The organism is Pseudomonas sp. FW300-N2F2, assembly GCF_017351655.1.
In the GTDB taxonomy this organism is placed as follows: domain Bacteria; phylum Pseudomonadota; class Gammaproteobacteria; order Pseudomonadales; family Pseudomonadaceae; genus Aquipseudomonas; species Aquipseudomonas fluorescens_AA.
Map to the genome: position 1 here is coordinate 1705433 of NZ_JACNDQ010000001.1, position 57671 is coordinate 1763103.

At 62.4% G+C, this 57671-nt stretch carries 48 protein-coding genes (2 of these 48 running past the window's edge); 17 read left to right on the forward strand and 31 right to left on the reverse strand.

The genetic code is table 11. The annotated features are described in order from the left end of the window. Window positions 1–119 carry the 3' portion of a DUF4174 domain-containing protein gene (locus tag J4E63_RS07770; RefSeq protein ID WP_092199211.1) on the forward strand. 430 nt of this gene lie to the left of the window's left edge, so 119 of the gene's 549 nt are visible here — the last part of the coding sequence; its start codon lies off the left edge, out of view; it ends in the stop codon at window positions 117–119. Window positions 120–275: 156 nt separating this feature from the next. Here the strand turns inward: J4E63_RS07770 and ampC are convergent, their stop codons facing one another. Next, window positions 276–1424 (reverse strand): class C beta-lactamase, encoded by a 1149-nt coding sequence (gene ampC / locus J4E63_RS07775; RefSeq protein ID WP_207281552.1) that lies wholly within the window; start codon window positions 1422–1424, stop codon window positions 276–278. A gap of 228 nt (window positions 1425–1652) precedes the next feature. Between ampC and J4E63_RS07780 the strand changes: the two genes are divergently transcribed. Continuing rightward, window positions 1653–2531, forward strand: a complete 879-nt coding sequence (locus J4E63_RS07780) for a Dyp-type peroxidase (RefSeq protein WP_207281553.1) — start codon at window positions 1653–1655, stop codon at window positions 2529–2531. A gap of 78 nt (window positions 2532–2609) precedes the next feature. Next, complete coding sequence (locus J4E63_RS07785) at window positions 2610–3356, forward strand: SDR family oxidoreductase (RefSeq protein WP_092327336.1); 747 nt, start codon at window positions 2610–2612, stop codon at window positions 3354–3356. Window positions 3357–3468: 112 nt separating this feature from the next. Here the strand turns inward: J4E63_RS07785 and mapR are convergent, their stop codons facing one another. The 3 genes from mapR to J4E63_RS07800 form a co-directional block, all read right to left on the reverse strand. Next, a complete protein-coding gene (gene mapR / locus J4E63_RS07790) occupies window positions 3469–4878 on the reverse strand; it encodes a GntR family transcriptional regulator MpaR (protein WP_207281554.1) in 1410 nt (469 codons plus the stop codon). Between the two features lie 182 nt (window positions 4879–5060). Then, window positions 5061–6473, reverse strand: coding sequence for a cytochrome c oxidase accessory protein CcoG (gene ccoG, locus J4E63_RS07795; RefSeq protein ID WP_207281555.1), 1413 nt, complete (start codon window positions 6471–6473; stop codon window positions 5061–5063). A 213-nt stretch (window positions 6474–6686) separates the two neighbouring features. Beyond that, complete coding sequence (locus J4E63_RS07800; protein ID WP_207281556.1) at window positions 6687–6923, reverse strand: DUF3203 family protein; 237 nt, start codon at window positions 6921–6923, stop codon at window positions 6687–6689. 137 nt (window positions 6924–7060) lie between these two features. Here J4E63_RS07800 and J4E63_RS07805 point away from each other — a divergent pair, with 137 nt between their 5' ends. Beyond that, a complete protein-coding gene (locus J4E63_RS07805; RefSeq protein ID WP_207281557.1) occupies window positions 7061–7567 on the forward strand; it encodes an MgtC/SapB family protein in 507 nt (168 codons plus the stop codon). A 127-nt stretch (window positions 7568–7694) separates the two neighbouring features. Here J4E63_RS07805 and J4E63_RS07810 read toward each other — a convergent pair whose 3' ends face one another. After that, window positions 7695–7859: a hypothetical protein gene (locus tag J4E63_RS07810; protein ID WP_207281558.1), complete on the reverse strand. Its 165-nt coding sequence runs from the start codon at window positions 7857–7859 to the stop codon at window positions 7695–7697. Window positions 7860–8070: 211 nt separating this feature from the next. Between J4E63_RS07810 and J4E63_RS07815 the strand changes: the two genes are divergently transcribed. The 3 genes from J4E63_RS07815 (at window position 8071) to glgB (ending at window position 15853) form a co-directional block, all read left to right on the forward strand. Beyond that, window positions 8071–10068 (forward strand): alpha-1,4-glucan--maltose-1-phosphate maltosyltransferase, encoded by a 1998-nt coding sequence (locus tag J4E63_RS07815; RefSeq protein WP_207281559.1) that lies wholly within the window; start codon window positions 8071–8073, stop codon window positions 10066–10068. Between the two features lie 194 nt (window positions 10069–10262). Continuing rightward, window positions 10263–13607: a maltose alpha-D-glucosyltransferase gene (gene treS, locus J4E63_RS07820; protein ID WP_207281560.1), complete on the forward strand. Its 3345-nt coding sequence runs from the start codon at window positions 10263–10265 to the stop codon at window positions 13605–13607. Window positions 13608–13618: 11 nt separating this feature from the next. After that, on the forward strand, window positions 13619–15853 hold the full coding sequence (gene glgB / locus J4E63_RS07825; RefSeq protein WP_207281561.1) for a 1,4-alpha-glucan branching protein GlgB: 2235 nt from the start codon (window positions 13619–13621) through the stop codon (window positions 15851–15853). A 157-nt stretch (window positions 15854–16010) separates the two neighbouring features. On the opposite strand, the gene gudD is transcribed toward glgB, so the two are convergent. Together gudD and J4E63_RS07835 are read right to left on the reverse strand one after the other, a co-directional pair. Then, window positions 16011–17354, reverse strand: a complete 1344-nt coding sequence (gene gudD / locus J4E63_RS07830; protein ID WP_207281562.1) for a glucarate dehydratase — start codon at window positions 17352–17354, stop codon at window positions 16011–16013. A gap of 27 nt (window positions 17355–17381) precedes the next feature. Then, a complete protein-coding gene (locus J4E63_RS07835) occupies window positions 17382–18728 on the reverse strand; it encodes an MFS transporter (RefSeq protein ID WP_192259996.1) in 1347 nt (448 codons plus the stop codon). A 335-nt stretch (window positions 18729–19063) separates the two neighbouring features. Between J4E63_RS07835 and J4E63_RS07840 the strand changes: the two genes are divergently transcribed. Then, entirely contained in the window at window positions 19064–19777 is a 714-nt protein-coding gene (locus J4E63_RS07840) for a FadR/GntR family transcriptional regulator (RefSeq protein ID WP_060738233.1), read from the forward strand. A gap of 169 nt (window positions 19778–19946) precedes the next feature. On the opposite strand, the gene J4E63_RS07845 is transcribed toward J4E63_RS07840, so the two are convergent. After that, window positions 19947–20885: an alpha/beta hydrolase gene (locus J4E63_RS07845; RefSeq protein WP_259333611.1), complete on the reverse strand. Its 939-nt coding sequence runs from the start codon at window positions 20883–20885 to the stop codon at window positions 19947–19949. A gap of 67 nt (window positions 20886–20952) precedes the next feature. On the opposite strand from J4E63_RS07845, the gene J4E63_RS07850 reads away from it, so the two are divergent. After that, a complete protein-coding gene (locus tag J4E63_RS07850) occupies window positions 20953–21318 on the forward strand; it encodes a hypothetical protein (protein WP_207281563.1) in 366 nt (121 codons plus the stop codon). On the opposite strand, the gene J4E63_RS07855 is transcribed toward J4E63_RS07850, so the two are convergent. The 15 genes from J4E63_RS07855 to J4E63_RS07925 form a co-directional block, all read right to left on the reverse strand. After that, window positions 21298–22473: a GNAT family N-acetyltransferase gene (locus J4E63_RS07855; protein ID WP_207281564.1), complete on the reverse strand. Its 1176-nt coding sequence runs from the start codon at window positions 22471–22473 to the stop codon at window positions 21298–21300. The genes J4E63_RS07850 and J4E63_RS07855 overlap by 21 nt on opposite strands. A 5-nt stretch (window positions 22474–22478) precedes the next feature. Continuing rightward, entirely contained in the window at window positions 22479–23168 is a 690-nt protein-coding gene (locus tag J4E63_RS07860; protein ID WP_207281565.1) for an N-acetyltransferase, read from the reverse strand. After that, a complete protein-coding gene (locus J4E63_RS07865) occupies window positions 23165–25114 on the reverse strand; it encodes a hypothetical protein (RefSeq protein ID WP_207281566.1) in 1950 nt (649 codons plus the stop codon). Before J4E63_RS07865 ends, J4E63_RS07860 begins: the two co-directional genes overlap by 4 nt. 230 nt (window positions 25115–25344) lie before the next feature. After that, complete coding sequence (locus tag J4E63_RS07870; protein WP_207281567.1) at window positions 25345–26649, reverse strand: oligosaccharide flippase family protein; 1305 nt, start codon at window positions 26647–26649, stop codon at window positions 25345–25347. After that, a complete protein-coding gene (locus tag J4E63_RS07875) occupies window positions 26646–27662 on the reverse strand; it encodes a polysaccharide deacetylase family protein (RefSeq protein WP_207281568.1) in 1017 nt (338 codons plus the stop codon). Before J4E63_RS07875 ends, J4E63_RS07870 begins: the two co-directional genes overlap by 4 nt. A 9-nt stretch (window positions 27663–27671) precedes the next feature. After that, entirely contained in the window at window positions 27672–28808 is a 1137-nt protein-coding gene (locus J4E63_RS07880) for a glycosyltransferase family 2 protein (protein ID WP_207281569.1), read from the reverse strand. Continuing rightward, window positions 28801–29769 carry a glycosyltransferase gene (locus tag J4E63_RS07885; RefSeq protein WP_207281570.1) on the reverse strand — a complete coding sequence of 323 codons (969 nt, stop codon included), beginning with the start codon at window positions 29767–29769 and terminating at the stop codon, window positions 28801–28803. The genes J4E63_RS07880 and J4E63_RS07885 overlap by 8 nt, the downstream gene beginning before the upstream one ends. Beyond that, window positions 29766–31136 (reverse strand): O-antigen ligase, encoded by a 1371-nt coding sequence (locus J4E63_RS07890; RefSeq protein ID WP_207281571.1) that lies wholly within the window; start codon window positions 31134–31136, stop codon window positions 29766–29768. Before J4E63_RS07890 ends, J4E63_RS07885 begins: the two co-directional genes overlap by 4 nt. Continuing rightward, on the reverse strand, window positions 31133–32236 hold the full coding sequence (locus tag J4E63_RS07895; protein WP_207281572.1) for a glycosyltransferase family 4 protein: 1104 nt from the start codon (window positions 32234–32236) through the stop codon (window positions 31133–31135). The genes J4E63_RS07890 and J4E63_RS07895 overlap by 4 nt, the downstream gene beginning before the upstream one ends. Further along, window positions 32233–33825 carry a Wzz/FepE/Etk N-terminal domain-containing protein gene (locus tag J4E63_RS07900; RefSeq protein WP_207281573.1) on the reverse strand — a complete coding sequence of 531 codons (1593 nt, stop codon included), beginning with the start codon at window positions 33823–33825 and terminating at the stop codon, window positions 32233–32235. Before J4E63_RS07900 ends, J4E63_RS07895 begins: the two co-directional genes overlap by 4 nt. A gap of 15 nt (window positions 33826–33840) precedes the next feature. Beyond that, window positions 33841–34863, reverse strand: coding sequence for a polysaccharide biosynthesis/export family protein (locus J4E63_RS07905; RefSeq protein WP_207281574.1), 1023 nt, complete (start codon window positions 34861–34863; stop codon window positions 33841–33843). A gap of 20 nt (window positions 34864–34883) precedes the next feature. Then, entirely contained in the window at window positions 34884–35528 is a 645-nt protein-coding gene (locus J4E63_RS07910) for a CpsD/CapB family tyrosine-protein kinase (RefSeq protein WP_207281575.1), read from the reverse strand. Further along, a complete protein-coding gene (locus J4E63_RS07915) occupies window positions 35529–36275 on the reverse strand; it encodes a sugar transferase (protein ID WP_207281576.1) in 747 nt (248 codons plus the stop codon). Beyond that, window positions 36272–37327 carry an NAD-dependent epimerase gene (locus J4E63_RS07920; RefSeq protein ID WP_207281577.1) on the reverse strand — a complete coding sequence of 352 codons (1056 nt, stop codon included), beginning with the start codon at window positions 37325–37327 and terminating at the stop codon, window positions 36272–36274. The genes J4E63_RS07915 and J4E63_RS07920 overlap by 4 nt, the downstream gene beginning before the upstream one ends. Continuing rightward, the gene (locus J4E63_RS07925) at window positions 37324–38688 is read right to left on the reverse strand and encodes a UDP-glucose/GDP-mannose dehydrogenase family protein (RefSeq protein WP_207281578.1); all 1365 of its coding nucleotides are present in this window, start codon (window positions 38686–38688) and stop codon (window positions 37324–37326) included. The genes J4E63_RS07920 and J4E63_RS07925 overlap by 4 nt, the downstream gene beginning before the upstream one ends. A gap of 376 nt (window positions 38689–39064) precedes the next feature. Here J4E63_RS07925 and J4E63_RS07930 point away from each other — a divergent pair, with 376 nt between their 5' ends. The 6 genes from J4E63_RS07930 to J4E63_RS07955 all read left to right on the forward strand — a co-directional run bounded on the left by J4E63_RS07930 (window position 39065) and on the right by J4E63_RS07955 (window position 45755). Continuing rightward, entirely contained in the window at window positions 39065–40762 is a 1698-nt protein-coding gene (locus J4E63_RS07930) for a sulfatase-like hydrolase/transferase (protein WP_207281579.1), read from the forward strand. Between the two features lie 288 nt (window positions 40763–41050). After that, the gene (locus J4E63_RS07935; protein WP_207281580.1) at window positions 41051–41719 is read left to right on the forward strand and encodes an ABC transporter ATP-binding protein; all 669 of its coding nucleotides are present in this window, start codon (window positions 41051–41053) and stop codon (window positions 41717–41719) included. Continuing rightward, window positions 41719–44187: an FtsX-like permease family protein gene (locus J4E63_RS07940; protein WP_207282464.1), complete on the forward strand. Its 2469-nt coding sequence runs from the start codon at window positions 41719–41721 to the stop codon at window positions 44185–44187. The genes J4E63_RS07935 and J4E63_RS07940 overlap by 1 nt, the downstream gene beginning before the upstream one ends. Further along, complete coding sequence (locus J4E63_RS07945; protein WP_207281581.1) at window positions 44177–45247, forward strand: lipocalin-like domain-containing protein; 1071 nt, start codon at window positions 44177–44179, stop codon at window positions 45245–45247. Before J4E63_RS07940 ends, J4E63_RS07945 begins: the two co-directional genes overlap by 11 nt. A 65-nt stretch (window positions 45248–45312) precedes the next feature. Then, window positions 45313–45555, forward strand: a complete 243-nt coding sequence (locus J4E63_RS07950) for a hypothetical protein (RefSeq protein ID WP_207281582.1) — start codon at window positions 45313–45315, stop codon at window positions 45553–45555. A 26-nt stretch (window positions 45556–45581) separates the two neighbouring features. After that, window positions 45582–45755, forward strand: coding sequence for a hypothetical protein (locus J4E63_RS07955; protein ID WP_177431725.1), 174 nt, complete (start codon window positions 45582–45584; stop codon window positions 45753–45755). 401 nt (window positions 45756–46156) lie between these two features. On the opposite strand, the gene J4E63_RS07960 is transcribed toward J4E63_RS07955, so the two are convergent. The 6 genes from J4E63_RS07960 to J4E63_RS07985 all read right to left on the reverse strand — a co-directional run bounded on the left by J4E63_RS07960 (window position 46157) and on the right by J4E63_RS07985 (window position 53301). Further along, the gene (locus J4E63_RS07960; protein WP_092327385.1) at window positions 46157–46675 is read right to left on the reverse strand and encodes an Hcp family type VI secretion system effector; all 519 of its coding nucleotides are present in this window, start codon (window positions 46673–46675) and stop codon (window positions 46157–46159) included. Between the two features lie 300 nt (window positions 46676–46975). After that, window positions 46976–48352 (reverse strand): VOC family protein, encoded by a 1377-nt coding sequence (locus tag J4E63_RS07965; RefSeq protein ID WP_207281583.1) that lies wholly within the window; start codon window positions 48350–48352, stop codon window positions 46976–46978. Window positions 48353–48440: 88 nt separating this feature from the next. Next, entirely contained in the window at window positions 48441–49661 is a 1221-nt protein-coding gene (glcF, locus tag J4E63_RS07970) for a glycolate oxidase subunit GlcF (protein ID WP_207281584.1), read from the reverse strand. A gap of 2 nt (window positions 49662–49663) precedes the next feature. After that, window positions 49664–50722, reverse strand: a complete 1059-nt coding sequence (gene glcE / locus J4E63_RS07975) for a glycolate oxidase subunit GlcE (protein ID WP_207281585.1) — start codon at window positions 50720–50722, stop codon at window positions 49664–49666. Then, window positions 50722–52221 (reverse strand): glycolate oxidase subunit GlcD, encoded by a 1500-nt coding sequence (glcD, locus tag J4E63_RS07980; protein WP_207281586.1) that lies wholly within the window; start codon window positions 52219–52221, stop codon window positions 50722–50724. The genes glcE and glcD overlap by 1 nt, the downstream gene beginning before the upstream one ends. A gap of 150 nt (window positions 52222–52371) precedes the next feature. Then, window positions 52372–53301 carry an alpha/beta fold hydrolase gene (locus J4E63_RS07985; protein WP_207281587.1) on the reverse strand — a complete coding sequence of 310 codons (930 nt, stop codon included), beginning with the start codon at window positions 53299–53301 and terminating at the stop codon, window positions 52372–52374. Window positions 53302–53568: 267 nt separating this feature from the next. Between J4E63_RS07985 and J4E63_RS07990 the strand changes: the two genes are divergently transcribed. Both J4E63_RS07990 and J4E63_RS07995 read left to right on the forward strand, forming a co-directional pair. Beyond that, complete coding sequence (locus tag J4E63_RS07990) at window positions 53569–54654, forward strand: diguanylate cyclase (protein ID WP_207281588.1); 1086 nt, start codon at window positions 53569–53571, stop codon at window positions 54652–54654. Between the two features lie 85 nt (window positions 54655–54739). Further along, window positions 54740–55978 carry a M20/M25/M40 family metallo-hydrolase gene (locus tag J4E63_RS07995; RefSeq protein ID WP_207281589.1) on the forward strand — a complete coding sequence of 413 codons (1239 nt, stop codon included), beginning with the start codon at window positions 54740–54742 and terminating at the stop codon, window positions 55976–55978. A 120-nt stretch (window positions 55979–56098) separates the two neighbouring features. Here the strand turns inward: J4E63_RS07995 and J4E63_RS08000 are convergent, their stop codons facing one another. Next, window positions 56099–56443, reverse strand: a complete 345-nt coding sequence (locus J4E63_RS08000; protein WP_207281590.1) for a DUF6124 family protein — start codon at window positions 56441–56443, stop codon at window positions 56099–56101. Between the two features lie 510 nt (window positions 56444–56953). Then, a protein-coding gene (locus J4E63_RS08005) for a substrate-binding domain-containing protein (RefSeq protein ID WP_207281591.1) crosses the window boundary here: on the reverse strand, window positions 56954–57671 show its 3' portion. It continues 617 nt past the right edge of the window; the window shows 718 of its 1335 coding nt (coding positions 618–1335); its start codon lies off the right edge, out of view — the gene reads right to left on this strand; it ends in the stop codon at window positions 56954–56956.

Below are 57671 nucleotides of genomic sequence, written 5' to 3' on the forward strand. Positions count from 1 at the left end.
AAGCGACGCCCCCGGCGCCACCTCCCGCGCCAGAGCCCGCACCGGCCAAGGATGCGAAAGGCACCAAGCCTGGCAAGGCAACCAAGCCGGCGGGGCCGGCGAAGCCGCTGGATGATTGATTTCCAGTAACGACGAGCGAGGGAGCTTGCTCCCGCTGGGTTGCGCTATGTAGGAGCTGACGAGTGCAACGAGGCTGCGATCTTGTTCCAGGCAATTGAGTTGGAAGCGAATGATCAAAAGATCAAAAGATCGCAGCCTTCGGCAGCTCCTACAGGCTATTGGCCATCCAGCGCCATCAGGATCCGGTGCGCCGCCTTCACTCGTTCCTCGATCGGGTAGTTCCTGTTGGCAAGCAGGACGATCCCCATGTCCTTTCCGGGCACGAACGCTGCGTACGCGCCGAAACCGTTGGTGGAGCCGGTCTTGTTGATCCAGGCGCCGTCCGGCGCCGGGCGGGGCGGGTCGAGAGGTTCGGCTTTTTGTGGGGTCAGGGCCATCTGCGGTGTGTTGCCCGCGAGCAGGTCATTCAAGGTGTACGGGGCGGGGTAGAACTCCCAGCCCAGCCCCTGATTCATCCCGCCAACTTTATAGAAACCCGTATGCGTCGTGGCGATGGCTTGCTTCAGGTCCGCGTCCAGTTTTTCAGGTTGCAGGTTGGCCTCGACGAAACGAATCAGGTCCGTTGAACTGGTCTTCACCCCGTAGGCTTCGGAATCCAGTGCGCCGGCACCGACTCGCACGGGCTTGCCGTCCTTTGCATAGCCTTGGGCGTATCGGCCCATCTGATCCTGCGGCACCCGCACATAGCTGTGCTTGAGCCCCAACCCTGGCATCAGCGTGCGCTCCATCACCTCATCAAATGGCTGCCCCAGGCTGCGGGCCGCCAGATAGCCGAACAGGCCAATGCTCGGGTTTGAATAGAGCCGCTGGGTGCCGGCCGGGTAGAGCGGTTTCCAGTTCCTGTAGTAACTGAACATCCGGTCTGGATGATCCGCCTCGTCGGGAAACTGCAAGGGCAGGCCGCCGGCGGTGTAGGTGGCAAGGTCGAGCAGGCGGGTGCCCTCCATGGCGCTGCCGCGCAGTTCGGGCGCAAAGCGACCGGCCGGATCCGCCAGGGACAGTTTGCCCCGGGCCTGGGCATAGGCGCCGAGGGTGGCGGTGAAGGTCTTGCTGACCGAGCCGATTTCGAAAAGGGTCTGGTCGGTGACCGGCTTTTTCGTGTCCTTGGAGGCCACGCCGTAGTTGAAATAATGGCGTTGACCGTTGTAGGTGATCGCCACGGCCATGCCCGCGATGTCCTGTTGTTTCATCAAGGGCTGGATGACGGCATTGACCGTGTCTTCAATGCGTTCCTGGGCAAAGCTTACGGACGTCCCGCAGACCAGGAAAAAAATCCCGGCGAGTATCGATCTGGCAATTGGCATGGTGCAGCGTTCTCGTTGGCCTTCCTGGAGGGGGCTCAATCTAGGGCGTTTTTGGCGGCCCGGCAATCCGAGGCTATCGGGCCGGGGGGATGTTTCTGAGTTGTCTGACGGGGCTACGGGAACCTTCCCACAAAACGCTCGGGTTGCCCGACGCGACCGGACCTCAAGCCAAACCACACAAAGCGGCGGCCGCCGGGTAAACTCGCGGCTCTTTCTAAAGGAGTTCACATGAGTTACTACCAGCCCGGCATTCTCGCCACCCCTGTTCCGCCTCAGGCCCGTCATTTGTTTTTTGCCCTGGAATCGGTCGAGGCATTGCCGGCTGCGCTAGACAAACTCCTGTTGTTGCTCGATGGTCGGACCGTGATCGGCTTTGGCGAATCGCTGGTCCAGGCGCTGGGCGCCCAGGTCGCTGGCCTGCGGGCTTTTCCGGCGTTGGCCGGCGTAGGCGTGGACAACCCCTCGACCCAACATGCCCTGTGGTGCTGGCTGCACGGTGAAGACCGCGGCGAGCTGATGCACCGCAGCCGCGCCATCGAAGCGGCACTGGCCCCGGCGCTGCGCCTGGTGCAGATGAACGAAACTTTCCGCCACATGACCGGCCATGACCTGACCGGCTATGAAGACGGCACCGAAAACCCCCACGACGAAGCGGCCATCGCCGCCGCCCTGGCCCAGGGCGCCGACGGGGTGCGCGGTGGCAGTTTCGCCGCGATCCAGCAATGGCAACACGACCTGGACGGTTTCGCGGCGATGCAGCCCCATGAGCGCGACAACATCATGGGCCGGCGCCTGAGCGACAACGAAGAAATCGACGATGCGCCGGAATCGGCCCACGTCAAGCGTACCGCCCAGGAAAGCTTTGCCCCGGAGGCATTCGTGGTCCGGCGGTCCATGCCTTGGATCGAAGGCGACCGTGCAGGGCTGATGTTCCTGGCGTTCGGTTTCTCCCTCGATGCCTTCGAGGCCCAATTGCGGCGCATGAGTGGCCTGGAAGACGGCATCACCGACGGCCTGTACCGCATGAGCCGACCGATCACCGGCGGCTATTACTGGTGCCCGCCGGTGTTGGACGGACGCCTGGATCTGCGCGCCTTGGCCCGGTAAGCGCAGCGGTTTGTGCAAAGCGTGACGTGAACGCTATCCTTGGGCCGGACGTCTATCCGTGGAATGGGAGAAGCAAGCGTGGATAAAGTCATCGTCATCACCGGTGGCGGCCGCGGAATCGGGGCGGCCACGGCGCTGTTGGCTGCCGAGTTGGGCTATCGGATCTGCATCAACTACCAATCCGATGAAAGCGCCGCGCAAGAGGTGCTTGAACAGGTCCGGGCCAAGGGCGCGCAGGCGATTGCCGTGCGCGCCGATGTGAGCATCGAGGACGAAGTGATCGCCCTGTTCAATCGGGTGGATGCCGAGCTTGGCCGTGTCACCGCCCTGGTGAACAACGCTGGCACGGTGGCGCAGAAGTCCCGACTCGATGAAATGTCTGAATTCCGCATTCTCAAGATCCTGAAGACCAACGTGCTGGGCCCGATTCTCTGCGCCAAGCACGCGGTGCTGCGCATGTCGCCCCGGCATGGCGGGCAGGGCGGCAGCATCGTCAACGTCTCGTCGGTGGCCGCTCGCCTGGGGGCGCCGGCAGAGTATGTCGATTACGCGGCCTCCAAGGGCGCGCTGGACACCTTCACCGTCGGCCTGTCCAAGGAAGTGGCCGGCGAAGGCATTCGCGTCAACGCGGTGCGTCCCGGCTACATCTACACCGACTTCCATGCCCTGAGCGGCGACCCGGACCGGGTCAGCAAACTGGAATCGGCAATCCCGATGGCCCGGGGCGGTCGTCCGGATGAAGTCGCCGAGGCGATTATCTGGCTGCTGTCGGACAAGGCTTCGTATGCGACCGGGACGTTTGTGGACCTGGGGGGCGGGCGCTGATATCTGGGTTGTCTGTTCCAGCCTCATCGCGAGCAAGCTCGCTCCCACAGGGGACGGTGTTCCAATGTGGGAGCGAGCTTGCTCGCGATGGCGTCCTTACCGACAACCCCTATCAAAACGAGCGAATAATCCGCCCCAATGTCTCCATGGCCTTTTCCGAGGCCTCGGTCCAGGGGCTGCCGTAGTTCAAGCGAATGCAATTCCTGAAGCGTCGGGTCGGCGAAAAGATCGGCCCCGGGGCGATGCTGATGCCTTGGGCCAGGGCCATCTGGAACAGTTTCAGCGAATCCATCTGCTCCGGCAGTTCCAGCCACAGGAAGTAACCGCCCGCTGGCTGGCTGACGCGGGTCTGGGCCGGGAAATAGCGGGCGATGGCGGCGAGCATCGCGCTTTGCTGTTCTTCCAGGGCGTAGCGCAGTTTGCGCAGGTGACGGTCGTAGCCGCCGTGTTGCAGGTAGTCGGCGATGGCGGCCTGGGCCGGCATCGAGGCGCATAGCGAGGTCATGAGCTTGAGCCGTTCGATCTTCTGCGCATAGCGCCCGGCGGCGACCCAGCCGATGCGATAGCCCGGCGCCAGGCTCTTGGCGAACGAACCGCAATGCATCACCAATCCTTCGGTGTCGAACGCCTTGGCGGGCTTGGGGGCCTGCTGGCCGTAATAGAGCTCGGCGTACACGTCGTCTTCGATCAACGGCACCTGGTGGCGGCGCAACAGTTCCACCAAGGCCTTTTTCCTTGCCTCGGGCATGGTTGCGCCTAGGGGGTTCTGGAAACTGGTCATGCACCAGCAGGCCTTGATCGGATGGCGCTCGAGGGTCTGTTCCAACACCTCCAGGTCGATGCCGTCGCGTGGATGGACGGGGATTTCCACGGCCTTGAGCTTGAGTCGTTCCAGCACTTGCAGGCAGGCGTAGAACGCCGGTGCCTCGATCGCCACCAGGTCGCCGGGCTCGGTCACGGCTTGCAGACACAGGTTCAAGGCTTCCAGGGCGCCGTTGGTGACCAGCAGTTCTTCCATGGGCAGCATCAACCCGCCCACCATGTAGCGCAGGGCAATTTGCCGGCGCAGGTGCGGGTTGCCCGGGGACATGTCGGTGACGACGACCCGAGGGTCCATGTCCCGTGTGGCGCTGGACAGCGAGCGCGACAAGCGCTGCAACGGAAACAGCATCGGGCTGGGGAATGCCGAGCCGAACGGTACGGTGGTCGGGTCCTTGATCGAGTCCAGCACCGAAAACACCAGTTCGCTGACGTCCACTTCGGTGGACTCGTGCACCTGGGTGCTGATGGCCGGCTCGGAAAACGGGCTTGGCGCATGGGTGTTGACGAAATAGCCCGAGCGCGGCCGGGCGCGGATCAGGCCGCGTCGCTCCAGCAGATAATAGGCCTGGAACACGGTGGACGGGCTGACGCCGTAGGTCTGGCTGGCATAACGCACCGAGGGCACGCGCTGGCCGGGCCCCAGCATGCCGGAGCGGATCAGTTCAGCGATGTCGTCGGCGAATTTTTCATAGCGTTTCATGGCGGGCCCAGTCTTGAGTGACACATGGTTTGCGCTTTTTAAACTGTGAGGGAGCCCGTGGGAGCAAAGCTTGCTCGCGACGCAGGCGACACGGATCAACAGTAAGGTCGGGTCATCGTTCTTCGCGAGCAAGCTTTGCTCCCACAAGCTCGCTCCCACAGGGCGCCCGGCATCTTAAAGCTTCAACGATTCATCGGTGCGACAAAACGGCTCTTGGCCAGGCTGTAGATGCCGGGTTCATCGCTGTCGGCCACCTTGAAGGTCATTTCCTGGGAGCCGCTGCGTGGTCGCTCGCTAAGCATCGCCACCGACACCGGCACGTCGACGATTTCCCCCGGGGCCAGGCTCAGTTGGGTCTTGCCCTGGAGGACGAAGCCGTCGCCATCCACCAGGGACAGGTGATAGTCCTGGCGTTGCTGGGTCTTGTTGATGATTTTCAGGCTGTAGATGTTCTCGATCTGGCCTGCGCTGTTTTCGCGGAACAGGCCGCGGTCCTTGCTGACATCCAGCGACACCATGGGCCGTTGCACCAGGGCCAGGGCCAGCGCGCCGATCATCACCAGGAGCACGGCGGTATAGCCGATCAACCGAGGTCTGAACAGGTGAGTCTTGCCCCCCTGCAATTGATGTTCCGAGGTGTATTTGATCAGGCCGCGGGCGTAGCCCATCTTGTCCATGATCGAGTCGCAGGCGTCGATGCACGCCGCGCAGCCGATGCATTCCATCTGCAAGCCGTCGCGGATATCGATGCCGGTGGGGCAGACCTGCACGCACATCTGGCAGTCGATGCAGTCCCCCAGGCCAATATTGGCCGGCTTCACCTCCCGCTTGCGCGGGCCGCGGATTTCGCCACGGGCCGTATCGTAGGAGATGGTCAACGTGTCCTTGTCGAACATCACGCTCTGAAAGCGTGCATAGGGGCACATGTGCATGCACACCGCTTCCCGCAGCCAGCCGGCGTTGAGGTAGGTGGCAGCGGTGAAAAACAGTACCCAGAACAGGCTGACGCCGCCGATCTGCAGGGTCAGCAGTTCTTCGGCCAAGGGGCGGATCGGCGTGAAGTAGCCCACGAATGTCAGGCCGGTGAGCAGGCTGATGGCCAGCCACAAGGTGTGCTTGGCGCTGCGGCGCAACAGTTTGTTCAGGCCCCAGGGGGCCGCTTGCAGCTTGATCCGCTGGTTGCGTTCGCCTTCGGTGATCTTCTCGCACCACATGAACAGCCATGTCCAGGAGCTCTGCGGGCAGGTGTAGCCACACCACACGCGACCGGCAAACACGGTGATCGCAAACAGGCCGAAGGCGGCGATGATCAACAGGGCCGACAGCAGGATGAAATCCTGGGGCCAGAAGGTCGCGCCAAAAATATGGAATTTGCTTTCGGAAAGGTCCCAGAGCACCGCCTGGCGGCCGCCCCAGTTCAACCACACCGTGCCAAAGAACAGCAGGAACAGAGCCCCCGCACCGCTGATGCGCAAGGTGCGGAACAAACCGGTGAAGCTGCGGGTGTGGATCAGGTTGTCGGTGGTCCTGGCCTTGATCTTCGTTGGCGCAGGTTCGAACGTCTGTATCAACTGGACGGGGATTCTATCGCTCATGGTCGGTCGCTCATCAGCCTCTATCTGGCCGGCGCACTATGACCATGGAACTGTTTGCATAACAGACTCAGGTGTTTCGATAAAAACCGGATCAGATGCCGCGAAGCCCAGGCGCTGCGACACTTTGATGCACCCAGGAAGTGCCGAACATATTACTGTGGCGAGGGGATGAATCCCCTCGCCACAAATGCATCCGTTGCCTGTGGATTGGGTTCAGATCACCGAACCGCTGTCCGTGGCCTTGAGGTGCTTGCGCTTATCGGTCGCGCCGGCCACGGTCAGGGCATCCACTTCGGCTTCGGTGAGATGGACCATGTCGCCATTGATTTCCACGGCTGACATGGCCTTGTCCGGGTCAGTGATGATGACCAACTCACTGGCGGGGCGCAGCTTGGTTCCGTTGGCGGTTTTGATATGGCAGGTATTGTCTTTGTCGATTTGCTCAAGCATGACGTCGCTCCTTCCTGAATGTCCTGAGTATTAGGTCCCACCCGCTGGCCAGGGTTCGTTGTGGCTGATCAGCGGTCGGGTGCACCTCTGGCTTCGCTTGCGGTCCATCGTTTATCCAATGAGAAAGAGGATGCTCCATGGAAGCCTGGTGGCATGAAGTCTGGATAACCCTGCAGGCGGAATTCGCCGACATCACCGATGCCCAGCAGATGACCCGGGTCACGGTGCGGCTGGTCATGGCTGCGCTGTTGGGCGGCATCCTCGGCTTCGAGCGCGAACACAAGGGCAAGGCTGCCGGCGTGCGAACCCACATGCTCGTGGCGCTGGGGGCGGCGTTGTTCGTATTGGTGCCACAGATGTCCGGGTCCCAGGCCGACGCCATGAGCCGGGTGATACAAGGGGTGGTCGCCGGCATCGGTTTTCTGGGTGCTGGCACCATCCTGAAAAACAACGACGGCGATGAAGCTCATGTCAAAGGCCTGACCACCGCCGCCGGCCTGTGGATGACCGCGGCCATTGGCGTCGCCGCCGGGCTGGGCCGGGAGGCGACTGCGTTACTCAGTACGGTGTTGGCCCTGGTGATCTTCAGTGTAATGCCGGTCATTGTTCGGGCACTGGAGAAGGGCGACAAGCCATCAGCCTGAGCATAAGACCTGTGGGAGCACGCTCGCTCCGAGCGGCGTTCCGATGATGGCGGAGGATCAGCCAGCCACTATGCTGATTGACACTCCGCTATCGCGAGCAAGCTCGCTCCCACAGGGAGTCGTTGAATCAGACCCGCTCCGGCGGCGCCTCGCTGGGCGGGTCGCCCTTGGGCGGTTGTGGGGCCAGCGGCGGGTCTTGTTCTGGAATCGGTTCCGGATCGGGACCGGGCGGGGGCAAGGTGGGGTCGTCGATGTTCGGATCGGGTGTTTCGGCCGGGATGGGAATATTCATCGGGACGGGTCTCCGTAACGCACATGGCTTGAGTCGTGCTTATTATTGTTGACCACCCTGTAGCGGGTTTGATCCCGGATACATCGAGGGCAAATCCCGCTGAACTTTTAGCCGTCGTCCCGGTTCGGAGTTTAAGTGAGTTTTTTTCAGGGACCCGTTGGGCCTTTACCGCCACAAGCGCGTCCATGGGGCGTAAAAGGAGCGATGCTCGATGACTGCTGAACACCCGTCTGACCTGATCTACAACCCGCATTTGCCGTTGTCTCAAGCCTTGTTGTTACCGCGTATCGCGATTGAAAACACCATGCCGGTGATCGACGGCGGGCAATTTGCCGCCAAGGCCGTGGCCGGGCAGGACGTGACGGTGACCAGTAAAGTGTTCGCCGACGGTCACGACAAGCTGGCGGTGCGCATTCGCTGGCGTTCGCTGCAGGATGAAGTGTGGAACAGCGAGGTCATGAGCGACCTGGGCAACAACGGCTGGCGCGGCCAGTTCAATGTGCCGGAGCAAGGTCGCTATGTCTTCTGCATCGAGGCCTGGATCGATCAGTTCGCCAGTTTCCGCTACGAACTGGAGAAGAAATTTGGTGCCGGAGTGCCGATCAGCCTGGAGTTGCAGGAAGGACGCAACCAAGTGCAAATGGCCGTCGAGCGCAGCACAGGGGAACTGAGCGAGCAACTGGCGGCCTTGCACCACGAGCTTTCCGGCCTGTTGCCGACGGAGCAGGTGGCGCTGTTCCTGGCACCGCGCAGTGCCGACCTGATGTCCCTGGCCGATCATCGACCTTACTTGAGCATCAGCCCCGAATATCCGTTGGATGTGGAGCGCAAGCTGTCCGAGTTTGCCAGTTGGTATGAGCTGTTTCCCCGCTCGATCACCGACGATCCCCAGCGCCATGGCACGTTCAATGACGTGCATTCGCGCCTGGCGGTGATCCAGGACATGGGGTTCGACGTGCTGTACTTCCCGCCGATCCACCCCATCGGTCGCAGTTTCCGCAAAGGTCCGAACAATTCCCTCACCGCCGGTCCCGACGACCCGGGCAGCCCCTATGCCATCGGCAGCGAGGAGGGCGGACACGAGGCCATTCACCCGCAGTTGGGCAGCCGCGAGGATTTCCGGCGCCTGGTGGCGGCGGCCGCGCAGCACGGCCTGGAGATTGCCCTCGACTTCGCGATCCAGTGTTCCCAGGACCACCCCTGGCTCAAGCAGCACCCGGGCTGGTTCAGCTGGCGACCGGACGGCACGATCAAATACGCGGAAAACCCGCCGAAGAAATACCAGGACATCGTCAACGTCGATTTCTACGCGGCCGATGCGATTCCCAGCCTGTGGGTGGAACTGCGGGACATCGTGGTGGGCTGGGTCAAGGAAGGCGTGAAGATATTCCGCGTCGACAACCCTCACACCAAGCCACTGCCGTTCTGGCAATGGCTGATCGCCGACGTCCGCGCCCAATACCCCGAAGTGATGTTCCTGGCTGAAGCGTTCACCACCCCGGCCATGATGGCGCGACTGGGCAAGGTCGGTTATTCCCAGAGCTACACCTATTTCACTTGGCGCAACACCAAGGCCGAGCTGGCGACCTACTTCAGCGAGCTCAACGAGTCGCCTTGGCGTGAATGCTACCGGCCGAATTTTTTCGTCAACACGCCAGACATCAACCCGGCCTTTCTCCATGAGTCGGGGCGCCCGGGCTTCTTGATCCGCGCGGCCCTGGCAACCATGGGCTCGGGTCTGTGGGGCATGTATTCGGGCTTTGAACTGTGCGAGTCGGCCCCGGTACCGGGCAAAGAGGAATACCTCGATTCGGAGAAATACGAGATCCGTCCTCGCGACTTCACCGCGCCAGGCAACATCATTGCCGAGATCGCCCAGCTCAACCGCATCCGCCGACAGAACCCGGCGCTGCATACCCACTTGGGCCTGAAAATCTACAACGCGTGGAACGACAACATTCTCTATTTCGGCAAGCGCACCGCCGACGGCAGCAATTTCATCCTGGTGGCGGTGAGCCTTGATCCGCACAACCCGCAGGAAGCCAGTTTCGAATTGCCGCTGTGGGAAATGGGCCTGCCCGACGACGCCCAGACCCAGGGCGAGGATTTGATGAACGGGCATCGCTGGACCTGGTACGGCAAGTACCAGTTCATGCGCATCGATCCGGCGTACCAGCCGTTCGGGATTTGGCGGATCAGCGTGGCGTGACGCGGTGCAATGTTGAGTGAGGGCTGTTGTGGCGAGGGAGCTTGCTCCCGCTCGGCTGCGAAGCGGTCGTGATTTCAGGGGGGGCGCTTGGCGCCCAGCGGGAGCAAGCTCCCTCGCCACAAAAAGACCTCACCCCATAAAAAGACCTTTCAAGCCTGTGTCCCGCGGCTTTAATGAATTATCAGGAGTTGCAAATGGCGAAGAAACCCCGGTCTGCCACCTTCATCAAGGATCCGCTCTGGTACAAGGATGCGGTGATCTACCAGGTCCACGTTAAATCCTATTTCGACTCCAATAACGACGGGATCGGCGATTTCCCCGGCCTGATCGAGAAACTCGACTACATCGCCGACCTGGGCGTCAACACCATCTGGTTGCTGCCGTTCTATCCTTCCCCCCGGCGCGACGACGGTTATGACATCGCCGAATACCGTGGCGTCAGCCCCGACTACGGCACCATGGCCGATGCGCGGCGGTTCATTGCCGAAGCCCACAAGCGCAACCTGCGGGTGATCACCGAGCTGGTCATCAACCACACGTCGGACCAGCACCCCTGGTTCCAGCGCGCGCGCAAGGCCAAGCCGGGTTCGAAGGCGCGGGACTTCTATGTCTGGTCCGATGACGACCACAAGTACGACGGCACGCGGATCATCTTCCTCGACACTGAAAAGTCCAACTGGACCTGGGACCCAGTGGCGGGCCAGTACTTCTGGCACCGTTTCTACTCCCACCAGCCCGACCTCAACTTCGACAACCCGCAGGTCATCAAGGCCGTGTTGTCGGTGATGCGCTACTGGCTGGACATGGGCATCGACGGCCTGCGCCTGGACGCCATCCCCTACCTGATCGAGCGCGACGGCACCAACAACGAAAACCTGCCCGAGACCCATGACGTCCTGAAGCTGATCCGTGCCGAAATCGACGCCAACTATCCTGACCGCATGCTGCTGGCTGAAGCCAACCAGTGGCCGGAAGACACCCAGTTGTATTTCGGTGATGTCGACGCCCAAGGGATGAACGGTGACGAATGCCACATGGCTTTCCACTTCCCGCTGATGCCGCGCATGTACATGGCACTGGCCCAGGAAGACCGTTTCCCGATCACCGACATCCTGCGCCAGACCCCGGAGATTCCCGCCAATTGCCAGTGGGCGATTTTCCTGCGCAACCACGATGAACTGACCCTGGAGATGGTCACCGACAAGGAGCGCGACTACCTGTGGAACTACTACGCGGCCGACCGTCGGGCGCGCATCAACTTGGGGATTCGCCGGCGCCTGGCGCCGTTGATGGAGCGCGACCGTCGGCGCGTGGAATTGCTCAACAGCCTGCTGTTGTCGATGCCCGGCACGCCGACGTTGTACTACGGTGATGAAATCGGCATGGGCGACAACATCTACCTGGGCGACCGCGATGGCGTGCGTACGCCGATGCAATGGTCCATCGACCGTAACGGCGGCTTCTCCCGCGCCGACCCGGCCAGCCTGGTGCTGCCGCCGATCATGGACCCGCAATACGGCTACCAGTCGGTCAACGTCGAGACCCAGGCCGGCGACCCACACTCACTGCTCAACTGGACCCGACGGATGCTGGCGGTGCGCAAGCAGTCCAAGGCCTTTGGTCGGGGCACGCTGAAGATGCTCTCGCCCAGCAACCGCCGGATCCTGGCCTACACCCGCGAATACACCGGCCCCGACGGCAAGCACGAAATCATCCTGTGCGTGGCCAACGTGTCCCGCAGCGCCCAGGCCGCCGAGCTGGACCTGTCGGTCTATGCCGGCATGGTTCCGGTGGAGATGCTCGGTGGCAACGCGTTCCCACCCATTGGCCAGTTGAACTTCCTGCTGACCCTGGCGCCGTACGGTTTCTATTGGTTCGTCCTGGCGGCGGAAAACCAGATGCCGAGCTGGCACGTGGAGCCGGCCCAGAGCCTGCCGGACTTCACCACCCTGGTCCTGAAAAAACGCCTGGAAGAATTGCTCGAGGCGCCATCGCGCACCACGCTGGAGCAAACCATCCTGCCGAACTGGTTGCAGAACCGGCGCTGGTTCGCTGGCAAGGACAGTGCGATCGAGAAGGTCGACATTGTCTATGGTGTGCGCTTCGGCGACCCGCAGCGCCCCGTGCTACTCAGTGAAATCGATGTCACCAGTGGCGGCCAGACCCTGCGTTATCAGTTGCCGTTCGGCTTGCTCGCCGAAGACCAGGTCGGTGCGGCATTGCCGCAGCAACTGGCCTTGTCGCGGGTACGTCGGGGGCGTCAGGTGGGGTTGATCACCGATGCATTCAGCCTGGAAAGCTTCGTGCGCGCCGTGCTGCACAGCATGCAGACCGCCACGGTGCTGCCGTTCGCCGAAGGTGAGTTGCGCTTCGAACCGACCGCAGGCCTGGCTGCGTTGAGCCTGGGAGACGAGCCGGAGGTACGCTACCTGTCCGCTGAACAGTCCAACAGTTCGGTAGTGGTGGGGGCGAGTCTGGTACTCAAGCTGATCCGCAAGGTGGCCTCGGGCGTGCACCCGGAACTGGAAATGAGCGCCTACCTGACCGCCGCGGGTTTCAGCAATATTTCACCGTTGCTGGGTTCGGTGGTTCGCCGCGATGCCGAAGGCGAAGATGCGTTGCTGATGATTGCCCAGGGCTACCTGAGCAATCAGGGCGACGCCTGGGAATGGACCCAGAACAACCTCGAACGCGCTTTGCGCGATGAGTTGGCGGACGCCGTGTCCGAGCAGGAGCAGCACTACAACGCCTTGGGCGAACTGAAGGATTTCGCCGGCATGCTTGGCCAGCGCCTGGGAGAAATGCACCAGGTACTGGCCCAGGCCACCGACGATCCGGACTTCGCGCCGCAGGCCACCAACGCCAAGGAAGCCCAGGCCATCGGCAAGGACGTGGCCGGCCAGGTGGAAAACGCCTTGCGTCTGCTCAAGCAGAGCCAGGGCCAATTGAACCCCGCGGACCAGGCCATGGTCGCACGCTTGTTGGAGCACAAGAAAACCGTCCTGGCCCATGTCCAGGCGTTGGCCGGCAAGGCTGTCGGTGGCTTGCGTATCCGCGTCCATGGCGACCTGCATCTGGGCCAAGTGTTGGTGATCAAGGGCGACGCCTACCTGATCGACTTCGAAGGTGAGCCGGCGCGGCCATTGCATGAACGACGGGGCAAGCACAGCCCGTACAAGGACGTCAGCGGCGTGTTGCGTTCCTTCGATTATGCGGCGGCCATGGCGATCCACTTGAATACCGTCGACAGCACGGCCGATGCCGATGCGGCGCGGCAACGGGTCGCCGAGCGTTATTTGAAAGAGGCCCGCCAGGCATTTGTCGAGGCATATCGGCTGGCGGCAGCTAGTCTTGCCCATGAGTGGAAGGATGCTGAAGGCGAAGACGCCGCGCTGGCGTTGTTCGGCCTGGAGAAGGCGGCCTATGAAGTGGCCTATGAAGCCGAGAATCGCCCCACCTGGCTGCCCGTGCCGTTGCACGGTCTGGTCGGGTTGTTGAGTGGGCTGCAACCCTTTTCCGACTTAGCCGGACCGATTTAGTGGAGAGAATCATGAGCGTCTCGAACAAAGAACCCCAGGGGCAGGCCAAGGAGTCCTTGCTGCCGGCCCCCCAAGACATCGACGCGCTGGTGCGCGCCGAACATCACGATCCGTTTTCCATCCTGGGCCCCCATGGCGACGGCGCCGGCGGCCAGTTCATCCGCGCCTACCTGCCGGGCGCCTTGAGCGTGCATGTGCTGGCCCGGGAGGGCGGCGAAGAGCTGGGGGAACTGCAACCCACCGAAACCCCGGGATTGTTCGTCGGCCATTTCGATCGCGCCCAAGCGTACTTGCTGCGCACCCGTTGGGCCGGCGGCGAGCAGGTTGCCGAAGACCCGTACAGCTTCGGCCCACTGCTGGGGGAGATGGACCTCTACCTGTTCGCCGAGGGCAATCACCGCGACCTCAGTGCTTGCCTGGGCGCGCAACTGAAGACAGTCGATGGCGTCGACGGCGTGCGCTTCGCGGTCTGGGCGCCGAATGCGCGGCGGGTTTCGGTGGTGGGGGATTTCAACGTCTGGGACGGGCGTCGGCATCCGATGCGCATTCGTTATCCATCCGGCGTGTGGGAGATCTTCATCCCGAGGCTTGGCCCCGGTGAAGGTTACAAATATGAAATCCTCGGCGCCCACGGCATCTTGCCCCTCAAGGCCGACCCGGTGGCGCTGGCCACGCAAATGCCGCCGGACACGGCGTCGAAAGTCGCCTCGCCCTTGAAGATCGAGTGGCAGGACGACGAGTGGATGCAGAGTCGTCGCGAACGCCAGCTACCGGGCGCGCCATTGTCGATCTATGAGTTGCACGCCGGCTCCTGGCAGTGCGAAATCGACGAGGCGGGCGAGGTGGCCCGGCAATACAACTGGCATGAAATGGCCGAGCGGCTGATTCCGTATGTCAGGGATCTGGGCTTCACTCACATCGAGCTGATGCCGATCATGGAGCACCCGTTCGGCGGCTCCTGGGGCTATCAGCCGCTGTCGCAATTCGCGCCAACGGCACGCTTCGGATCGCCCGACGATTTCGCCGCGTTCGTCAACGCCTGCCACCAGGCCAACATCGGTGTCATCCTCGACTGGGTGCCGGCGCATTTCCCCACCGACACCCACGGCCTGGCCCAGTTCGACGGCACCGCGCTGTACGAATACGGCAACCCGCTGGAGGGTTTCCACCAGGATTGGGACACGCTGATCTACAACCTGGGCCGCACCGAAGTGCACGGCTTCATGCTGGCTTCGGCGTTGCACTGGCTCAAGCATTTCCACGTCGACGGCCTGCGGGTGGATGCCGTGGCCTCAATGTTGTACCGCGACTATTCGCGCAAGGCCGGCGAGTGGGTGCCTAACCGCCACGGTGGTCGGGAAAACCTCGAAGCCATCGATTTCCTCCGGCACCTCAACGATGTGGTGGCGCTGGAAACCCCCGGTGCGCTGGTCATCGCCGAAGAGTCCACCGCGTGGCCGGGGGTCAGCCAGAGTACCCAGCAGGGCGGCCTGGGTTTTGCCTACAAGTGGAACATGGGCTGGATGCACGATTCGCTGCACTACATCCAGCAAGACCCGGTGTACCGCGCCCATCACCATAACGAACTGAGCTTCGGCCTGGTGTATGCCTGGTCCGAGCGCTTCGTCCTGCCTATTTCCCACGACGAAGTGGTTCATGGCAAACGCTCGTTGATCGACAAGATGCCCGGTGACCGCTGGCAGAAATTCGCCAACCTGAGGGCCTACCTCAGTTTCATGTGGGGCCATCCCGGCAAGAAGCTGTTGTTCATGGGGTGTGAGTTCGGCCAGTGGCGCGAGTGGAACCACGACCAGCAGTTGGATTGGTACCTGCTGCAATACCCTGAGCACCGGGGCGTGCAGAAGCTGGTGAGCGATCTGAACCGGCTGTACCGCGAAGAGCCGGCGCTGCACGACCAGGATGACGCACCGCAGGGCTTCCAGTGGCTGATTGGCGACGATGCGCTCAACAGCGTCTACGCCTGGTTGCGCTGGAGCAAGGAGGGTAAGCCGGTGCTGGTGGTCGCCAACTTCACCCCGGTGCCGCGCGAGGCCTACCGGGTCGGCGTGCCGTTCGCCGGGCGTTGGGTGGAATTGCTCAACAGCGACGCCGACACCTACGCCGGTTCCAACTACGGCAATGGCGGTGGCGCCTTCACCGAAGCAGTGCCCAGCCATGGCCAGGCCCTGTCGCTGGAACTGAACCTGCCGCCGTTGGCGGTGTTGATCATGCGGCCGGAGGGTTAGGTTCTACAAAAAACTGAAGGCGAATGATGACTGTGGCGCTCATGAATCCAGATGTGGGAGCGAGCTTGCTCGCGATAGCGGAGTGTCAGTCGACAGCAATGTGGCTGACCCACCGCCATCGCGAGCAAGCTCGCTCCCACAAGGGATATCGGTCGTTTTAACGAACCAGGCACGGCTGCTTGTTGTTGAACGTCCAGCCCGGAATCAGGAACTGCATCGCCACCGCATCGTCCCGCGCCCCCAGGCCCATGCCTTTGTACAACTCATGGGCCTTGGCCAGTTGGTCGGTGTCCAGCTCGATCCCCAACCCCGGTTTTTTCGGCACCTGTACGCAACCGCCCTGAATCTGCAAGGGCGTCTTGGTCAGTCGCTGGCCGTCCTGCCAGATCCAGTGGGTGTCGATGGCGGTGATGTCGCCCGGTGCCGCGGCGGCCACGTGGGTGAACATTGCCAGGGAAATGTCGAAGTGGTTGTTGGAGTGCGAGCCCCAGGTCAGGCCCCACTCATTGCACATCTGCGCCACCCGCACGGAACCCTGCATGGTCCAGAAGTGCGGGTCGGCCAGGGGAATGTCCACCGACTGCAAGGTGATGGCATGGCCCATTTCGCGCCAGTCGGTGGCGATCATGTTGGTCGCAGTCTTGAGGCCCGTGGCGCGGCGGAACTCGGCCATGACCTCGCGCCCCGAATAGCCGTTCTCGGCACCGCAAGGGTCTTCGGCATAGGCCAGCACTTTGTGCTGGTCGCGGCACAAACGGATAGCTTCCTTGAGTGACCAGGCGCCGTTCGGGTCCAGGGTAATGCGGGCCTGGGGAAAGCGCTCGGCCAATGCGGTGACCGCTTCGATTTCTGCGTCGCCCTGGAGCACGCCGCCCTTGAGCTTGAAGTCCTGGAAGCCATAGCGGGCCTGGGCCGCTTCGGCCAGGCGGACCACGGCGTCGGCGTCCAAGGCCTTTTCGTGGCGCACGCGGAACCAGTCGTTGTCGGCGTCCGGTTCGCTGCGATAGGCCAGGTCGGTCTGCTGGCGATCACCGACATAAAACAGGTAGCCGAGCATCTTCACTTCGTCGCGCTGCTGGCCTTCTCCGAGCAGGGCGGCGACCGGTACGTCCAGGTGTTGGCCGAGTAGATCCAGCAACGCCGCTTCCAGGCCAGTGACCGCGTGGATGGTGATGCGCAGGTCGAAGGTCTGCAGGCCACGGCCGCCGGCATCGCGGTCGGCGAAGGCGTTGCGTACCGTGTTGAGGATCTTCTGGTACGTGCCGATGGGGCTGCCGACCACCAGCGAGCGGGCGTCTTCGAGGGTCTGGCGAATGCGCTCGCCGCCGGGCACTTCGCCCACGCCGGTGTGGCCGGCATTGTCCTTGAGAATGACGATGTTGCGGGTGAAGAACGGGCCATGGGCGCCGCTGAGGTTCAGCAGCATGCCGTCATGGCCGGCCACGGGCACGACCTGCATGCTGGTGATGATCGGGGCTTTGCTGGTTTCAGGAATACTCATCTGTACTTATCCTTGGCAATCGAATGATCAGACGTGGCTGGTGGCCGGATCGGCCGGCGTCGTCACGGCTTTGGGCTTGGGCGTGTTGCGTGCGGCAAACACGATGATCGCGGCAATGATCGAGGTGGCCGCCAAGCCGTAGAGGCCGCCCTGGATCGAGCCGGTGTGCTCTTCCAGCAGGCCGAACGTGGTCGGGGCGACGAACCCGCCGAGGTTGCCCACCGAGTTGATCAGGGCAATCACCCCGGCGGCGATCCGGGCGTCCAGGTAAGCCTGGGGAATCGGCCAGAACAACGACGACGCCGATTTGAAACCCAGGGCCGCGAAGCAGATGGCGACGAAGGCGAAAATCGGTCCGCCGGTGGTGGACATGAACATCCCGGCTGCCGCGATCAACAGGGCGGTGGCGACCCAGGCCTGCTGGAATTTCCACTTGGCCGACAGCGAGGCGAAGGCGTACATGCCGACGATCGACAGCAACCACGGGATCGAATTGAACAGTCCGACCTGAATGTCGCTCAGTTCGCCCATTTTCTTGATGATGCTCGGCAGCCAGAACGTGGCGGCATAGATCGTCAATTGAATGAAGAAATAGATCAGGCAAAACAGGATGATCTGGCGGTCCTTGAGCAACTGGCCGATGGACAGTTTGATCGGTGAGGCAGCTTCCCGTGCCCGCTGTTCATCGTCGATGGCCTTGACCAGCACATCCTGCTCTTCACGGCTCAGCCATTTGGCGTCATGGGGCTTGGAGTCCAGCCAGAACCAGACGAAGACGCATAGGCAGACGGAAAACATCCCTTCGATGAAGTACATCCACTGCCAGCCGTGCATGCCCAGGCCGTTGATTTGCAGCAGCAGCCCCGACAGCGGGCCGGAGATCAGCGACGCAATGGCCGAACCGCTGAGGAAGATGGCGATGGCTTTGCCACGCTCGACGCCGGGCAGCCAGCGGGTGAAATAGTAGATCACCCCAGGGAAGAATCCGGCTTCGGCCACGCCCAGCAAAAAGCGCAGGATGTAGAAGTGGGTTTCGTTCTGGATGAAGGCCATGGCCGCCGCCACCAGGCCCCAGGTGAGCATGATGCGGGTCAGCCAGATGCGGGCGCCGATTCGTTGCAGGAGGATGTTGGAAGGGACTTCGAACAGCGCGTAGCCGATGAAGAACAGGCCGGCACCAAAGCCATAGGCCGCGGCACCGATACCCAGGTCGTGCTCCATGTGGGCACGGACGAAGCCGATGTTCACGCGGTCGATGTAGTTGACGATAAACATGATGACGAACAGCGGCAGGATGTGGCGCTTGACCTTGGCGATGGCCGACAGCAGCACCGGATCCGCGCCGGCATTCGCCTTGAGGCTGGATGTGTTCACTGGTTTTTCTCCCACTCGTTATTTTTATGCGGGCATCGTGCATGTGCCGATGTTGATAGACATCATACAACTTGATTTTTTTGGATGACAAGCAGTTTTTCAGCATCATTGGATTAGGTGAATGGCGTTTTTATGCCGTATTTGTTGGGGTTGTCCGGCTGTTGTGATTTTATTCAGCGTCTGTCTGGCTTGCGTGAAGCCGTTTTTTGAAGGGGTGATTTTTGCAGGGATGGGCTGATCTTGAGTGTTGTCATACAAGTTGATGGCTTGACGATGAGATTTCCGACGCCCGCTGGTGATACGATCAGTCAGCCTGTTTTCAAGGAACCCCGGCGATGCCGCAAGACACCGACGCGCCCCTGCGCAAGCGTACCCACAACCTGGCCCATGACCTGGTGACGAAGCTGAGCCAGAGCATCTTGTTGGGGCAGTTGAAACCGGGTGAGAAGTTGCCATCGGAAGGCGCCATCGTGCAGGCCCATGGCGTCAGCCGGACGGTGGTGCGCGAGGCGATCTCCAAGTTGCAGGCTTCGGGGCTGGTAGAGACCCGCCATGGCATCGGCACCTTCGTACTGGCGCAAACCGGCGAGCCAGGGTTGCGCCTGAATGTCGACACCGCGGCGGGAGTGCGGGCGATCCTGGAATTGCGCCTGGGCCTGGAGACCCAGGCCGTCGCCCTGGCGGCCCAGCGCCGCAGCGAACACCAGTTGCAGCAGATGCGCCAGGCGCTGGATGACTATCAGCGGTTGTCCAACAACAACGACAGCTGTGTCGAAGCCGACCGGCGTTTCCATCTGCTCATCGCCGAAGCCACGGACAACGCTTGTTTTGTCGAAATCATGCAGCACCTGGGCAGTGCGATGATTCCCAGGACCCGGGTGAACGTGGCCGAGCGCGGCCAGGCCGATTTAAGCAAGCTGGCGCAGTTGGCCAACCTTGAGCACGAGGCGATCTTCAACGCGATCAAGCGCCAGGACCCGGACGCCGCTCGGGCTGCCATGTGGCTGCACCTGACCAACAGCCGTGATCGGTTTGGCGCGGGATCCTGACGGTTCATGGTCGCCTGACTCACCGCCATCGCGAGCAAGCTCGCTCCCACAGTTTTTCGAGGTGTTCTCAACTGTGGGAGCGAGCTTGCTCGCGATAGCGGCGGCACACCCAACATTTCCATGACTGACCCACCGCTTCCCACAAGAGGGACGTGGATATTTCCGTGGCTCAGCCCGCTTTGACCGGGCCGGTGGTGGCGTTTCCGGCCACGGGGGTGGGGGCGCTTTTCATCAGGGCGTCCAACGCCTGCCGGTAGTTTTTGCCCGCCAGGCTCATGCTGTTGTTATGCGTCGCCCCGGGCACCAGCAGCAGGCGCTTGGGTTCCCGGGCGGCGTTGAACAATTGCTCACTGAAGCGTGGCGGCACGTAGCGGTCGGCGGCACCATGGACAATCAGCAGCGGCATGTTGATCTCGCCGATCTTGTCGATGGAGTCGAACTTCTGCGACAGCAACCAGCGTACCGGCAGGGATGTATTCGCCATCGAGGTGGCGACATCGCCCAGGGAGGTGAACGTGGATTCGATCACCAGGCCCCGGACCTGGGCTTTGCCATCCTTCGCTGCCTGCTGACCGAGCTGCGCAGCGAGATCCACCGCGACTGCACCACCCAGGGAATGACCATAGATCAGCCGCAGGCTTGGGTCCGGTTGCAGCACTTCGAGATGCTCCCAGGCGATGCGCGCGTCTTCATAGACACTCGCTTCCGATGGCAGGTCTCCCTGGCTTTTGCCAAAGCCCCGGTAGTCGATGGCCAGCACCGAATAGCCCAGCGCCCGCAGTTGCTGGATACGAAACAACTGGCCGGTCAAATTCCAGCGCACACCATGCAAATACAGGATGGCCGGCGCGTTCTTGCGTTCGGCCGGCCACCACCAGCCGTGGATGTTTTCCCCGGCCTTGAAGCTTTTTGGCTTGAGGTCGAACTCCTGCACGCCGCTGGGCAGCCCACTGAACCAGCTCGCCGTCCCCGGCTCGATGCGAAAGACCAGTTCCCGCTCCTTATGCTGCAACACAGCACAGCCCACCGGCAGGCCGACCACCAATGCGCCCATGCACAGCCAGGCCAACCAGCGGCGTTTCAGGCCAGAAAGTAAGAGTGAAGACATCGATGCCATTCGCTACTGAAACCAAAGATGCCTTGTAGCAGATTCTCCGAAAACGGCGCAGGGATTTGTGACTGTCATTCGTCTGAAGCGCGCTTCTCGGCGCTGGAAAATCCCCAGCCTGGTGCCTTACTCCCATTCCTTTAGGGGAGGGCAACGCGCACAGTATTGGCTCTGGGTTGACAGCCGGCTGCCGGGCCGCGACCACGAAGAACTATTGGAGGACGGCACGCAAGTCGAGGTCCTGGCGCGGATCAATCTCCAGGGCATGACCCGGGTCTTTGTCGGTGTCCATCGGCCGAGCACGCACGTGTGGGGCGAGGAATTCCACGACCGTACCTTGGATGAGCCTCAGTACTTGAACGCCCGCCAGGCGCCTGTGCAGTACGTTTCGCTGAGGTTGAGCCCGACATCGTCAGCGTTGACGATCACTTGACGAGGCATTCGTGTTCTCCTGGTTCTTTGGAGAGGACGATGCCGTCGTCGCGGTTGGTTTGGTCCGGCGTTTGCGAAACCAGGGCTTCACGCTTTTCCATAGTCGCAAGGCAGATCCCAGGAGCAAGCCACCGGGCTGCCATGAGTAAAAACTCCAGCGCCAGTGCTCCAGTTGGCCGGTCATGCGTTCGTGTAACTGATGGCTGGAGTTTTCCAGGCTGACCCGTGATGCATCGATCCAGCGCCAGTTCTCGTCCAACCCCCAACGAATCCACTCCTCGAGCAATACCCGGCCGCTGCCCAGGTCGGCGTGCTGCGGCAGGAACGCCAGGTTGTAGTCGTACAGCCGCCCCTGGTCCAGCAGGCCGAGGCGATAGCTGATGCATTCGCCGTTCAGCTCCAGTAGCACCACCCGCACCAGGCCTTGGGCGGCGAGGGCGGTGAAGGCGTGATTCATCCATTGCCGGCGCCTGGGGTCGGCGAAGATGCCGACACCTTCATCGCCTTTCCAGCTGGCGGTCTCGACGTCGGCCAGGGCTCGCAACAGCTGTCCCATGCTGATGGCGTCCGGCGTCACTCGGCGGATTTCGGCACCGCAAGCGGCGATCCGCTTGCGCGCCCGACGCAGCTTGTAGCGTGGGTCGCCAGAGATTTCCTGATGGTCGCTTTCACTGATCAGGTGCACCGGAACCCGGCAACTGAGTCGCCGCTCTCCGGTGGAGCTCATTGCCATCCAGGCGCTGAGGACGCTTTGCTCACCGACCGGCTCGATCACTTCATTCAATTGCAGCAACGCGTGAGGCAAGTGCTGACGGATCTGGATCAGCGCCTGGCTCATGTCTTCGGCGTCCAGGCGTGCCAGCAGGGCGATGCGGTCGGCCAAGGGGTAACCCAAGTGATGCAACACCCGGAACCGCAGTCCGCCGATACGCTCATGTCCCGAAACCAGGGGCAGGCATAGCGACAAGTCCTGGTCCTGCCAGCCCAGTAACACATGCAATTGCTGATCAGGCAACAGGGCAAATTCCGCCGCTTGCAGCCAGGCCAGGGTGTTGAACGGTGTTGCGTCGGCCACCTGAGTTCGCAGCTGTTCATAAGCTGATACAGGAAAGTCCTCCGCGCCCAGGGAGCGACACCATTGGAACCGGATCGCCATGGGGATCAGGCCGCTGAAGTCGAGGTAGCCGGCTGGGCCGGTTTACGAAAGGCGTCCAGTGCCGTGCCGGTGTAAGACGTATTGCGCAGGAACCGCCAATGACCGAGCAAACGGTATAGGTGGGTGATCTGCCCGCGCTCCTGGAAGCCCATGCGGATATGCATCTTGATCGCTTGGATGTTTTGCAAATCGCAGACATCGACCATTGTGTTGCAACCGTGGTCCGCCATGACTTTCCACACCTCCAACTGCATGTCCGCCGAAATACTGGTACCCCAGTATTTACGAATCGCCTCGCCACCGAACTGAAAGTACTCGCCAGGCTTGATCGGAAAGTTGCAGCGATAGAAATGGCGGTCGAAATAGTCCCGTGTACTGGCCCAGGCGAAACCCACGGTGTCGCCCTGATCATCCAGGTACATCAAGCCTGTGTAGCCTTCGGCCGCCAACTCGCGCATGGTTTTGACACGGTCGCCGAAGTGCCGGGCAAAAGCATCGGCATTGCTGACCGTGATGAACTCCAGGCGCATCGGTGGGTAGGGCTTGAGGTTATGGGGGGGGAGCGGGGTCCGTATATCATGCTCCAGCCACACCAGTCGGGTGTGGGAAAATACGTAGCGTCTGCATAGCTGCTTTAGAACGGCGCGTAGACCTTTTTTCTGAATGCGATCACGCAATGTCTGAAGAGCGTTCATGGTGCCTCCTGACGAGTGGCAGGGTTGGGGGGAAAAGGGGCTGTCCAGCTGAGGGCGAACACGGTTTCCCCTGGCAGGAGAAATCCGACCTGGCCAGCCTTGCAATCAAACGGAGCGCTGTGGCTGCGGTTGTCCGGGCCGAAATACAGCAGGGCCATGCCTGGCTGAGGGCAGGCCGCGCCGTCGAGGCTGACCTGATGGGCTCGCGTGCTTTTGTTCACGCCAAGCAGACTGCGTTGCTTCCCGGTGGCCATGGCCAGTACGTCGACTTCAAAAGCGTCGTTGTCCAGGCGCAGCACCTGATCGAGCCAGTGTTGCTGAATGAACTGCTGGGCCAGGCCCACGGGCTTGAGCTCGAAGCGCTGATCGTCCAGCACTCGCACCATGCCTTTGGGGTACTCCGGTTCGTCGGCGGCCATGAACCAGTTGAGCATGTCCAGCCAGCCGTCGGCCGAGGCGTTAATGGCCACCGACGTCCACCACAGGGCGGCGTAATGGGTTTCCTGATCGTAAGGGCTGAGACCCGAGCCGCCGGACATGTTGGTCTGGTCCAACAGCAAGGCCTTGCGCGGCCGACCCTGGCTGTCCAGTCCCACCAGATTGGCGGCCTGACGGACACTGTCGCGGTAGACCCGGGTCGCCAGCAGGTCGCGGATCATCCATTCATGCCAGGCCAGGGCGTCGATCTGGTCGTCGGACGTCGCCAGCAGGCGCCGTGCCCAGTCGATCCCACGCTTGTCAGCGGCATTTTCGATTAAGGGCCCGTTGCTGAACTGGGAGCTGGCCGGCATGGCGATGCGGACACCGGCACGTGCGTTGGCGGGATCGGCGCGGACCTGGGCAGCCATGCTCTGGAACATTTGCTGGAAACTGGCGAAGTCTGGGTAATTGAGGTTCGGCTCATCGGCAAAACTGAGGTAATGGAGGCCTTTGCCGCCCAAAGCGCGGGTCGCCGTGAGCCAGGCTTGCAAGCCGCTGTGACTGGTCCGGTCGGGCTTTAGATCGGACCGGCGCTGGCTGGCCGCCAACAGGGTGATGTCTTGGCTGATGGCGAAGCGGTCCTGGTACAAGCGTCGGAAGGCATCTTCATAAGTGCCCCTGGCCGCCGTGATATCGACGAAGCTGTAAAGGGTTGCCGCCTGGGGTTTGAGTGCATCGAGCACGGCGTAGCTGGATGGCGGCAATAATTCGTAGGGCAGAGCGATACCCAGCTTGGGGGTCGTGCCGAGCGTCTCGTTGTACAGTTTCAGGTGGGTCTGACCCGGATCCTGGCGCAGTGGCAGCAGGTGCGCCGGGTCCTGGGCGAACAGGTTGGCGGTGCCGTCCAGCCAGAACGCGGCCTTGCCGTTGCCCTGCAGATGCAAGCGCCAGATTTGTTCGACGTCAGCCATCGGCAGGGCGACTTGATCGAACTGCCAGTAAGCCCGGTATGGCTTGAGGTTCAGTTGCAACTGCTTGCCGTCGCTGACGCGCCGGGCTTGCAGCGCACGTACGCCGCCGTGAAACTTGCCTGCCAGTACCGCCTGTTCGCCAGCCGCTACCTTGAAATACAGCTCGTCGCCGTCGTGGGTTTCGGCATTGAAATGCACCTTAGCCGGGGCAAACAGGGCGCGGGTGCGCGCGTCATGCTCAACGGTGTAGCGACGGAAGCTGTAGCCGGGAATTTCCAGGCGATAATTGGCGGCACCCGGCGGCAGCGGCCACTGCTGTTCGCCACGCTCCTGGGCGGCCTTGATCAGGCGTTCACCCACCAGGCGCCCCTGGCCGTCGAGCAGGTACAGGTGTTCTGTGTTGGCGTCGGCCTGCCAGGCGGGTACCCAGCGCACGGTCACGTAGTCCGGGCGGTCGGTCTGCAAGTACAGGCTGCCGTCGCGGATGCCGGTCCATTGCATGGCCGCGCCATGGGCCAACAAGGCCAGGCTCCAAAGGCACAGGCCTGCGGCCATTTTCCATCCAAGCCGTACTGGCCCCATCGCGAGCAAGCTCGCTCCCACAGTTGATTTGTGGTGGTCGCGGACAGTGTGTTCGGCACCAGGCTTTTGTGGGAGCGGGCTTGTTCGCGAAGAGAGCGGCACATCCACCATTGATGCAAGCTGACCCACCGCTTCCACAAGAACACCCCCGCACCTTGCGGGAGCGAGCTTGCTCGCGATGGCGGCTTGGCGGGCAACCATGCTCATGCCGATTTCCCCAGCAGCATCTGACGCATTGGCAGCAAATCGCTGGGTAGGATGATCAGCGTCTTCCACAGCGCCACGCCGCTGAGGCGGCAATACATTACAAGCATTGCCAGGGTGACACCCAGGTAGGCGATCGAGGACGCGGCGGCAGCGCCGACGATGCCGTAGCGCGGGATCAAAATCAGGTTCAGCATCAGGTTCAACAGCGCCCCCCCGCCCATCAGCAGCGAAACCGTGCCGGGGCGGTTCTTGCCCAGCAGGTCCAGGCGCAGGATGCTCGCATAGCACAACCCGAACACCCCTGGCAGCAGCGCCAGCAGGGCCGGGTACGCCGGTTGATAGGCGATGCCGAACAGGGTAACGATCAGCCATTCGCCGACCAGTACCATGCCCAGGCAGGCGCCCAGCATGGCCGTGGCGGTCAGGCGCAAGGCCAGCGGGGTCAAGCGCTTCATGTCTGAGTCTTGCTGCAGCAGGCGTTTCATCAGTGGCGTGGTGACCGCTTCCGGCACGATATGCAGCAGTTCGGCCGCCGCGCTGGCCATGGCGTAGTGCCCTAGCGCCGTGCTGCCCAACAGCGCGCCGATGAACAGGTAATCCGAGCGCGTCATCAGTTGCTGGAACAACAGGTCCGGATGACTGCGGACACCGTAACGCAACAGTTCGGTCTGGCCGGTGCGATCCCAGTGCAGAGTGACCGAATGATCGCGACGCAACCACATCCAACCCGCCAGCACCACCAGGCTCAGGCCCACCAGCCAACTGATCAGCGCCGCTTCCAGCGCCGTGTCTTTCCACATCCAGAACAGCGCCACGAACAGCAACAGCGGGACCAGGGATTCCATCAGCCGCAAGGCGTTGAACACGCCGACGCCGCCGGAGGCATTGTGCAGCGTCAGCAGGCCGGTCTTGAGCGCCGCCAGCGGCACGGCCAGCAACAGCAGCCAGGCCAGCAGTCCCAGTTGTATGGTGACATCCAGTTGGGCGCCGAACTCACGTACCAGTGCCACCACCAGCAGCGTCAGCAACCCCGCCAGCAGACAACCGAAGACCAGCACGTGGCTGAGCAACAGGCTCATCGAGCGATGCTGTGCCGCCTGATAACCCACGGCGGAATTCAGCCCCCCACTGGTGGTGGCACTGATCAGGTCCGGCAGGGTGCTGAGCAGCGCCAATAGCCCACGTTCGCTGGGCCCCAGGATGCGTGCCAGCAACACGTTACGCAACAGGCGCAGGCCGATCATCGCCAGGCTCGTGCCCATGCTCATCACCAGGAGCCTGAGGTAACGGGCGCGGTTCATGAACGGGCTCCTCGGCGAATACGCCAGGCCAGTAACTCAGGGTGACAGGCGTTGCGTTGGCTGACGCCGAAACGTGGCAGGTTCAGAGGGTCGCCGTCATGGCGATACAGTCCGGCCTCGGTGCCCAGCGCGAACGGAAAACCGTGGGCCGCTACCTGCTCGCGCACACGTGCGTCATTATCACCGTTGGGGTAGCAATACACCGGCAAGGGCTGGGCGCAGCCATTTTCCAAGGCCGTCCAACTGCGGGTCAGTTCTTCATGCAGGCGCTGGTCGTCCAGCCCGGTCAGGATCGTGTGGCTGGCGCCATGGGGGCCGAAGCGGACCAGGCCGGAATCCTCGAGCATGCGCACCTGGGGCCAGTCCAGCGCTTGGGGTTGGGAACCGTGCGGGCAGGTTTCGGTGAGGTCGCTCAAAGTGCTTGGATCGAGGCTCTTGAGGCTTTGCAGGTAGTGCAGCAGTGCCAGGCTGCGACGCTCGTCGTCGATGTCATCGAGCAGCACTGGCAACGGTCGACCGACGTGCTGCAAGTGCTCGATCAGCGAGCGCCGCGCCACCTGCCCGTGGCTGCCCCACAGGGTTTCGCCGATGCTTTCCCACCAGAAATGCTGCCGGCTGCCAACGAAATCGGTGGACAGGAAAATGCTCGCCGGCACCTGGTATTGGCGCAACAGGGGGAAGGCGTTCATGGCGTTGTCGCGCCAGCCGTCGTCGAAGGTCAGGGCCACCCGGGGACGGTTTGGAACGCTTTCAGGATCGGCCAGCAACAAGGTCATCAACGGCACGCATTCAAAATGCTGTTGCAGCCAGATCAACAAGTGTTCGAACGCCTCGGGCCCCACGCACAGCTCGTTGCGATGGGGCAGTTCGGCGGCGGGGTCGTTGCTCAGCACCCGGTGCAACATCAGGATGACGCCCGCGCCACGCAACGGGTGGCGGCCCAGAGACGTGTTCAGGTACAGCCAGCCGCCGGTGCGCTTGATTGTGGTCTTGATGTGGGTATTGATCGGCATGTCAGGCACTCATCGAGTCTGATCGGGGGTCCATTGGTTGTAGCTGTGCCCGCGCAAGAACTGCCACAGGCCGGCGACCATGCCGGCCAGGGTCACCAGCACGAACGCGGCGAGGCGAAACGGTCTGGGCAAGCGATGACGCACGTCCAGCAGGCCGGCCACGGCGAAGGCGTAGCCGAGTAGTTGGGCAAACAGGGTCAGGCGATAGAAACCATGTTCATCGAGCAACCAGAGGTTGGCCACCAGCAGGGGCAGCAACAGCACCGGCGCCAGCCGGCGGATCAGCTTGTGGCTAATCAATGCGATGGCGTACAGGCCATGGCTCAACGGGTTGAGTAGCTCACGCCGGGCCGCCAGACTGATCAGGCCGCCGACGGTGACGCGCTGGCGGCGGCTGAACTGTCGGCCGGCTTCGTCCACGCCTTGATCGAGCACCTTGGCGTCGTCGACGTAGACGACGCGCTTGCCGGCGACCGGTGCGCAGGTGTTGATAAAAAAGTCGTCGTTGACCAGGGCTGGAATCGGTTGGTACAGCTCGCGGCGCAACGCCTGCAGCGCACCGTCGGCCGAGACCGTGCAACCGGTGCGACTTTCCACCCGGCGCAGCCAGGCTTCGTAGTGGCGGTACAGGCTTTCGCCCACGCTCAGGCCTGAGCCTGGGACGGGAATGTTCATATTACCGACAGTACCGCCGACCCCAGGATCGGCAAACGGCGCCAGCAGGCGCTCCAACGTGCCGTCGAGCCAGTGAACATCCGCATCGGTAAACACCAGGATATCGCCCGTGCAATGACTGACCGCGGCGTTGAGCACGCTGTTCTTGCCTTGGCGCGGCAAGTCGAGTACCTCGATGCGCGGATCTTCGAAGCTGCGCGCCAGGGCCACGGTCTGGTCGGTGGAGCCGTCGCTGGCGACAACGATCTGCAGGCTGGCGGCCTGATAGTCATGGGCCAGCAGATTGCGCAGTTTGTTCTCGATATTGCGTTGTTCGTTGTGCGCGGCAACGATCACACTGATCCGTTGCGCAGGCAGAGGCTCAGGCCTGAGCCTGGGAAAAAATGGCCCGGCGAGCGTCAGCAGCAATGGGTAACCCAGGTAGGCATATACCGGCAGTAACAGGCACAACCAGAAAATGAACTCAGCCACGGGCAGGCCTCCTTGCTTTCCAATGACAAAGGCTGAGGATGAGCGCGGCGCCGGCCAGGTGCAGGCGTACCCAGTGCAGGCCCCAGAGCTGCAGGGTCAGGCACGGGTTACGGTGCTTGTGGCTCTGGTGCAAGCTCAGCACCAACCCCGGCACGGTCGTCAACAGCCCCAGCATGAGTGCATGTTGAGGAGCGCCAGTGACCAGCGCGAAGATCGCCAGCAAGTCCAGCAGCCAGACAAGCACAGCCAACATCGGGAAGCGCAACAGGCGCAGGCTCAAGCCGTTGGTACGCAGCAATTGCACCAGACTGCCCTGGCGCCACAACTCCTTGCCCATCCACTCGCGCCAGTTCATTTCGTAGCCCCAGTGCAGGGCGGTGTATTCATTGATCGACAGTAACCGTGCGCCCTTGGCTGTCTGGCGCAGGGTCAAGTCCTTGTCCTCACCGGTGCGCAGCGTCTCGTTGAACCCGCCGGCCCTGTCGAACCATTGGCGGCGCATCAGCAGGTTGGAGGTGGGCAGCCAATCCACGCGCTGCATGGTATGTCGCAAGGGGAGCGAGCTCCGTCGATGCCAGGCCGTGGCGTACCAGGGGGCTTGCGCGGGGGTGTACAAGTCCAGGCCGAATACGTCGGCGACGTCTGCGGTCTCCAACTCCAGCAAATGGGTCAGCCAGTCCTCGGGCATTTCGATGTCGGCGTCGATGAAGGCCAGCCATTCACCGCTGGCAACCTGCGCGCCGCGATTGCGCAGGGCGCCGATCAGCACGCCTGGAATCACCAGGACCTGCGCACCGAACTGCCGGGCAATCTCCGGGCCCTGATCCTGCGAGCCGTTGTCGACCACGATCAACTCGCACGCAAGATTGGCGGCATTGGCGGCCCGTTGCGCGGCCAGCAGCGTACGGCCGATGTGCCGTGCTTCGTTGTACATCGGGATGACGATACTGACGCGGCTCATGAACGGGCCTCCTGCGGTGCGGCCTGCTCGGCGTCGTAACGCAATATGCTGGTCAAGGCGAGCATGATCCAAAGCAACTTGTGGTTCGGCGCGCTGAGGAACATCAGGAACAACGCCAGCGACAGGAAACTCATGCTCAGGTGCGTCAACAGGTCCGCCTGGGCCCAGTCCCGGCGCTGGAGCCAGAGTTGGCGCGCGCGCACCAGGTTGTAGAGGCCCAGCCCAATCATGCCGACAAACATCAAGCCGCCTGGTACGCCGATTTCGCTGAAGATTTGCAGGTAGGTGTTATGGGCCTCACGATACAGATCCCCCAGTTTGCGATTGGCCGAGAACGCCTTGGCGTAGCCGGTGGGGGCGTAGTGCTGCGGAAACGTCCCGGGGCCTGAACCGAGTATCGGCTTCTCGCGGATCATCTGGCTGCCCACCACAATGTACGAGGCGCGTCGACCCAGGGATCCGTCCTTGTAGTCGTTGGTGCCGGAGCTGAGGATGCTCAATGACTGGATGCGCGCCACGTAGCTAGCAGGCATCAAGACGATTGTCGCTGGGACCATGAGTGCCAGGCCGAGCATCGCGAACCCCAGGTGACGAGGACGCACGCGTGGTAGCTGCGCCCGATAGTGATACAACCCGATCATCAGCGTCAGCAACAACACGACCAGCCCTGAACGCGATTCGGTCTTGGTCATTCCACCCAACAACAGGATGAGACCGCCACCCCAGAACAACCGGTGCAGCAGGTTCTGGCTGCGTATTGTCAACAACAATGCCAGCGGTACGGTAAACGCAATCAACAGCGCAAAGGCGTTCGGGTCTTCCAGCAAACCCAAGGCGCGGCCTTGTTCCTGGTATTTGGCTGAAAACATCGCGAGCACGCAGGTCGTGGCGACGCTCACTGTCATCAGCCGGGCGAACATCTCCAGGTTCAGCTCGCGACCGATCAACAACGTGATCATGAACAGGATCGGCCCTACTGCGAGTTCACGCATCTGCGTCAGGGACAGGTCCATGTTTTCCGAGATCAACAGGCTCAAGCCATACAACGTCATGAAACCGAGCAATGGCTTCCAGATATTGCTACGCAAGCGCGTCGCAGGGATCTGGTGCAACGCCAACTGCAGCATCAAGATCAGGATCAGCGCCACGCCGAGGAATTTGCTGCCGGACAACGCGTTGTCTTTGAACAGGCCTTCGAATGGCAGCAGCGTGGCAATGCCCAGCAAGCCCCAGACGGGCTTGCGGTATAGCGCAGCGACACCCACCAGCCCAAGCACTGCACCCGGTGCGAGAAATGGATAAGGGCTGGCCAGCAATGCCAGACACACCAGCCCCAACAGACCGACGATCGAGAGCGGGATGATCATGGCCGAGCCTCCCGTGCCGTGCGGATATAGAGTTGCGACCAGCGTTCGGCCAGCGCGCGCAGGTCGTAGCGGTCGCGTTGGGTGCGGCGTGCGTTGTCGGCGAGGATCCGCGCCAGGTGTGGTTCGCTGAACAGCGTTTCGATCTGGCGTGCCAACTCCTCGCTGTCGTCCGGGGCGGCGAGCAGGCCGTTGTGGCGGTCTTGCAGGATATCGGGAATGCCACCGACGCCGAACGCCACCACGGGCACGCCGGCCTGCATGGCTTCGAGCAGGATCATCGGCGTGCCTTCGGTGCGTGAACTGATCACCAGCGCATCGAGGCGACTCCACCAGTCGTTCATGTCCGTCTGATAGCCGGGCAACTCGATGCGCATGGGCAGCCCGGCGTCAACGATGCGCTTGAGCAAGGGTTGGCGTTCCGGCCCGTCGCCGAGCATGACCGCGTGCAGCGAGGCATGGCGCTTGCACAACGGAATCATCGCGTCGAGGAACAGGTCCGGGCCTTTCTCGTTGCTCAAGCGGCCGACATAGCCGACCCGCCAGCGTTGCCTGTCGTCGCGATGGAGCAGCGGCGTCGTGACGGCCGGCAGACCGTTGGGGATCACGTCGAGTTTTTCCGCGTTCACGCTGGCCTGGCGGTGCAGCGCCGCGATGCTTTCGGCCACGCACACCACGCGCTTGACCGGCGCGGTACGGCACAGTTGCAGACTCAACCACGTATAGAACCGCTGCTTGGGGCTGCGCGGCGTAAAGCCGTGCTGCGTGATCACCAACGGCAGGCGCAACAGGGTCGCCGCGGCCCAGCCGAACAACAGGCCCTTGAAGTTGTGCGTATTGATCAGCGGGCGCTCGGCGCGCCGTTGCCGCAGATGCTGCACCAGTTCGGGCCAACTGGCGCAGTGGTGACAGTCGATCCCGGCCTGGCGGAACCGCGTGATCAAGGTCGGCGGCGCCGCCAGGAACAGCACCTGATGCTGCCCAGGTGTCGCCACGCAATGGTCGAGCAGCATCCGCTCGGCCCCATAGAAGCCACCGCTGCCGAGCAGATGAATGATCGACAGGGGGCGGTTGCAGTGGGTCGTGCTGAGCGGCGCGTTCAATTTTTCACCCAATGGACAAGGCTGGGCACGCTCCAGTTGCGGTGCGGGTTGATCTGCTCGGGCGACTGCTCGTTGATCACCAGCAGCACCGGTAGGTCCAATTGGTGGCCGATTTGCGCCGGATGCTTGAAGCGATGGTCGAAGAACTCACGCACATAGACCAGGGCGATCGCCAACAGCAGGCCGCTGAACAAGCCGAAGGCGATGATCAGCATCGGCTTGGGAAACGCCGCGGAGGTGGGCTCGAATGGCGGGCTCAGTACCCGGGCGTTGGACAGGTCGTTGTCCAGCGAACGGGCGGAGCTGGCTTCGGCGAACCGTTGGGCATAGGTGGAGAACGCCGCATGCAGGGCGTTGATCTCGGTGTCCATCTGCCGCAGCTTGCTCTGGGTTTCCTGAAGTTGGTGGATGCGCTCCTTGAAGGCGGCGATACGTTCGACCTTCTGGTTGATCACCGAACTGACCACCGCCAGGTCGGTGGTGCGTTCCTGGATGCGGTTGTTCACCACTTTGAGGAATTGCTGGCGAGTGCGCATGATCTGCTCCCGGGCCAGCAGCATGGGTTCGCTGCTGGGCTGGAAGATCGCCAGGTCGTTGAGGTAGCGGCTGACCTGGCTGGTCAATTGCTCGCTCATTTGCCTGATTTCCCGATCTTCGAAGGCAATGTTGTCCATGGTGGTGGTGAAGGTGAATGGGAAGGTGTAGTCGTTGAATCGCGCGCTGTTCGCCGCCGCCAGGCTGGTCTTGAGGTAGTCCAGCCAGCGTTGGCCTTGCAATAGACGGTCTTGGTACAGGTTCAGGGCCTGCTCCTCGGTGTTGATCGCATTCAAGCGAAAAGTGATTTCTTCCTTGGGATCGGAAGAACCCACGCCTTCAAGCAGCGTCAGGCGGTTGGCCTCCAAGCCGTCGAGGCGGGTCTGGTACTGGACTTTTTTCTGCTCGTAGAACGTCTGGGGCAACTCTATCGATTGCAGGTCCTGGCGACCGGTGAGGTAGTTTTCCAGCAGTTGCGCCACGAACCGGGTGCCCTGGGCCGGGTCGCCGAAGCTGTAGACGATGGAGATGACGTTGGAGCCGGGCAAGGTCTCGATCTTCAGGTTTTCAATGGCCTCGTCGGTCAGCGTATCGAGCACGGTGTCGCGTACCGGATCGACCTCGAGCCCCAAGCCGTCGCGCAACGGATTGATGACGTACTCACGCAATGGCTGGGTGACGTAGCGCTTGAGCGGTTCGCTCACCCACTTGTTGAGGATGCCCGGGCTTGGGGTGTACTCGCCCTGGTCGCGCAGCGTCTTGATGGTTTCGCGAATCAACGCCGGCGAGCGCAGGATATTGCTCTCGGTTTCCATGTCCGCCAGTGTCGGTGGGACGAATGTCGCGTTCTCCTGGTTCAGCGAAGTCGTGGCGTCGCCTTGGGAAAGTTTTTTCGACTGGACGATCACCTGGGCGGTGATATCGAAGCTCTGCTTGAGCATCAAGGGCAGCACCAGGGCGATCACGGCAAAAATCAGGAAGACGCGCTTCACCCACTGCTTGTTGGCGAAGAAGATCCTGAAGAACTCGTGCAGATAGTTTTCCTTGGGGTTCATGATCGGTCACCTGGGTCAGTTGCTGTTGCTGCTTTTGTCGAGGTCGTAGCCGAAGCTGACGCCAACGCCCTGGAACAGCACTACATCGGCCAATTGCCGGGCCATTTCACCGGCTTTGGCCAGGCCGGTCTTGGGCACGAAAAGCATGTCTTCCGGTTGCAGGTAGGCGATCTGGGAGGCGTCTCCGCTCAGGGCCTTCTCCACGTCGTAGTGACGGGCTTCAACCTGATTGCCGTTGCGACGCATGATCACCACCGAGTCGAGTCTTGCCTTGACGTTGGTGCCCCGGGCCAGGGTCAGCGCCTCGAGCACGGAGATCGGCCGACGTATCGGGTAGGAACCGGGTTGGGCCACTTCACCGAGGACGTAGATCTCGTTGCCGGCGGTGGACTTGAGCAGCACATCCACCGTCATGTGGCCGGGCAGCTGGGCATAGCGCTCGTTGAGGAAGGTTTCCAGTTGGGTGACGGTCATGCCTTGCAACGGTACGGCACCGATTTCCGGGAAGCTGGCGTAGCCATCCCGGCCCACGATGATTTCCCGGCTCATGCCGGTGGCCGGATGGGTCAGGGTGTTGCGCAGGGTCGTCTCGCCGGACAGCGGGCTGGTCACCATTACGGTCAATTGGTTGCGATTGGGCTGGAACAGCATCTTCTGGTTGTAGGCGCGCTGCACTGCCAGGCGGGCCTCGTCGGTGGTCAGGCCGGAGACTTTCACCGAGGTGTTGGCGCCCGGCAGTTCTATACTGCCGTCGGGCATCACCTGTTGCGTGCCGTTGAGTTGGCTGGCGGCGGTGAAGTTCAGGGCAACCTGGTCGCCCGGCTGCACGCGGTAAGCCTGGGAAGAGGTGGTGTCGATGTGAAAAATCACATCCAGCACATCCTGCGGCCTCAGGGTCTGTTCGACCTTGGGCATGTCAGTGGCCTGGGCGTTGGCTGGCGCGGCCGTGAGGATCTGCACCGGCATCGAACGGGTATCGGTGGTGCTGGAGCAACCGGCAAGCGGCAGCAACAGCAGGACAAGCATTCTGGCGTTCATCTCGTCATCCTTTTGCGGGCTTACAGGTTGTTGTAGAGCCATTTGGGCATGTAGTACTTGCGGCGATTGAACACGCTGCCGACCACCTTCGCGCCCGCCTGGACCAAGCGTTGCCGGGCGGCCTGGGCCACTTCCCAGCGGGTGTCCTCGCCGCGCACCACCAGCACCACGCCGTCCACCTGGGTGCTGATGACCAGCGTGTCGGTGGCCGAATACACCGCGTCGGCGTCGATCACCACGAAGCGGTACTGCGCCCCCAGTTGCCTGAACAATGGGCGCAGTCGCTCGGGGCTCAGGCGTTCGGTGTTATGTCCCAGGCGGCCATGGGGCAGCACGTCGAAGGGCAGGCTGGAAACCTGCACCACGCAGTCCTGCAACAGCGGTGGGGCGAGGGTGTTGAACAACAGATCGCTGAAGCCGCGCTCTTTGTGCAGCGACAGCTGCTGGCTGAGGTTGTGCGGCGACTGGCTCGCATCCACCAGTAACACGCGCCCACTGCTCATTTGCGCCAGTTGAGCGGCCAGTGCCATGGCGCTGGTGCTCGTGCCGGTGCCGATGTTGGCGGCTGTCATGAGAAGGATCCGCAGATCCGGGTCGAGCACGGTCGAGGTCAGGTTGGTCTCGCTCGGGCTGGCTATGGTCAGGATATTCGTTGAACCGTCCATTTAACTCGCTCCGTGGCCGCTGAAAACTTTGAAGGGGGTAAGCATCAGGATCTTCAAGTCCAGCCACAGGCTTTGTTCAGCGATATAGCTGAGGTCCAATTCCACGCGCTGGTCGAAGTCGATATTGCTGCGTCCGGAGATCTGCCACAGGCCGGTCATGCCGGGGTAGATGCTCAGGCGCACAAGGTGGTTGTCCTTGTAGCGATAGGCGTTGAACGAGGTCGGCCGCGGGCCCACCAGGCGCATGTCGCCGGTCACTACGTTGATCAGGTTCGGCAGTTCGTCGAGGCTGCTGCGACGCAGGAACCGGCCGATGGGCGTGATGCGCGGGTCGTTGTCGATCTTGAAATCGATGGCATCGGCACCGTGTTTGTTGAGGTGGCGCAGCGACTCCTTGAGGGCTTCGGCGTCAGCGACCATGGTGCGGAACTTGTACATGCCGAACACCCGACCGCGATAGCCGGTGCGTTTCTGTATGAACAGCACCGGGCCAGGGCTGGAAAACTTGACCAGCAGTGCCAGGCCCAGCAACAGCGGGCAGAAGACCACCAGGATCGCCAGTGCGCCGAGGCCGGCCACCACCCGATTGGTGCGCGAGACCGTCCAGGGCCGGCCGCCGTCGCGACCGGTCAACCAACCACGGCCTTGGCGGTGAATGGCCGCATCCAGGCGCCTGCGATGCTCGGGATCGACACGTTTATCGCGTCCGGGGGCATTGATCGCGATGATTTGCTCATGTTGGGTCATAGACTCCTCCGCTGAGGTTGGGCCGCAAGCGGCGCGTGGGCAGGCAGTGGGTAATATTCGAGGAACCACTGGATGAAGCGGCCCAGGCCGTCGTCCAGTTCGATGCCTGGCTTGAAGCCGGTGGCCCGTGCCAGGTCGCTGGCGTCGGCGCAGGTGTTGAGTACATCGCCCGCTTGCAGGGGCAGCAGTTCGACGCGGGCGGTGCGTCCCAGGTGTTTTTCCAGCAGCGCGACATAGGTGCGCAGCGCCACCGGGTGCTGCCCGCCGATGTTGTAGATCCGCCAGGGCGCGCGGCTGGTGGCCGGGCCCGGTTGTTCGTGATCCAGCAAGGGCGTGACCTGGGGCGCCTGTTCGATCAGGCGGGCAATGCTTTCGACGATGTCGTCGATGTAGGTGAAATCGCGCTGGTGCTCGCCGTGGTTGAACAGCTGCAGCACACGGTCCTCGGTGATGGCGCGGGCAAACTGGATCGGCGACATGTCCGGCCGGCCCCAAGGGCCGTACACCGTAAAGAACCGCAAGCCGGTGCAGGGAATACCGAACAGGTGGCTGTAGCTGTGGGCCATCAGTTCATTGGCTTTTTTGCTGGCCGCGTACAGCGACAGCGGATGATCGACGTTGTCCTGCACCGAATAAGGCGTGCGCGGGTTGGCGCCGTATACCGAGCTTGAGGAGGCGTAGATCAGGTGCTTGACCGGATACCGGCGGCAGCTTTCCAGGATGTTCAGGAACCCGGTGATGTTGCTGTCGATATAGGCCTGCGGGTTTTCCAGGGAGTAGCGCACGCCGGCTTGGGCCGCGAGGTGAATCACCACGTCCGGGCGCCGGGCCTGGAACAATTCGTCGATGGCCGGTGCGTCGGCCAGGTCGAGCCGCGCCAAGGGGAAGGTGCCGACCTGGTCGTTCACCCAGGTCACGCGGTCGTGCTTGAGCTGCGGGTCGTAGTAGTCGTTGAAATTGTCCAGCCCGAACACCCGATGGCCGTCGCGCAGCAGCCGCAACACGACATGGGCGCCGATGAAACCGGCTGCGCCGGTGACCAGAATGTTCACGCCTGTGGCCCTGGTGCCGGGGTGCCGGGCACGGTGTGGCGCAGCCCGATACCGCGATACAGCAGCCCGGCGGCGGCCAGGTGTTCGGGGTTGTACAGGTTGCGGCCATCGATGATCACCCGGGCGCGCAACTTGCTGGCCAGCAGGTCGAAATCCACCACGCGAAAGTTCTTCCACTCGGTGCAGATCACCAGGGCGTCGGCGTCTTCCAGGGTGTCATCGCGGGTCGCACAGAGGTTCAGGTCCTTGCGATAGCCGTAGAGGCGGCGGCATTCGGACATGGCTTCCGGGTCATAGGCCTGGACCCGGGCGCCTTCGTGCCACAGCGCTTCCATCAGGTAGCGGCTGGGGGCTTCGCGCATGTCATCGGTGTTGGGCTTGAACGCCAGGCCCCAGATGGCAATCGACTTGCCGGCCAGGCCATCCGGGAATTGCTTCGCCAGTTTCTCGAAGAGGATGTGCCGCTGGCTGTCGTTGACATCGGTGACGCTGCGCAGCAGGCGCAGCGGCATGCCGCTTTGTTCGGCGGTGTGCAGCAGGGCCCGCAGGTCCTTGGGAAAGCACGAGCCGCCGAAACCGCAGCCGGGGTAGATGAAGTGATAACCGATGCGCGGGTCCGAGCCGATGCCCTTGCGCACCGCTTCTATGTCGGCGCCCAGCCGTTCGGTGAGGTTGGCCAGTTCGTTCATGAAGCTGATGCGGGTGGCGAGCATGGCATTGGCGGCGTACTTGGTCAGTTCGGCGCTGCGGTTGTCCATGAACATCAGTTTTTCGTGGTTGCGGCAAAAGGGCGCGTAGAGCTCCGTCATCTGGTCACGGGCCACCGGGTCGGCAGTGCCGACGATGATCCGGTCCGGCCGCATGCAATCGGCCAGGGCGCTGCCTTCCTTGAGAAATTCGGGGTTGGACACCACGCGCACGTTCAGCTGTTTCAGGCCGCGCCGGGCCAACGCCTGGCGGGCGCATTCGGCCACCTTGTCGGCGGTGCCCACCGGCACCGTGGACTTGATGACCAGGGTGCGGTCGCTGTCCATGAAGTCGGCGATCTGCCGAGTGACAGCCAGCACATGGCTCAGGTCGGCCGAGCCATCTTCATCGGCGGGGGTGCCAACGGCGATGAAAATCAGCTCGCCGTGATTGACCGCGTCGCTGGCCTGGGAACTGAACGACAAGCGTCCGGCCTTGATGTTGTCTTCAAGCAGATTGGACAGCCCCGGCTCGCTGATGGTGGGTACGGCCTGTTGCAGTTGCCGGATCTTGTTCGGGTCGATGTCGATGCACAAAACGCGGTGTCCGACGTCGGCCATTGCGGCCGCCTGGATCAACCCGACATACCCCGTACCAAATACGCTCACGTCCATTTTTGGCGTGCCTCGCAGACCGAATGATGTAACTCGGATGAAACTGTTTAGAGGGGTATAGCGCAGCTTCAGAAAAGCGTGTCAGCAAAATGACAGTTGTCAGTGTTGGCAATTCAAGTGAAATCGGGCCTTTTGATATCAAGTCATTGACTGATCTAGCAAAGTGGCTGTTTTACTGGGCGTAGCTGGCATTTAAGAAAGCGATAAACGGTCGTTATCCATAGATTTTTATATTTTGTTACCTGTTTTCGTGTCGTTTTTGGGGTAACTTTTTTTTGACGCATAGTTTGGATGGGGCGTTTCTTGCGCTTTGAAAATCGGCTGCTAACGTGCAGGAACGAAGTGCTTTCGACACCGCGATCCGGTCGAGGAAAACATGGCCCGATACCTCAAGGAATTGCTGCTGTTTTTGTACCTGCTCAAGGGGTACGCCTATTACCTCGACCGTCTCGATGCGTTGGGCCTGGGCTTGGCAACCTTGCTGTTCGGCGCCATGTTCGTGCTATTGGTGGTGGCACTGTGGATGTGCGCCTACATACGCCAGACGATGGTCAGGCATGTGTTTGCCTTGGCGTTGTTCGTTTCAGCGGTTTTTTTCGAGGTGTACACCCAGGTCACGGACAGTTACCTGACCTACAGCCAGTTCGTCTCGCTGGTGTACTCGGGAGGGTTCATCCAGGAGGCGGCCTATCAGTATCGCGAGGTGATCATCAACGCGGTGATCGGCGGCTTGTTGCTGTTGTTCGGCATCGCCCTGAAGCCTCGGCGGACGCTGCGAGTGCCCGGTTATCTGCCGGTGCTCGCCCCCATATTGGGCGTGGTGTTGCTCAGTGGCGTGCTGTTCGTGCGAGCGGGCGAGGGCGCGCGTGGCCTGCCGGTGATGTACACGCCGTTGGTCTATTTGAATCTCTTTGCCTACGAGTCCTTGCACAACACGATCGGCCCCCGGGAACCGGTCACTATGACGCGGCGATCGTCTTTGATCGAGCAGGATATCGTACTGATCATCGATGAAAGCGTTGGCGGCAATTACCTGGATATCAACACGCCGTCTGGCGTGCACAGCGGCCTGAAGACGCCGCCCGAGGGCGTGGATATTTTCAATTTCGGCTATGCGGCTTCCATCGCCAATTGCAGCGCCGACACCAATGTCACCTTGCGCTACGGCGGTACTCGCGCCGACTACATGCGCATCAACAGCACCTGGCCGTCGATCTGGCAGTACGCCAAGAAAGCCGGCTTGCGTACCGTCTACATCGACGCCCAGCGCACTGGCGGCAACCTGCAGAACCTGATGACCAAACTGGAAAAACAGGACATCGACGAATTCGTCCAATTCGACCAGACCAGCGTGCGCGACCGCGACATGGCGGCGGCGGCGAAGTTGATCGAATTGCTGGGCGACCACCAGGCCGAACTGGTGGTGATCAACAAGGTGGGCGCACATTTCCCGGTACACGACAAATACCCCGATGATTTCATGAGCTATCGCCCGGCCTTGCCGCGCGGGCAGTTCCAGGAAGTGAGCGATACCGGCAGCCGCGACGGCTTCAATGGGCAGCAAGATGACTGGGTGTTGTACCGCAACGCCTACCAGAACACCTTGCTGTGGAACATCGGCGAGTTCTTCAAGCGAATCTTCCAACAGGCCGATTTGAGCCATGCCGTGTTGATCTACACCTCCGACCACGGCCAGGACCTGCACGAGCGCGGCAACCCCGGGCTTAACACCCATTGCGACAGCGACCCGGTGGCCGAAGAAGGCTTGGTGCCGTTGGTGGTGATCCAGGGCAGCCAATTGCAGACCCTCGATTGGCGCAACGCCTGGGCGCGGAACAAGGACCGCTCCAGCCACTACAACATCTTCCCGACGCTGTTGCAGTTGATGGGCTACGACCCGGTCGGGGTCGAATCGGCCTATGGAAAATCCCTGAGCCAGCCGACCGATGACGACTTCACCTTCAACTACCGCTTCAACGCACGGTTAGGGGCGAAGCCGGCGTGGAAACATATCGACCTGGACAACATCGCGACACCGCATTCCGGCCAGGTCGAAATGGCGGCGGGGCATTGACGCTATACGCTGAGCTCTGTGGTAGTGGGCTTGCTCGTATGAGGCCGGCACATCCAACATCTTCATCGACTATGACGCCGCCTTCGCGAGCAAGCTCGCTCCCACATGGATTTTCGGCAGCCACAAAATGCACATACGCCGCAGAGCCCTGTGGGAGCGAGCTCGCGATGAGGCCTGCCCATCCACATCACCGCCAGCTGATACACCGCCTTCGCGGGCTCTCGCCTGTGCCGGCATTGCGGCTAATTCCGCTATCCTGAGCCACACGTTCATTCATCGAGCTTTTTCATGCTTGAAGTCCGCAATGTCTTTAAAAGCTACCCCACGCCCCAAGGCCCGTTACCGGTGCTGCAGGGCGTCGACCTGACCCTGATGCCCGGCAGCAGCCTGGCGCTGATGGGGGAGTCCGGCAGTGGCAAGAGCACCTTGTTGCACCTGGTCGCCGGGCTGGACAAGGTGGATCGCGGCAGTATCCGCAGTGGTGAATATCGGCTCGACGGCATGAGCGAAAGCCAGCTGGCGAACTGGCGACGCACGGAAATCGGCCTGGTGTTCCAGCAGTTCAACCTCATCAGCAGCTTGTCGGTGGAAGACAACCTGGCGCTCCAGGCGCGGCTGTGCGGCCGCCATGACGCGGCCTGGCAAGCCCATCTGGTGCAGCGGCTCGGGCTTGCAGCGTTGCTGCGGCGTTACCCTGAACAGCTTTCCGGCGGCCAGCAGCAACGGGTGGCGCTAGGGCGGGCGCTGGCCTCGCGGCCGCCCTTGTTGCTGGCCGACGAACCCACCGGCAGCCTCGACGAAACCACCAGCGACGAAGTGCTGCAACTGTTGCTGGAACTGCTGGAGGGCAGCCCCACCAGTCTGCTGATGGTGACCCACAGTCCACGGGTGGCGGCTCGCCTGGCCCAACGCGTGGTGTTGCACGGCGGACGATTGGCGCAGGTGGCCCAGGGGTGATGATCGTTCGCCAGACCCTCAAGGCCCTACTCAGCCATTGGCGCCAACACCCGGTGCAATTCTTCAGTGTGCTGACCGGCCTCTGGCTCGCCACCAGCCTGCTCACCGGCGTGCAAGCGCTGAACAGTCAGGCCCGGGACAGCTACGCCCGGGCCAGCCAATTGATCGGCGGCGAACCCCAGGCCAGCCTCAATGCCCCCGGTGGCGGCACCTTCTCTCAGCAATGGTTTATCGATTTGCGGCGCCAGGGCTGGCCGGTGTCGCCAGTGTTGCAGGCCCGGGTGCTGCTCAAGGGGCACGAGGATCAACGCCTGCAACTGATGGGCATCGACCCGGTGTCGCTGCCGCCCGGCGCGGCACTGGCGGGGCAGGCGCGGGACATGAGCGAGGTGGTCGAGTTTTTTACCGACCCCGGTCGTACTTGGGTCGCCCCGCAGACCTTGCAGGCCTTGGGGCTGGACGAGGGCGACCGGCCTCGTACCGTCGATGGGCAATCGCTGCCGCCGCTGCATGTCCAAGTGGACATGGCGCCGGGCGTGTTGTTGATGGACATCGGTTTTGCCCAAGCCGTACTCGGGTTGCCGGACCAGCTGTCGCGGCTGTTGCTGCCCGCCACGTTCAACGCCGCGTTGCCGGAGGTCTTCAGTGATCGGCTGCAATTGACGCGTGCCGATGAAGAAAACAACCTGTCGCGCCTGACCGAAAGTTTTCACCTGAACCTCGACGCCTTGGGGTTTTTATCGTTCGTGGTGGGGCTGTTCATCGTTCACGCCGCCATCGGCCTGGCCCTCGAACAGCGCCGCAGCCTGCTGCGAACCCTGCGGGCCTGTGGCGTCAGTGCGCGGATGCTGGTCACCAGTCTGGCGATTGAGCTGGGCGCGCTGGCCTTGCTGGGCGGGATCGCCGGGGTACTCAGCGGCTACTGGCTGGCGGGCCTGTTATTGCCCGATGTCGCGGCGAGCCTGCGGGGTTTGTACGGTGCCGAAGTGGCCGGGCATTTGAACCTCAGCCTGGGGTGGTGGCTCAGCGGTGTCGGCCTGAGCCTGCTCGGCGCGCTGCTGGCCGGGGCCGACAGCCTGCTGCGGGCGGCGCGTTTGCCCTTGCTGGCGCTGGCCAATCCCCAGGCCTGGCATCAGGCCCATGGGCGCTGGCTGCGACGCCAGGGTTGGGTGGCGACAGGGGCGGCGTTGATTGCCGCCTCGGCGTTGCTCTGGGGCGACAGCCTGGCCAGCGGTTTTGTCCTGATGACCGCCTTGTTGCTGGGGGCGGCGCTGGCCTTGCCGGTGTTGCTCAACAGTGCGCTGAAGCAACTGCTGCGCCGCAACCGCTCGGTGCTCGGGCAATGGTTTCTCGCCGATTGCCGCCAGCAATTGCCGACGCTGAGCCTGGCGCTGATGGCTTTGCTGTTGGCCTTGGCGGCGAACATCGGCGCCGGCAGCATGACCGCCGGTTTCCGCCAGACCTTCAGTAACTGGCTCGAACAACGGTTGACCGCCGAGTTGTACATCAACCCGCAAACCCCGGCCCAGGCGGAGCAACTGCACACCTGGCTCAAGCAACAACCGACGATCACTGCCGTCGTTCCCCTCTGGCAAGTCTCGATCCCGTTGCAGGGTTGGCCGACGGACATCCATGGCATCATCGATCACCCGCACTATCGCCAGCATTGGCCGCTGCTGGAATCGGCCGGCGACAAACCGTGGGAGCAACTGGCCACCGCCGACACCCTCATGCTCAGCGAACAACTGGCCCGGCGCCTCAAGGTGAGGATCGGCGATCAGTTGACCCTGCCGACGCCACAGGGACCCTGGGCGCTGCGCATCGTCGGCATCTACGCCGACTACGGCAATCCCAAGGGCCACGTGCTGGTCAACGCCGATCACTTGCTGGCGCACTGGCCGCAGCTGACACCGAACCGTTTCAACCTGCGCATCGAACCGCCCGCGATCCCGGCGCTACTGACCGCGTTGCAGGGCCGGTTCAGCCTGGACGACAGCCGCATCGTCGACCAGGCTCGGCTCAAGGGCTGGTCGACCCAGGTGTTCGAGCGCACCTTCGCCGCCACCGCCGCCCTTAACAGCCTGACCCTGGCGGTGGCGGGGGTAGCGTTGTTCATCAGCCTGCTGACCCAGAGCCAGAGTCGTCTCGGCCAGTTGGCGCCGCTGTGGGCGCTGGGGGTGACGCGTCGGCAATTGATGTTGCTCAACCTCGGCCAGACCTGGTTGCTGGCGCTGCTGACCCTGGTCCTGGCCTTACCACTGGGGATTGCCCTGGCCTGGTGCCTGGACGCAGTGATCAATGTGCAGGCCTTCGGCTGGCGCCTGCCGTTGCGGGTGTTCCCGTTGCAATTGGTGCAGTTGCTGGCCCTGGCGATGCTCGCCACGCTCCTGGCATCGGCCTGGCCGCTGTATGCGTTGTACCGCACGCAGCCGGCGGATTTGCTGAGGACCTTTGCCCATGAAGATTAAAGTTGGCGTGTTGCTGCTGGCGTTGCTCAGCGGTTGCGATGATTCAGCGCCGCCACAAAAGGGCTTCGCCGGCCTCGGCGACCAGGCTGTCGCGTTCACGCCTGTCGTGCCTGGACGGGCGTTCAGTTTTCCGGCCGACCACGGCATTCATGACGGTTTCCGTATCGAGTGGTGGTACGTCACCGCCAATCTCAAGGACGCCCAAGGCCGGGAATTCGGCGTGCAATGGACGCTGTTTCGCAGCGCCTTGGATGCCGCGCCCCAGGCCAGCGGCTGGCGCAACCAGACCATCTGGCTCGGCCATGCGGCGGTCACTTCCGCCACCGTGCACCATGCCGCCGAGCGTTATGCCCGAGGCGGAGTGGGGCAGGCTGGGGTGCAAACGGTGCCTTTCGAGGCCTGGATCGATGACTGGCAATTCACCAGCCAGGCTGCTGCGGCCGAGCCGTTGGCGGACATGCAATTGAAGGCGCGCGACCGACGCTTCAGCTATGCGTTGCGGCTGACGTCGAGCCGCCCGTTGGTGTTGCAGGGCGATCAAGGTTTCAGCCAGAAATCCGCACAGGGGCAGGCGTCGTACTACTACAGCCAGCCGTTTTTCCAGGCCAGCGGTGAATTGGAAATCGACGGTCAGCGTTACACGGTCAGCGGCCCGGCCTGGCTCGACCGCGAATGGAGCAGCCAGCCCCTGACCGCCAACCAGACCGGCTGGGACTGGTTCTCCCTGCACCTGGACAATGGCGAGCACCTGATGCTCTATCGCATGCGCCACAAGGACGGCGCGCCTTACCTCACAGGCACCTGGATCGATGCCCAGGGCCGGAAGCAAACCCTGCAGGCCGCCGAGATCAGTCTCGTGCCTCTGGACACCACCCAGGTTGCGGGACGCTCGATGCCGGTACGCTGGGCCATCAAGATCCCCGGTAAACAACTCGACGTGACCCTTCAGGCACTCAATCCCAAGGCCTGGATGGACCTGCGCATTCCCTATTGGGAAGGCCCGGTACGGCTCAGTGGCAACCAGGGCGGCACGGGTTATCTGGAAATGACCGGCTATTGAAAATCGCCGGAACTCCCTGCGAACGTCGCCCCTCATAACTGATGAACGTCTCGCAGGAGCCCGTCATGAGCGATGACCTCAAACTTCCGTCGCTGGCCGACTGGCAGCAGTTGTTCGACGACAAGGCCTATTGGCAGCAGTCCCCCGACGCCCACTTCACCGAGCTGATGCGGGTGGCCAATGACCTGTTCGGCCGGGGCGTCATCGACCTGGCGCGCTGGCAGGATTTGAAGACCCAGGCCGAGCAACTGCACCGGCGCTCGCCGGATGCCAATGTCGCTGAAGAAGTCGCCGACCCCGATGCTTGAATCCCGAAAGATCCAAGGAGTTCGCCATGAAGCACAACCCCGATCGAACCCCATCCAACCCGGACGCACCCGCATTGCCCGGCGAAGTGGAGCGCGATAACGATGCCTTGCGACCCAATGATCCGGCCAAGCGAAAACAGCAACAGGGTGACCCTGAAACAGGGGACACCGATGCGCAAAAAACCGGACGGCGTGGTTGAAGTTTAAAAAGAGTTTTTTAATGACTGTTTAATTTTCTTGTGTGGGTAACTTTCTGTACTTGTCCATGTTTTGTATAACTGTTTGTAATGCTGGCGAAGGAACTGCTCCCTCGTCACGGGTCCGGGTTCCGGTCCGCAAATGTAACTGTACGAGCATATGAGTCATGTTCAGTCGTGCGCAGCTTCAACAAAGATGAACAATTATTTAAACAGCCTCGCGGACATATTCTGAAAGTTCCATTATTATTGTGCCTGTTCGCCCAGTGTCAGGCTCTTTACCAGTGCATGGATTGCCGAGGCCGTCGCACTGGGCGAACACCGTCCTGAATCAATAACTGTCAATTATTAGAGTGCACATCGACCCACAGCGTTGGCCGATGCATGAACGGCTGCCTCCGATTTCAACCGGCGGCCGGTGCACGCCAGTCATCGGAACCCGAGGTACCGCTGACTTCATGGGTCCAGGTGATCTTGCGATACGTGAAGTACACGTCTTCCAGATGGGTGAAGTGGGTGTTCTCCGGGTCCTGGCAGTTGGGCATGTAGTCCTTGATATCGACGATGATCGCGTCCTCCAATGTGGTGGTGTAGTAGTGCTCCTGGGTGCCGGCGGCCGAAGTGCGGTACCACTGGATCTTGACTTCGGTCAGGCGCTCGCCGCTTGTCAGGGCAGCGAGCATCAGTGGCGAAGCCTTGTCGAATACCTTGGTGATGATCAGGGGTTTGTGTATGCGCTGGCCGGTTGGCTGACCGGACTGAGGATCGCGAGGGATGGTCACCTGGTGCTCGAAAGCCTGCACCATGACCTGGTCTTCGTGACCCTCTTGGTAGGTGTTGCCCACTGAGTCGGCGGTAAACGCACCGGCAGTGATCAGACCTTGTTTGGTGCCTGTAACGGACATGTACGCGGGGATAGCCAAGGAATGTTCTCCTTCCTGGATAACGATAGGGCCTGGGACGGACATCGCCCCGAGGTGGCCTGACGGTTATCAAGCGCTATGCCAGATTAAAAAAAATCTATACATATCAATAAGTTGATTTTATCTGGGGCGGCTAATCCCTTCAGTTGGGCATCAAAGCGCACAAACGCTTGCCCGATGCATTGCAGATATTAACGGCCCACCCGGACGTCGCTCTACCCGGGCAGAACCACCGAGGAAGGCGCGCCGCGCTGCACGCCTGTCAGGCAACTTCTTGCCGTTTTATCCTTCGGCCTGTTCCTACACGCCCAACGCAGCCCTGCACTCATCAATGGAACGCTGTTGCGTCTGGGCGTACAGCCCCAGCTCATCGATGGTCGCTCGCCCCAGCGCCGCTTCGAAGGCCTGGCGATTGGACTGCCCGGCGTAATGGCTCTGGGCGGCATCGCCGAGGTTCGACTGGAAGATTCCGGCGGCGCTGACCGGCAGGAAGTCTTCGTACACCAAGGGCTCGGCGCGCAGGTACTGCTGTTCGAGCAAGTGTTCCAGGGACGCGGCTGGTTCGAGGTCGCCCTTGGCGGCGAGGCCCTTGGGCGTCGGGAAGTAACGGAAATACGCCAATGCCTGTTGGCGCAGTTCATCGTGGTTGTCCGGGAATGCGACAAAGTGTTCGGCCATCAACGCGTTGTAGCGTTCGGCGTTGGCTTCGTTGGGAAACGCCCCCAGCGCCTCGCGTGCGGCGTTCAGCAATTGGTCGTAGAGCGCGCGGCCCTTGGGCGTGAGCGCGGCGCCGCGTTGTTCGATTTCGCCGAAGCGGGCGCTGTGGCTGCCTTGGGCCTGTGGCTGGTCGGTGAAGGCGACGGGTTCGTCGAGTGCCTTGAAACTGGTCTGGCGCAACAGGATTGGACATTGGCGACGGGGTGGGCCTTCGATCACGGCCTTGGGAGTAATGCCATGCACGGGCATCCGCGCCTGGACGATGTCGATGTCCAGGGTGCGCGGCGTCAGGTGATTGATGTGCGGGCCCTTGAACGCCACCACGTCGGCGATCAGGCGATGCTGGGCGCTCAGTTGCCGGTACTGTTCGGCGGTGACGGTGGCGCTGTGGTGCCAGCGGAAGGTTTCCAGGGCCTGCAGGACGAAGTCCTCGGCCTGGGCTTGCGTCAGGCCACCCTGGCGCTCGGCCAGGTCAATGAGCTCCAGGGCGGCGGGGGTGAAGATCTGCCGTTTGGCCAACACCGACTCGGCAAAGGCCCGCAGTTCGGAATTCTCGACCAGTTCCAATCGCAGCAGCGAGGTAAACACTCGGAACGGGCTCACCTGCAACGCGCTTTCATGCACGGCGCGAAACGCTGTGGAATGCACCGGCACCCCGGCCGGCGTGAGGTCGTAGTAGCCCACCGGCTGCATGCCCATGACCGCGAACAGTCGCCCCAGGGTCGCCAGCTCGGCGGCGGTGCCGACACGGATCGCGCCGTGGCGTTCCAGGTCCAGGCGCTCGAGTTCGCCAGTGCTGCGCAGGTGTGCGGCCAACTGCGGTTGTTCGCTCAGTACCTGGGCGTTGGTGTGTTCCACCAGCTTCATCAGGGCGCCATACAGGGGCACCTCGTCGCGGTACATGTCGGACATCGCTCTGGAGAAGCGTTGGCGGATCAGGTCGGGGCTGACGAAGCTCATCGTGAGAGTTCCTGGCGAGGGCTGTGGGAAAGTTGAACGAAAGATCGCAGCCTTCGCCGGCCCCGGCAAACGAAGAATCTTCAGGACTTCATTCTGCCAGGGACTGATCCACCAGCTCGATCCAGTGCCGCACGGGCGTGCGACCGGCGCCGTCGAGGTGGTTCTGGCAGCCGACGTTGGCCGTGACAATCATCTCCGGCTGACCGCTTTCCAGGGCATTGAGGCGGTTGTCGCGCAACTGCCGCGCCAAGGCCGGCTGGGTCAGCGAATAGGTGCCGGCCGAACCGCAACACAAATGGCCGTCGGGCACCTCGGTGAGGTTGAAACCCAGCCGCGTCAACAGCGCTTCGATGCTGCCGCCGAGTTTCTGCGCATGCTGCAAGGTGCACGGGCAATGGACGGCGATGCGCTGGTTCCTGGCCGCGCAGATCTGTTCCAGCGGTTCGTTGCCGAGCACTTGCACTAGGTCCAGCGCTCGTTCGCTTACCTGCTTGGCCTTGGCGGCATAGGCAGGGTCATGCTCCAGCAGGTGCCCGTAGTCCTTGATGAAGGCGCCGCAACCGCTGGCGGTCTGGACGATGGCTTCGGCGCCGTTCTCCATGTGCGGCCACCAGGCGTCGATGTTCTGTCGGGCGCGGTCCAGTCCGGTGGCCTGGGCATCGAGGTGATAATCCAGCGCACCGCAGCAGCCGGCCTGCGCACAAGGGACCACGCTGATGCCGAGTCGATCCAGCACTCGCGCTGCCGAGGTGTTGGTGTTGGGCGACAGGCCTGGTTGCACGCAGCCTTCGAGCATCAACACCCTCCGCCCGTGGCGCAGCGGTGGGCGGTCGCTGTGGGAGGGGGCGGGTTGGGGCAACTTGGCGCTCAGGTTTGTCGGCAGCAACGGACGGAAGACCGCGCCGAGGCGCAGCAGGGCCTTGAACCGTTCGGGACTGACGGCCAGGCTGCGCAACCCCAGGCGCAGTGCGCGTTGGCTGGCGGGGCGCGGCACGGCTTGGTCGACCACCGCCCGGCCGATATCCAGCAGGTTGTGGTAATCCACGCCGGACGGGCAGGTGGTCTCGCAGTTACGACACGACAGGCAGCGATCCAGGTGCAACTGGGTGCTGGCTGTCGCCGGCTGGCCTTCGAGCACTTGCTTGATCAGGTAGATCCGGCCTCGTGGGCCGTCCAGTTCATCGCCGAGCAATTGGTAGGTGGGGCAGGTGGCATTGCAGAAGCCGCAATGCACGCAACTGCGCAGGATCCGTTCGGCTTCTTCGGCCCGGGGCAGGTTTTTGCTTTCCTCACTGAATCGAGTCTGCATAGCTAGAACTCCGGGTACATTCGACCAGGGTTGAACAGTCCCTGGGGGTCGAGCTGGGCCTTGAGTTGCCGGTGATAGCGCAGCAGCGCCGGGGCCAGTGGCTGGAACGGTGTGTCGCTGGCACCCTGGCGATAGCAGGTGGCATGGCCGCCCACTTCATGGGCCAGGGCTTGCACCGTGCCGGCCTCGGTTTTCAACCAGCGTTGCGCGCCCCCCCAATCGATCAGTTGAGCGCCGGGCAGGGTGAGGGGGCCGGTATGGTTGGGCAATGACAGGCGCCACAGCGGCAAGCCTTCGTCGAAAAATGCCAACCGATGTTCATTCAGTGCCGTCCAGTATCGATCGTCGATCACCTCGCCACCAAAACGTTGATGAGCGGCACTGACCGAGCCTTCGCCCCCCTCCAGGCGCAGGTGCAGGCAGTCGCCGTCATGGCTGGCGGCGCTGATGGGCAGGGGCTGGCGGCCCCATTCGGCGAGTGTCTCCAAGGCTTCGGCGCTGCCCAGTTCCAGGCGGATGCTCAGGCTGTGACGGGGCTTGGGCAGGACCTTCAAGGACACTTCGGTGATCACCCCCAGGCAACCGAAACTGCCGGCCAGCAGGCGCGAGAGATCATAGCCGGCGACATTCTTCATCACCTCGCCGCCGAAACGCAGCACGGTGCCGTGGCCGCTGATCAGGCGCGTACCCAGGACGAAGTCGCGCACCGAACCCGCCCAGGGGCGACGCGGTCCCGACAGCCCGGCGGCGACCATGCCGCCGACCGTGGCGTCGTCGCCGAACGCCGGCGGTTCGCAGGGCAGGCGTTGCCCGGCGGCCTCCAGGGCAGCGAGCAGTTCCCGCAGCGGGGTGCCGGCCCGCGCCGTGATGACCAGCTCGGTGGGGTCGTAATGGACGATGCCACGGTGCACGCGGGTGTCCAGTACTTCGCCGGCCACTTCCCGCCCCAGGAACGCCTTGCTGTTCGAACCCTGGATGCGCAACGGCGTGGCGTTGGCCCGTGCGCGACTGACCTGTTCGAGCAACAGGTCGCTGGCGTCCTGGTCGGCTTCGCGGCTCATCAGAAACGCTCCAGTTCGGGAAACGGCAACTGCCCGCCATGGATGTGCATGGCACCGAACTCGGCGCAGCGCTGCAGGGTCGGGATGTTCTTGCCGGGGTTGAGCAGGCCCTGAGGATCGAACGCCGCTTTTACCGCGTGGAACAGGTTCAGTTCGTCGCTGTTGAACTGCGTGCACATCTGATTGATCTTTTCCCGGCCAACCCCGTGCTCGCCGGTGATGCTGCCGCCCACCTGGACACACAGTTCGAGGATTTTCCCTCCCAGGGTTTCGGCGCGCTCCAGTTCGCCGGGCTGGTTGGCATCGAACAGGATCAGTGGGTGCATGTTGCCGTCGCCGGCATGAAACACATTGGCGACCCGCAGGCCATACTCGGCGCCCAGGCTGGCGATGCGTTGCAGCACCTCGGGCAGGGCGCGTCGGGGGATGGTGCCGTCCATGCAGTAATAATCCGGCGCCAGGCGCCCCACCGCCGGGAAGGCGTTCTTGCGCCCGGCCCAGAACCGCAGCCGCTCGGCCTCGTCCCGCGCCTGGCGCACCTCGGTGGCCCCGGCCTGCTCCAACACCTGACGGACCCGTTCGCAGTCGTCATGGACATCGGCCTCGACCCCGTCCAGTTCGCACAGCAGGATCGCTTCGGCGTCCACCGGATAGCCAGCGTGGATGAAATCCTCGGCGGCGCGGATCGCCAGGTTGTCCATCATTTCCAGGCCGCCGGGAATGATGCCGGCGGCGATGATGTCGGCCACCGCCCGCCCGGCCTTGTCCACCGAATCGAAACTGGCCAGCAGCACCTTGGCGACCTGGGGCCGGGGCAACAGCTTGACCGTCACTTCGGTGATCACCCCGAGCAAGCCTTCGGAGCCGGTGAACAGCGCCAGCAGGTCCAGGCCCGGCGAATCCAGGGATTCGCTGCCCAGGGTCAGGCGTTCGCCTTCGACGGTGAGGATTTCCAGCTTCAACAGGTTGTGCACCGTCAGACCGTACTTGAGGCAGTGCACGCCGCCGGCATTTTCCGCGACATTGCCACCAATGGAACAGGCGATCTGGGACGAAGGGTCCGGCGCGTAATACAGCCCGAACGGCGCCGCTGCCTGGGAGATCGCCAGGTTGCGCACACCCGGCTGAAGCCGTGCGGTACGGGCGTCGGGGTCGATGTGCAGGATCTGGTTGAACCGCGCCATCACCAGCAACACGCCACTGGCCAGGGGCAGGGCACCGCCGGACAGACCGGTCCCGGCGCCCCTGGCGACCACCGGGACGTTCTGTTCATGGCAGAGCTTGAGCAGCGCTTGCACCTGCTCGACCCGCCTGGGCAAGACCACCAGCATGGGCGTGGTGCGATAGGCCGACAAGCCATCGCACTCGTAGGGCTTGAGGTCTTCCTCCCGGTGCAGGATGTCCAGGTCTGGAATCTGTGCCTGGAAGGCTTGCAGCAGGGCCTGTTTGTCCACCTTCGGCAAAGGGCCGTCGAGGTGTTCGTCGTAGAGGATGTTCATGGAGTCGATACCCCTCAGTCGCCACGAATCCTTGTGGAACGAGTTTGCTCGCGATGGCGGTGGGTCAGCTTGCATCAGTGTTGCATGTGTCGCCGCTATCGCGAGCAAGCTCGCTCCCACATGGGGTTCATGTTGTTTTACGCATCGCTGTCACTGGCCCAAACCCTTGAGAAAGCCACGGTACAGCGCAGCGGTTTTTCCCGGTTGTTCGATCATGGGCAGGTGGCCGATCCCGTCCCAGATTTCCACGCGCAAGTCCGCGATGCCCTTGCTCCACACCGGCACGCTGCTGACATCGATCACCCGGTCCTGGCGGCCCCAGAGCAACAGCGAAGGGGCGCGAATGTCGGTCAGGTGGGGCTCCATCGACGGGCTGGCGCGAAAGTCGGCGTAGATCTCCGCCAGTTCTTCGCGGTGTTGTACATAACGCTCGGCCACGGCCGCCATCACCATGCCCGGTACCCAGGGCGGCGAGGCCATGGTCATTGCATAGAACGGCATGAACTCCTCCTGCGAATGCACCAGGGACGGGTTACGACCGGCGGCCAGTTGGCGGTCCATGTCGCTGGGCTGGGGGGAGGTGACGCCGGCCGGATTGAGCAGCGCCAGGGTCAGCACGCGGTCAGGCGAAGTGGCCGCCAGCCACGCGGCGAGATGGCCCCCCATGGAATTGCCGATCACATGGACCTTGTCCAGGCCGCAGGCGTCGAGCAACTCGATGATCCGCCGGGCCTGGGTCGGGATGTCGTAGCCGCCGCCGGCCTTGAAGCCGGTTTCGCCATGGCCGGGGAGGTCAGGGATCACCACCCGGTAATCACCGACAAAATGCCGGGCAACACGCAGCCAGAGGTTCTTGTCGCCGCTGTAGCCGTGCAGCATCAGGATGCTGGCGGACGCTTCATAAGGCCCGCCCTGCCAGGTCGACACGGTCATCTCGCTGATGGGCACGGTGATTTTGCGTAACCGGTAAAGGCGTGCCTCCAAGGCCATGCTCATGTCGTAGATCACATGGCCGATGCCGGGATACGTCAACCAGCTCCAGGCGATAAGTACAGCAAGAACTACCAACAACACCAGCATGTTTTGCCCTCCATGGGCTGCGACAGAATGTGATCAAACGGATCAGTCGGTGATAAGTGAAGCTTAAACCCGCAACATCGTTACCCAGGGGCCTCCTTTCGGAAGGCTTACGGATTTCCTTGTCATATATAGCCAAGATCCCAGCAGAGTCTCGCATTTGAATGTGAATAAATACCCCTGCATCAGTGGTGGCTATTTGATGCCGCCCTGATAGACTCCAGGCAACCCCATCCCGATGACTCGGGAACCCGCGGTGCAGAGGCGTCCATGCAAAAACCGGGAAAAAAGGGACTGACGTTGGCCAGGAGGCTCTATGTATCGCGCGCCCTGGGCCTGACGCTGGGGTTGTTGCTGGTCAGCGCCGCGCTTTATCCCCTCGATCCGGCACCCTGGGTCTGGGGCTTCATGCTGTTCAACGGCCTGCTCTGGCCGCACCTGTCTTATTGGTGGGCCCGCCGCAGCGCGGTGCCTTACCACGCCGAACACCGCAATCTGTTGATCGATGCTTTTCTCGGCGGCTTCTGGGTCGTGGCGATGCAATTCAACCCGCTGCCCACGGCCGTCACGCTGGCGATGATGGCGATGAACAACGTCGCCATCGGTGGCCTGCGTTTCCTGCTCGTTGGGGTGATGGCTCAGGTGGCAGGCATCGCCGTGGGCACGGTCATCTTCCCGCTGAGCAGCGTGCCCATGACCAGCCCGGCGCAGATCTACGCGTGTCTGCCGCTGCTGTGCCTGTACCCGATGGCGCTGGGCTGGATCTGCTTTCGCCAGGCCTACACCCTGGGCCGGCAAAAATCTGAATTGCTGGCCCTGAGTCGTACCGACAGCCTGACCGGGTTGCTGAACCATGGCGCCTGGAAAGATCGCCTCAACGAGGAGTTCCAGCGTTGCGTGCGCCAACCAGCGGACGGGCCGCCCCGTGGCGCGATTGCACTGATCGACATCGACCATTTCAAGATCATCAATGACACCTACGGCCATGGGGCTGGCGATATCGTGCTGCGTCAGCTCGGCAAGCTGCTCAGGCAGAACCTGCGCTCCGCCGACATTGTCGGGCGTTATGGGGGCGACGAGTTTGGCGTGATTCTGCCGGACCTGACCCAACACAACGCGGTGCAGGCCATGGACGGTTTGCGCGAGCGCTTCGCGACCCTCAGCTACGAGCGGGACCCGGCGCTGAAAGTGAGCCTGAGTATTGGCGTCGCGGTCTTCAACCCGGCTTATGCCGACGCGACCCTCTGGCTCGACGATGCAGACCAGGCGCTGTACGAAGCCAAGACCAGCGGGCGCAACCGAGTCATTTGCCACCGCCATCGACCGGTGTTGGAAGCGTCGACCGTTTCTGTCTGAGATGGCCTCTTGCTGCCTGGAGCCTTGGTTCATTGTCGGGTAGGGTGCCCATGGCACTCTCTCGATACGGAACAAGGATGAAATCATGACGATAACCGCTGTTCGCTCCCGTCTGGCCGTCAGCCTCGGCCTGAGCCTGGCCCTTGGCGCCTTCACCCCCATGGCCTTGGCGCAACCCCATCAACAAATCCTGAGCGATGCGCAGCAGTACAAGGGCGAGGCCCTGAAGTTGCTGGAGCGCCTGGTGAATATCGACTCCGGCTCCGGGTATGTGCCGGGGCTGACCCAGGTCGGCGACATTGCCATCGACGAACTGAAAAAGTTGGGCGCGACCATTGAGAAGGTGCCGAACTCGGACGGTACCCAGCACATCCTGGCGACCCTCAAGGGCACCGGTAAAGCGAAAATCCTGCTGATGGCCCACATGGACACGGTGTTCAAGGAGGGCTCGGCCGCCGAACGCCCGTTCCATATCAAGGATGGCCGCGCCTACGGGCCGGGAGTGATGGACGACAAGGGCGGTATCGTCGCGGGGATCTACGCCTTGAAGGTGCTCAAGAACCTGGACTTCAAGAACTATGCGCAGATTACTTTCCTGCTCGACGCCAGCGAAGAAACCGGCTCGGACGCCGCCACCGACCTGATCAAGAAAACCGCCAAGGCCCATGACGTGACCCTCAACCTCGAACCGGGTCGCCCGGCCGACGGCCTGGTGGTATGGCGCAAGGGCAGTGCCACGGCGCTGGTGGAGGTCAAGGGCAAAGCGTCCCACGCCGGCGTCGCGCCGGAACTGGGGCGCAATGCGGCGATGGAAGCCGCGCACCAGATCTTGCAACTGGGCAAGCTCGGCGACGCGGAAAAGAAAACCACCATCAACTTCACGGTGATCAACGCTGGCGACCGGACCAACGTGATTCCCGACCAGGCGAGCGCCAAGGCTGATGTGCGGGCGGCGGTGCCGGAAGAATTCGACCGCATCGAAAAAGACCTGGCCCGGGTCTCGCAGGACAAGTTGATCGCCGACACCGAGGTCACCACCAGCCTCAAGCGCGGTCTGCCACCGATGCCCCAGACGGCGGAGTCGGACCGGTTGATGGCCATGGCCCAAGGCATCTATGGCGAACTGGGGCGCAAACTCACCGAGGAAGGCAGCGGCGGCGCGGCGGATGCCAGCCTCTCGGCGGGTGTCGGCACGCCGACGCTGGATGGCTTTGGCATCGTCGGCGGCAACATTCATACGCCGGAGGAATATGCGGAAGTCGAGAGCGTGGTGCCGCGGATTTACCTGTTGTCGCGGATGATCATGGAGTTGGCGGGGCGGTAACGCACCATGCCGTAACCTCGAACGCCTCGAAACCTTGCTCGCGAAAGCGATCTGTCTGTCGATCAAGTGTTGGCTGACAAACCGCCTTCGCGAGCAAGCTCGCTCCCACAGGGAAATGCGCTATGTCGACGGACGCGCTTCGACGTTGTCCAGCGCGCGGTTTGCCAGTTGTCCACTCAATTCGATCAATTGCTGGATGCCCAGGGCAATGTGGCGCCTTGAGCCTTCCAGGTCGAAGGCCAGGTCGCTGAGCATGGCGTTGGCCGAGGCCAGGGTTTCGCTGAGGTTGGCGAGCAGGGATTCGGTGTCGACACCGTTGATGACAGTGAAGAGTTGGCCGGGATCAGCCTCGGCTTTGGTGGTCTTGGGCTTGAGGTAGTAGTCGAGGGCGCGGTCGGCGGCTTTGTCGAACGCTTTTGAGTTGGCTGGATCGGTGTCCGGCGGGTTGGGTGTTGGTTTGAACATAGATGAAACTCCAGATAAGAAATTGGAGCCATCACTCTCGCTACCAAACGAAGGGTGGTGGCCATACGAAGGTTGGTAGACCGGTTACCTGGCAACCCGGCGCGTCCGAGAACGCCCTGCGCATGACCACCATAAAACAGAGGACGTAGAAGCCCCTTGCATCAGGATGCACGTGCGCCAGGAAACCGGGCTACCAAACCCGATCGCTGATTCGTCAGCGACCCGGAAACGATAAAACCTGGCCTCAAGGCGTACAAGCCGGCTGATTCTGGCGTAGTTGTAGGCAATGGCGCAAGGCGACGGAGCTTGGTCCTACGCCGAAGCCAGCGCGATAAACGCTGAGCTTTTGTGGCGAGGGAGCTTGCTCCCGCTCGGCTGCGCAGCAGTCGTAAAACCGGCTGGCGCGGTGTGGCTGGAAAACCGCGCCAACCGGTTTTGGGGCGGCTGCGCTACCCAGCGGGAGCAAGCTCCCTCGCCACAAAAGCGGGTGCGCTTTTTGATGGCGTCGTTCTAGTACACCCAGACCTCCACCCGTCGATTCCGAACCCGCCCTTCATCCCCGCTATTGGCCGCCACCGGCATCAAGGCGCCGAACCCGCGTACTTCCCGCAACGCCACGCCGTATTTGACCAGTTCACGGCGCACCGCCATGGCTCGCAGTTTGGACAGCAGGTCGGCCCGCGCCGGGTCATCCTTGGCGTCGCCAAAACCTACCAGGGTCACGCGTCGGTCGGCTTTGCCGTGCTGCTGTATATAGTCGAGCACGCGGCTCAGGTCCTGGTGGGCCTTGTTGTCCAGGCTGGCGCTGCCTTCTTCGAAGCGGAAATTCACGGTCAAGCGTTGGGCGTGGCGGCTCAGGGCCTGGTAACCCTCGGGCATCAGTGCATTCGGCGTGACGGCCATGGCCTGGACGGTCTGGGCGATAAACCCGTTCGCCGCGACGATGGCCTGGCCTTTGTCGCTTTGGGTAAACGCCACCAATGCCTCGGCCCACGGGTTGGTGCCCCAGGGGGGCAAATAGAAGAACAGGCGCCGGGAGAGTGGGTAGTCTTCGGTGGCGATCAAGTGGTTGAGCGGCAGCATGGGTTGGGAGGCACCGTCGACAATGGCCAGTGCCTTGGCCTGGCGCACGTAGGGCAAACCGATGAAGCCGATGCCTTGCGGGTCCTGGCTGACCGCGTCGGACAACTGTTCGCTCGACTCGAAGCGCCGCGCGGCAGGATCCAGC

What these genes read in the sequence shown, in the direction of transcription:
- ampC (WP_207281552.1), bottom strand. Translation starts at nt 1,424, where the DNA reads ATGCCAATTGCCAGATCGATACTCGCCGGGATTTTTTTCCTGGTCTGC.
- J4E63_RS07780 (WP_207281553.1), top strand. Translation starts at nt 1,653, where the DNA reads ATGAGTTACTACCAGCCCGGCATTCTCGCCACCCCTGTTCCGCCTCAG.
- mapR (WP_207281554.1), bottom strand. Translation starts at nt 4,878, where the DNA reads ATGAAACGCTATGAAAAATTCGCCGACGACATCGCTGAACTGATCCGC.
- ccoG (WP_207281555.1), bottom strand. Translation starts at nt 6,473, where the DNA reads ATGAGCGATAGAATCCCCGTCCAGTTGATACAGACGTTCGAACCTGCG.
- J4E63_RS07800 (WP_207281556.1), bottom strand. Translation starts at nt 6,923, where the DNA reads ATGCTTGAGCAAATCGACAAAGACAATACCTGCCATATCAAAACCGCC.
- J4E63_RS07805 (WP_207281557.1), top strand. Translation starts at nt 7,061, where the DNA reads ATGGAAGCCTGGTGGCATGAAGTCTGGATAACCCTGCAGGCGGAATTC.
- J4E63_RS07810 (WP_207281558.1), bottom strand. Translation starts at nt 7,859, where the DNA reads ATGAATATTCCCATCCCGGCCGAAACACCCGATCCGAACATCGACGAC.
- J4E63_RS07815 (WP_207281559.1), top strand. Translation starts at nt 8,071, where the DNA reads ATGACTGCTGAACACCCGTCTGACCTGATCTACAACCCGCATTTGCCG.
- treS (WP_207281560.1), top strand. Translation starts at nt 10,263, where the DNA reads ATGGCGAAGAAACCCCGGTCTGCCACCTTCATCAAGGATCCGCTCTGG.
- glgB (WP_207281561.1), top strand. Translation starts at nt 13,619, where the DNA reads ATGAGCGTCTCGAACAAAGAACCCCAGGGGCAGGCCAAGGAGTCCTTG.
- gudD (WP_207281562.1), bottom strand. Translation starts at nt 17,354, where the DNA reads ATGAGTATTCCTGAAACCAGCAAAGCCCCGATCATCACCAGCATGCAG.
- J4E63_RS07840 (WP_060738233.1), top strand. Translation starts at nt 19,064, where the DNA reads ATGCCGCAAGACACCGACGCGCCCCTGCGCAAGCGTACCCACAACCTG.
- J4E63_RS07845 (WP_259333611.1), bottom strand. Translation starts at nt 20,885, where the DNA reads ATGTCTTCACTCTTACTTTCTGGCCTGAAACGCCGCTGGTTGGCCTGG.
- J4E63_RS07855 (WP_207281564.1), bottom strand. Translation starts at nt 22,473, where the DNA reads ATGGCGATCCGGTTCCAATGGTGTCGCTCCCTGGGCGCGGAGGACTTT.
- J4E63_RS07860 (WP_207281565.1), bottom strand. Translation starts at nt 23,168, where the DNA reads ATGAACGCTCTTCAGACATTGCGTGATCGCATTCAGAAAAAAGGTCTA.
- J4E63_RS07865 (WP_207281566.1), bottom strand. Translation starts at nt 25,114, where the DNA reads ATGGCCGCAGGCCTGTGCCTTTGGAGCCTGGCCTTGTTGGCCCATGGC.
- J4E63_RS07870 (WP_207281567.1), bottom strand. Translation starts at nt 26,649, where the DNA reads ATGAACCGCGCCCGTTACCTCAGGCTCCTGGTGATGAGCATGGGCACG.
- J4E63_RS07875 (WP_207281568.1), bottom strand. Translation starts at nt 27,662, where the DNA reads ATGCCGATCAATACCCACATCAAGACCACAATCAAGCGCACCGGCGGC.
- J4E63_RS07885 (WP_207281570.1), bottom strand. Translation starts at nt 29,769, where the DNA reads ATGAGCCGCGTCAGTATCGTCATCCCGATGTACAACGAAGCACGGCAC.
- J4E63_RS07890 (WP_207281571.1), bottom strand. Translation starts at nt 31,136, where the DNA reads ATGATCATCCCGCTCTCGATCGTCGGTCTGTTGGGGCTGGTGTGTCTG.
- J4E63_RS07900 (WP_207281573.1), bottom strand. Translation starts at nt 33,825, where the DNA reads ATGAACCCCAAGGAAAACTATCTGCACGAGTTCTTCAGGATCTTCTTC.
- J4E63_RS07905 (WP_207281574.1), bottom strand. Translation starts at nt 34,863, where the DNA reads ATGAACGCCAGAATGCTTGTCCTGCTGTTGCTGCCGCTTGCCGGTTGC.
- J4E63_RS07910 (WP_207281575.1), bottom strand. Translation starts at nt 35,528, where the DNA reads ATGGACGGTTCAACGAATATCCTGACCATAGCCAGCCCGAGCGAGACC.
- J4E63_RS07915 (WP_207281576.1), bottom strand. Translation starts at nt 36,275, where the DNA reads ATGACCCAACATGAGCAAATCATCGCGATCAATGCCCCCGGACGCGAT.
- J4E63_RS07925 (WP_207281578.1), bottom strand. Translation starts at nt 38,688, where the DNA reads ATGGACGTGAGCGTATTTGGTACGGGGTATGTCGGGTTGATCCAGGCG.
- J4E63_RS07930 (WP_207281579.1), top strand. Translation starts at nt 39,065, where the DNA reads ATGGCCCGATACCTCAAGGAATTGCTGCTGTTTTTGTACCTGCTCAAG.
- J4E63_RS07935 (WP_207281580.1), top strand. Translation starts at nt 41,051, where the DNA reads ATGCTTGAAGTCCGCAATGTCTTTAAAAGCTACCCCACGCCCCAAGGC.
- J4E63_RS07940 (WP_207282464.1), top strand. Translation starts at nt 41,719, where the DNA reads ATGATCGTTCGCCAGACCCTCAAGGCCCTACTCAGCCATTGGCGCCAA.
- J4E63_RS07945 (WP_207281581.1), top strand. Translation starts at nt 44,177, where the DNA reads ATGAAGATTAAAGTTGGCGTGTTGCTGCTGGCGTTGCTCAGCGGTTGC.
- J4E63_RS07950 (WP_207281582.1), top strand. Translation starts at nt 45,313, where the DNA reads ATGAGCGATGACCTCAAACTTCCGTCGCTGGCCGACTGGCAGCAGTTG.
- J4E63_RS07955 (WP_177431725.1), top strand. Translation starts at nt 45,582, where the DNA reads ATGAAGCACAACCCCGATCGAACCCCATCCAACCCGGACGCACCCGCA.
- J4E63_RS07965 (WP_207281583.1), bottom strand. Translation starts at nt 48,352, where the DNA reads ATGAGCTTCGTCAGCCCCGACCTGATCCGCCAACGCTTCTCCAGAGCG.
- glcF (WP_207281584.1), bottom strand. Translation starts at nt 49,661, where the DNA reads ATGCAGACTCGATTCAGTGAGGAAAGCAAAAACCTGCCCCGGGCCGAA.
- glcE (WP_207281585.1), bottom strand. Translation starts at nt 50,722, where the DNA reads ATGAGCCGCGAAGCCGACCAGGACGCCAGCGACCTGTTGCTCGAACAG.
- glcD (WP_207281586.1), bottom strand. Translation starts at nt 52,221, where the DNA reads ATGAACATCCTCTACGACGAACACCTCGACGGCCCTTTGCCGAAGGTG.
- J4E63_RS07985 (WP_207281587.1), bottom strand. Translation starts at nt 53,301, where the DNA reads ATGCTGGTGTTGTTGGTAGTTCTTGCTGTACTTATCGCCTGGAGCTGG.
- J4E63_RS07990 (WP_207281588.1), top strand. Translation starts at nt 53,569, where the DNA reads ATGCAAAAACCGGGAAAAAAGGGACTGACGTTGGCCAGGAGGCTCTAT.
- J4E63_RS07995 (WP_207281589.1), top strand. Translation starts at nt 54,740, where the DNA reads ATGACGATAACCGCTGTTCGCTCCCGTCTGGCCGTCAGCCTCGGCCTG.
- J4E63_RS08000 (WP_207281590.1), bottom strand. Translation starts at nt 56,443, where the DNA reads ATGTTCAAACCAACACCCAACCCGCCGGACACCGATCCAGCCAACTCA.